Raw genomic sequence first — 55727 nt, 5'->3', positions numbered from 1 at the left:
AACCTGGCGATGGTCTTCCTCTACTCGGCCGTCGTGCTGTTCGCCTCCGGCGCCACCGTGCTGCTGCTCCGCTGGACCAGCCGCGGCGACGCCGCCGCGCACACCCGCGCGGTCGCGCGGTCCCGGTTCGCGGTGGCCGCCGTGGCGGCGGCCTGGACGGCGGCGATCGTCTGCTTCGCCGTCGGCCGCCCGGACGCCGTCGAGCACCCCCGCGACTTCAGCACCGCCTACGCCGACGCCCCCGGCGTGGTCGCCTTCCTGGCGCTGTACCTGGCCATCTTCGGCACCAGCCTCGCCGGGCTCGGCGTCCTGTGCCCCCGCTACGCCGCCACCCTCGGCCCGTCCTGGCTCTCCAGGGGGCTGCGCACGCTCGCCGCGGGCTGCTGGCTGGGGCTGCTCTACTGCGCCTGCAAACTCGCCGGGTTCGTCCTCACCTGGGCCGGCCGCGACGTGTACTGGCTGTCCAACGGCGTGGCCCCGATGAGCGCGTCGGTGGCGGCCCTGCTCGTCCTGCTCGGCTTCTCGCTGCCCGCCGTCGGCCCCCGCGCCACCGCCTGGCGCCGGCTGCGCCGCCTCCACCCGCTCTGGGAAGAGGTCACCGCGCACGTCCCCGAGGTGACCATCGGCACCTCCCGCTGGGTCTCCCGCTGGCCGCTGGCCGACCTGGAGTGGCGGGCCAACCGGCAGATGGCCGAGATCCGCGACATCCAGCGCGGCGTCCGCCGCCATGTCGAGCCCGCCGCCCTGGAGATCGCCCACCGCAGGGCGGACGCCGCCGCGCTGGACGAGCGCCGGATCGCCGCCGTGGTGGAGGCCGCGGCCTTCCGCCGGGGCCTGGCCAACCAGGCGACCGGCCACGTCCCGGTCCCGCACGCCGACAGCGTGGTGGTGACCGTCAGTTCCGATCCGGCGGCCGAGCACGAGCACCTGGCGCTCGTCGCCGACGTCTTCCACGACCAGCTGGTCGACGCCGTGCTCAAGGAGTTACGGGAGACCAGTGCGGAGCGCCGTCCCCACTGAGGACGCGCGACCCACAGACGTGGCGGCCATGGACGGGGGTCACGGCCGCCCGCGGCGCGGGCCGGCGCCGGTGCCCGTACTCACGGGACCGATGCCGGCCCGCGCCGAACTCTTTCGACGGGAAAGGCGCACTCTTCCGACGAGCGCACTCTTCCGACGGGAAAGGTGAACTCTTCCGACGGGAAGGCGAGGGCCGGGAACCGCCGCCCGCCGCCACCCCCCTAGGGTCGACGGCATGCGACGACCCATCGACGTACGCCCCCTCATCGCCGACCCGCACGGCACCCTCGCCACCCTCCGGGAGACCGGCCCGGTCCACCGCGTCCAGGGCGCGGACGGCAACCCCGCCTGGCTGGTGACCCGTTACGAGGACGTCCGCCGGGCGCTCGCCGACCCGCGGCTCTCCCTCGACAAGCGCAACGCCACGCCCGGCAACTACGCCGGCCTCTCCCTGCCCCCGGCCCTCGACGCCAACCTGCTCAACATGGACCCCCCGGACCACACCCGCGTCCGCCGCCTGGTGGTCAAGGCGTTCACCCCCGGCCGGGTGGAGAAGCTGCGGGAGCCGGTGCGCCGCCTCGCCGACGGACTGCTCGACGCCGTCGAACCGGCGGGCTCCGCCGACCTGCTGGCCGCCTACGCCGGTCCGCTGCCCATCATGGTCATGTGCGACCTGCTGGGGATCCCGGAGGAGCGGCGGCTGGACTTCCGGGCCTGGACGGACGCCCTGATCACCCCCGACCCGGCCCGTCCGGAGGCGGCCCGCGAGGCGGTGGGAAGCATGATCCGCTTCTTCGCCGGCCTGCTCGCCGCCAAGCGCGCCGAGCCCGCGGACGATCTGCTGTCCGACCTGATCGCCGTCCGGGACGGCAGCGACCGCCTCTCCGAGGACGAACTGACCTCGCTCGCCTTCCTCCTGCTGTTCGCCGGCTACGAGAACACCGTCCACCTGATCGCCAACTCGGTGCTGGCCCTCCTGGACCACCCCGAGGAGCTCCGCACCCTGCGAAAGAATCCGGACGGACTCGCGGCGGCCGTGGAGGAGCTCAACCGCTGGGACGGCCCCGGCCCCCTGGCCATCCGCCGCTTCCCGCTGGAGGACGTCGAGATCGGCGGCGTCACCGTCCCGGCCGGCGAAACCGTGCTCCTCTCCCTGGCCTCCGCCAACCGCGACCCCGCCCGCTTCCCCGACCCCGACCGCCTTGACCTGCGGCGCAACACCTCCGGCTCACTGGCCCTGGGTCACGGCATCCACTACTGCCTGGGCGCCGCGCTCGGCCGCATGGAGACCGAGACCGCCCTGGCGGCCCTGCTCGAACGCTTCGAAAAACTGGAACTCGCCGTTCCGAGAGAGGAACTGAAGTGGCGTCCGTCCATTCGCGCGCGTGGCTTGATTTCGCTCCCCGTGCGCTGGTCGGCCACAAGCCGAACACGTTTTTGATGCATAACCCATCCTTGATGAGGTAGAACTGTCTTCGAGCCCGCCCGGTGTGCATCCCCCGTCGCACCGGGCGGGCCTTCGCATGCCCGGAGCCGGGCGCACGGCGAACCGGCCCGCCGCGGTGACGGGCCGGAGGCCGGGGACGCTCCGCGACGGGCCGGAGGGGCCGGGGGACGCTCCGCGCGGCGCCGGAGCGCCGGGAGCCGCCCGGGGCGGCGCTCGGTCAGCCGCTGCCCGGGGGGAACTTCAGCAGGGCCACCGCCGCCAGCATCTGGATGCTCACCGCCGCCACCGCCTTGCGGGTCGGCAGGTGGTGCTGGCCGCGGATCAGGAGGGTGGCCAGGGCGCAGCCGAAGACGGCGGAGGCCGCGGCGGTGGCGCGGACGGGGATCGAGGCGCTCGGGAGGCAGGAGTCCAGGACCAGCCGGGGGAGGTCGGTGGTCCAGAAGACGAGGACGAACAGGCTCGCCGTCGGCCCGGGCCGGCCGTTGCCGCCGAGCCGGCGGGCGATGGCGTGGGTGACCAGGCCGAGCAGCACGCTGGCGAGCAGGACCACTCCCGAGCCGATGGCCATGGCCTCCAGGGCGAGCGCGGGGCTCACGTCCCACTGGGCCCAGAACGAGTCCTTGGCCATGGTCCCCAGCGCCCCGCAGAGCAGGCAGAGGAACATGGCGGCGCCCCAGACGCTCCGGTCCCGGGCCTCGTCGAGCACTTCGACGGGCCGGTACCAGAGCCCGAATATGAGCCGGTGCCAGAGCAGCTTGCGCCGTCCGGAGTCCGGGGGGCGGGGGGACGTCGTGGTGGTCAGGGGCATGGGGACGATTCTCTCACCGCCCTGGGAGGTGATCCCGGGGCGGGCGCGGCGGGCCCTCCGTGCGCCGGATCCCGACGGGGCGTCAGGCGGGCGTTTCGGGTGGTGCGTCAGGCGGGCGTGGGCTCCACCGGGCCGGCGCCGGCGTCCGGTTCGGGGGCGGCCCCCTCACCCGCGTCCCCACCCGTGCCCTCACCCGCGTCCGGCAGGTACTCCTCGCTGATCTCCCGCGGCCCGAACGGCCAGACCCGCTCCACCCGCGCCCACAGCAGGAAGGCCAAGCAGCCCGCGCCGAACCAGGCGAGCGACCACTCGATGGGGTGCCGCCCGGGCGAATTGCGGTCCGCGTAGCCGTAGATGACGAGCCACCCGACCAGCGCCACCAGGCTCGGCAGCGGGTAGAGCCACATCCGGTACGGGCGCGGGAGCGTCGGCTGGCGGCGGCGCAGGACGGTCACGGCCGCGATCTGCCCCAGCGCCTGGACGAGCACCATCACCGTGGTCAGCAGCTGGATCAGCGTCGCCAGGTCCGTGTGACGGCCGATCAGGAAGCCGACGCAGCCGATCGCCCCCATGCTCAGCAGACCGAGGACGGGGAAGCGGTGGCGCGGGTGCAGGGTGCCGAACGCGCGGAAGAACACCTTCTCCCGGGCCGCGTTGTAGGGGATGCGGGAGGCGCCCAGGAGGCCGGTGAAGACCGACGCCACCGCGGTGATCAGGACGAGCACGGTGACGACGTCGGCGGCTCCCTTCCCCCAGGTGCGTTCCAGCACGGCGGAGGCGACGGAGGACGAGGCGACGTTGTCCGCGTCGAGCATGTCCCGCCAGTCCACGACGCCCAGGGTGCCGATCTGGAGCAGCAGGTAGATGCCCATGATGCCGAGGATGGAGTAGATGATGGAGCGCGGGATGGTGCGTCCGGGGTCCTTGATCTCGGCGCCCATGTAGGCGGTCGTCCAGTAACCGCCGTAGTCGTAGATGCCGATGGTCAGCCCCGCCGCGAAGCCGATCCAGAAGTGATTGCTCGTCAGCTCGAAGGCGTGCGAGGGGTAGGTGAACGCCCGGTCCGGGCTGAAGTGGGTGAACGCGGCGGTGATCACCAGCACCACGGCCGCGATCATCACGCCCCAGAGCACCGTGGTGATCCGGGCCATGTTCTCCACCCGCCCCCACAGCAGCGCCACGACGACGACGATGAGCGCGAGCCCGGTCAGGTCCCCCTGGGTCGGGGTCATGCCCGGCCAGAGGTATCCCAGGTACTGCACGAAGCCCATCACACCGCTCGCCATCGCCAGCGGCACGTAGAGCATGGCCGTCCAGACGAACAGGAAGGGCATCAGCCGGCCCGTCCGGTACTGGAATGCCTGCCGGAGGTAGACGTAACTGCCGCCCGCGCCCGGCAGGGACGCGCCGAGCTCGGCCCACACCAGGCCGTCCGCGAGGGCGAGCAGCGCCCCCGCGAGGAAGCCGATGACGGCCTGCGGGCCGCCGAAGGCCGCGACCATCAGCGGGATGGTGACGAACGGGCCGATCCCGCACATCTGGCTCATGTTGATGGCGGTGGCCTGGAACGGCCCGACGCGGCGGACGAATCCGTCCCGGCCGTCCGGCCCGTCGGCCCGCTCTCCCGCTCTCTCCGCCATGGCGGCCACCCTTCCCGTCGGCGCGATACCTGCACTCGTACACCGGCCCGCCCGGCCCGTCCATCACCCCGGACGGAGTGGGCCGGACCGGTGCGCGGCCACCGCCCGAACAGCGCACGGGAGTTGGGGCCCACGGGCCGGACGGGATGCTGGGTGACTCTGGCCGGGCGCTCCGCGCCGAGTCAAGACCCGGGGCGCACGGGGCCGGAGCGCGGCACGGGACGGAAGCCGCTACCGGAACCGGTGCGCCCCCTGAGGCAGGACATGACAATCACCACTCTCGGTGCATCCGCACTGGCAGGGGCGTTACAGTGACCCGGCCGTGGTGTTCGGGAAGACCGGTGCAGGACCCTCCCAGGGGGATCCGATTCCGGAGCGGCCCTCGCCACTGTGATCGGGGAGTGACCGTCCCGTTCCGCGCGGCCCACCGGGCGCGTGGAGCCACTGGCCGCAGCCGGCTGCCGGGAAGGCGGGGGCGGACGCGAACGAACCCGTCAGCCAGGAGACCGGCCACGGCATCTCAGTGAACCGATCCACGAGGTGCTGGAGCGTGAACCCCCAATGACCCTGCCCACCGACGCGTCCACCGGTGCGTCCACCCAAGCCGCCGCCGGGCCGTCCGCCGCCTTCCGCTGGCGCCGCGAGGACACGATGCGGACCGCCGGCCTGCTCGCCGTCATAGCCGCCCTGCACGTCGTCGCCTTCGGCGTGCTCTTCCTGCTCGTCGTCCCCAACGACTACCACGTGGGATCCAAGGTGTACGGCGTCGGCCTCGGCGTCACCGCCTACACCCTCGGCATGCGGCACGCCTTCGACGCCGACCACATCGCCGCCATCGACAACACCACCCGCAAGCTGATGGCCGACGGCAAGCGCCCGGTCTCCGTCGGCTTCTGGTTCGCCCTCGGCCACTCCAGCGTGGTCGTCGCCATGGCCGCGCTGGTCGCCGGCGGCACGCACATGGCCAGCACGCTGATGGACGAGGACTCGTCCACCCACCAGACGCTCGGCGTCGTCGGCACGTCCGTCTCCGGCGGCTTCCTCTACCTCATCGCCGCCCTCAACCTCGTCGCCCTCGCCGGCATCCTGCGCATCTTCCGCGCCATGCGCGAGGGCCGCTACGACGAGGCCGAACTGGAGAAGCAGCTCGACTCGCGCGGCTTCATGAACCGCATCCTCGGCCGGTTCACCCGCTCCATCACCCGCCCCGGCCAGATGTACCCGCTGGGCTTCCTGTTCGGCCTGGGCTTCGACACCGCCACCGAGGTCACCCTGATGGTGATGGCCGGCAGCGGCGCCGCCGCCGGACTGCCCTGGTACGCGATCCTCTGCCTGCCGCTGCTGTTCGCCGCCGGCATGAGCCTCTTCGACACGCTCGACGGCACGTTCATGAACTTCGCCTACCAGTGGGCGTTCTCCAACCCGGTCCGCAAGGTCTACTACAACCTCACCATCACCGGCCTGTCGATCGCCGTCGCCTTCCTCATCGGCACCATCGAACTCGTCGGCGTGCTGCACGAGAAGCTGGACCTGGACGACGCGGTCACCGGCTGGATCGCCGGCCTCAACCTCGACAACGTCGGCTTCGTCATCGTCGGCCTGTTCGTGGTGGTCTGGGCCGCGGCCCTCGCCTACTGGCGCCTCGCCAAGGTCGAGCAGCGCTGGGCCGCGCGCGGCGCGACGGCCCCGGCGGCGGAGGGCTGACGCGCGACGGGCGGGCCCCGGCGGCGTCCCCCTCCGTCCCCCGCCCGCCCGGGATTTCGCGGGGGCGGGACGGACGGACACCGCCGGGGCTACCGTGAGAACGGAAGCGTCCGCTTTTCGACGAGGAGGCCCATGGAACGCGAGAAGATCACCCTCACCGGAGTCCCGGAAACCCTCCTCGCCACCCTCTACGCCCGCGCCGTCGACAGCCGGTCCCGCCACTCCCTGCTGCACGACCGCACGGCCCTGGAGACCGTCCGGCGCATCGACTACGACTTCCGCAGGACGGGCATGGCGTCCGTGAACGCGGCCGGCGTCGCCCTGCGCGCCCGCTGCCTGGACGACTGGACGGCCGAGTTCCTGGCCCGGCACCCGCGCGCGACCGTGCTCCACCTCGCCTGCGGCCTCGACACCCGGGCGCACCGCGTCGCCCGGTTCCCGGAGACCCGCTGGATCGACGTCGACCTCCCCGAGGTCGTCGCCCTCCGGAACCGCCTCCTCCCGCCCGCCGACGGCGACCACCGCACCCTCGCGACCTCCGTGACCGCCGACGGCTGGCTGGAGGAACTCCCCGCGGACCGGCCCGTGGTGGCCGTCTTCGAAGGACTCGTCCCGTATCTGCGGCCGGAGGACGGCGAACGCCTGATCCGGCGCATCACCGCCCATTTCCCGGGCGGACAGCTGCTGTTCGACTGCCTCAACGGCCTGGGCGTCCGAGCGCAGCGGCTGATCCCCCTCTTCCGCAGGACCGGCGCGACGCTCCACTGGGGCATCGACGACCCCCGCGCCCTGGAACGCCTGCACCCCGGCCTGACCTGCCTCGACGTCGTCCGTGGCTGCGACCTCCCCGATGTCCGCAGGGTCCCGCCGCTGTCCCGTGCGGAGGCGCGCCTGACGAGTCTCGTGCCCGGGGTGCGGGATGTGTTCCGGCTGGTGCGCTTCGAGTTCCCGGGCGCCGCGTCCGGCTCTTGAGCCGCTTCCGGCCCCCAGGGCTTACGCGCCGCGGGCTGCCCGGTCGGCCGCCTCCCGCCCGCACGGCGGCAGGTACCGGCCGAAGAAGGAGCGCACCAGCCCCCGCACCGCCGGGACGGACCGCTCCGGCCCGGCCGGGCCGACGAGGGCGTCCCGGTCCCGGGCCGGCATCAGGCCCGCCGCCTGGAGCCGGGGTGCCAGGGCCGCGTAGTCGGTGAACACCCAGTGCCCGGCGCCGTGGAGGAGGCGGCGCCGGGCCCGGCCGCCCGAGCGGGCCAGCACGGCGGGCCAGGAGCGCTCGAACCGCTGGTTCCGGAAGCCGTCCGTGCCGGCCAGCAGCAACGGCCGGTCCGTGCCCTCCCGTGCCACGGGGAACAGCTCCCCGGGCCGGCCGTCGGCGGCCGGCGGGTGGTCGAGGTACCCCTCCAGGTTGACGCCGGCCCGGATCCGGCGGTCCGCGCGCAGGGCCTCCGTCACCGCCGTCCCGCCCAGGGAGTGCCCGTACGCGCCCACCCGCCGCAGGTCCAGGGCCGCGCCGAGCCCCCGGGGCAGCGGGCGCCCGAGCGCCTCCGGTGACCGCCCGGCGGCCGCGTCCGCCAGCCGGTCGAGGACGAACCGGAGGTCCGCGATCCGGGTGTCGGCCAGGACGGTGAAGAGCTCCGGTCCGGGCTCCCCGGTGAGGACGGTCGGCCGCACCCGCTCCCGCCCGGGCGCGGCCACCGGGAACTCCACCTCGCCGGCGTCCCCCGGGTGGTCGACGGCGGCCACCACGTACCCGTGGCTCGCCAGGTCCTCCGCGAGCCCGGTGCCCAGGGTGCGCGGATCCCCGCCCCCGGGGCTGTACAGCAGCACCGGCCGGCGCCCCGCGAGGGCGGGCGCGTCGACGTACGCGTGGGCGCGCGTGGCGGCCCAGTCCACACCCGCCGACGGCAGGCGGTGCACCCGGACGTCGATCTCCGCGAAGAGCGCGGCGGCGCCCGGCGTCATCTGCCGCGCGCGGATCCGGCCCCGGACCGGTCCGGCCGGGTACCACACGGTGACCATCACCTCCCGGACCGGGATCCCGGGCGTCAGCGGGTCGGGCCGGGAACGGTCGACCAGGTACAGCACCGTGGCCCCGACCGGATGCGGACCGCTCGGCGCCGGCAGCCGCAGGACGACCGGCCGGCCCGGGGCGGCCGCGCCCCCGGCCGGCGGCAGCCCCGCGGCCGCCGCGGCGGCGATGACGGACCGTCTGCTCACGGTCGGACGCGTGTACGGCATGATGCTCCCCTTCGTTCGACGGCCCCCGCGCGTCGGTGCGGCGGCCACGACGGGCATGCTGGCCGCCGGCGGCCGGCCCGGACGAACGTTCAGGCCGACGCCGAAACGATGGCGCCCAGGAGGGAGAACCCGTTGCTCCGCGTCCACTTGACGGCGGACGACCTCACCCGGGTGCGGTTCGCGCCCCGCCCGGCCCCGCTCCAGGAGCTCAACGCGGCCCTGAGCATGCTCGTCCGGCCGCGCGACGCGCTGCTGTTCGGCCGGTGGCGGCAGCGGCTCCTCCGCGCCCTGCCGCCCGCCGCCGAACCGCTCGCGGACCTGGTGCCCCTCGGAGCGGCGCCCCGCTTCCTCGACGTCTTCCACGACACCCTCGCCGACGGGCTGGACGCCGTCCGGGCCGCCCCGGACCTGGTCCGCCCGGAGCTGGAACGCGTCCACGGCGGACGCCCGCCGACGCCGTGGGTGCGCGGGCTGCACGCGGACGACCCCGCCGCGTGGCGGCTCCTGCGCCGGGCCCAGCGGGCGGCCTTCGACACCGTCCTCGCCCCGGTCTGGCCGCTGGTCCAGGACCTGCACCGGGCCGAGTTCACCCGCCACGCGGTGACCGCCGCCGAGCAGGGCACCGGCGCGGCGCTCGCCGCCCTGGTCCCGGGCGGTCGACTGCGCGGAACCGTCTGGGAACTGCCGTCCCCCGTCGACCGCGACCTCCGCCCGGCCGGCCGCGGCCTGCTCCTCCTGCCCACCTTCCACTGGACGGGCCACCCGCTCGTCGCCGACCTCCCCGACGGCCCGCTCGCCCTCACCTACCCGGCCGGCCCCGGCCTGCCGCTCGACCCCGCCGCGGCGGAGGGCCCGGCCGAGCCGCTGACCGCCGTACTCGGCCGGACCCGCCACGAAGCCCTGCTCCTGCTGGCGGACGAACACACCACGACCGGCCTCGCCCGCCGGCTGGGCGTCAGCAACGCCACGGCCTCCGCCCACGCCGCCGCCCTGCGCGGCGCGGGCCTGGTCGCCTCGGTCCGCCGGGGCCGGGCGGTGGTCCACCGCCGGACGGCGCTGGGGGAGCTGCTGGTACGGCGGTGAGGGCGGGGGCGGTCGATCAGGCGCCCGCCGCCCCGATGTGCCGACGGTAGGAAGCGCTCAGCTCGCCCACGTTCACCGACGCGTGCACCACTCCCTCCGCCCCCGCCGTGTGCTCCCGCACCAGTGCCAGCACCGCCTCGCTCAGCGCGGCCTTCGCCTCGTCCGTACGCCCGGGCAGCACCGCCACCTCGACGTGCACCAGCGACTGCCCCGGCAGCCCGTCCGCCACCACGACCTCCTCGCAGCGGCGGAACCGCGTCTTGCAGTTGGTCGCGGCGGTGTCCAGGACGCGGGCGGTCAGCGGGTGGAGGGCCAGGGCGAAGGCGCGCCGGTCGAAGGCGCCGGCCAGGGAAGCGGAGTAGTCGACGGCGAAGTGCGGCATGGGTGGCTCCCGGTGTTCATGATGCGCAAGCGGATACGGCCGAACGAGTGATCATCCTCTCGTACGCCCCCGCCGGCGCCGAGTTGCCCGTCCCGTCACCCCCGTCACACTGGAACCATGCCCGAACTGCCGGAAGTCGAGGCGCTCGCGGCCTTCCTCGGCGAGCGGCTGGCCGGCCGTACGGTCGAGAAGGTGCTGCCGGTCGCGGTGAGCGTGCTCAAGACCTACGATCCGCCGCTCACCGCCCTGGAGGGCCGGCCGGTGGCCGGGGTCCACCGGTACGGGAAGTTCCTGGACATCGCCACCGAGGGCGGCCCCCACCTCGTCCTCCACCTCGCCCGGGCCGGCTGGCCGCGCTGGCAGGACGCCCTCCCCGCCGCCCCGCCGCGCCCCGGCAAGGGGCCGCTGGCCCTGCGCGTCCGGCTGGCCGGCGGCGCCGGCTTCGACGCGACCGAGGCGGGCACCCAGAAACGCCTCGCCGCCTACTGCGTCCACGACCCGTCCGACGTGCCCGGGATCGCCCGCCTCGGCCCGGACCCGCTGGCCGACGCGTTCACCCTCGACGCCTTCACCCGCCTCCTGCACGGTGAACGCCGCCAGGTCAGGGGCTTCCTGCGGGACCAGAGCGTGATCGCCGGCATCGGCAACGCCTACTCCGACGAGATCCTGCACGCGGCCCGGATGTCCCCGTTCAAACCGACGTCGGCCCTGACGGACGAGGAGGCCGCCGCCCTCTACGAGGCGCTGCGGACGACGCTCCGGGACGCCGTCGAGCGCTCGCGCGGGCAGGCGGCGGCCGGGCTGAAGGCCGAGAAGAAGAGCGGCCTGCGGGTGCACGGACGCACCGGCGAACCCTGCCCGGTCTGCGGCGACACCATCCGCGAGGTGTCGTTCAGCGACTCGTCGCTCCAGTACTGCCCCACCTGCCAGACGGGCGGGAAGCCGCTGGCCGACCGGCGGCTGTCACGGCTGCTGAAATAGCGCGATCAGTCCCGAGCGCACGATCAGTCCTGCGGCACCCCGCGGGCGTCCGCGTGCGCCAGCTCCGAGTGCCGGTAGGAGTAGGAGAAGTACACCGCGAGCCCGATCACGAACCACACCGCGAACCGCACCCACGTCTGCCAGGCCAGATAGGTGATCAGCCAGATCGAGGCGGCCACCCCGACGCCCGGCACCACCGGTACGCCCGGGCAGCGGAAGCCGCGGGGGAGCTCCGGCCGCTTGTACCGGAGGACGATCACGGCGGTGCAGACGACCGCGAAGGCCAGCAGGATCCCGATGTTGGTGAGCTCCGCGGCCTCTCCGATCGGCACGAACCCCGCGATGAGCGCCGAGGCGACGCCCACGATCCAGGTGACCCGGGTGGGCACGTGCCGCGTCGGGTGGGTGTGCGCGAACCACTTGGGCAGCAGCCCGTCGCGGCTCATCGCGAACCACACCCGGGTCACGCCCAGCATGAACGTGAACATCACCGTGAGGATGCCGATGATCGCCCCGACCGCGACGACATCCGCGATGCCGCCCAGCCCCACCGACTTGAAGGCCGTGGAGAAGCCGCTCTCCTTGTCGATGTCCTGGTAGTTCTGCATCCCCGTCAGCACCAGGCACGCCAGTACGTACAGCACCATCGAGATGCCCAGCGAGTACATGATCGCCCGGGGCATGTGCCGCTGCGCGTCCTTCGACTCCTCGGCGGCCGTGGACATCGCGTCGTAACCGAACACGGCGAAGAACACGGTGGCGGCCCCGGTGAACGCGCCGCTCACGCCGAACGGGAAGAAGGGGTGGTAGTTCGAGCTCTTCACATGGAAGAAGCCGACGATCACCACCAGCAGCACCACCAGGATCTTCAGCCCCACCACGACCGTCTCGAAGCGGGCCGCGCTCTTGATGCCCAGGGTGAGCAGATAGGCGATCAGCAGACAGAGCACGGCGGCGAACAGGTCCACCCGGTGGCCGTCCCCGGTGCCCGGCGCGCCCAGCATCCAGTGAGGGAGGTTCGCCCCCGACTCCGTCACCAGGAAGTTGACATAGCCGGAGATGCCGATGGCGACGACGGAGACGATGGCCGTGTACTCCAGCAGCAGGTCCCAGCCGATGAACCAGCCGCCGATCTCGCCCAGCACCGCGTAACCGTAGGTGTAGGCGGAGCCGGCCCGCGGGATGAGGCCCGCGAACTCCGCGTACGAGAACGCCGCCGCCGCGCTGGCCACGCCCGCGATGAGGAACGAGACGAGCACCGCGGGCCCGGCCGTGCCGTTGGCGATCGTGCCGGCGAGGCTGAAGATGCCGGCGCCGATGATGCCACCGACACCGATGGCCGTGAGCTGCCACAGGCCGAGGGTGCGGGACAGGTGCTCGCCGTGCGCCTCCGCCGTCTCCGCCTCTTCGATGGTCTCGATCGGTTTGCGGCGCAGCATGCCGTGACCGGCCCGGAGCCCTGCCATGTCCTGTCCTCTCGTCGCCCTGTCCTCGTGTCGGCGGGACGCTGACGGCGGCTCATGATGGTGCACCGGAACCGGTGACGGAAGACGCCGCTCCGGTGACGTCCGGCCTTCGGCCGATCCGTCCTCGGCCGCTCTCTTCCCGGTTCCTCGGCCGGATCTCTTCCCGGCTCCTCAGTCGGATCCCTTCCCGGCTCCTCAGCCGATCAGTCCCCGGCCGACGGAGGGCACCGCCGCCGACCGCCCGGTGCCCCAGCGGCCCGGCTTCGGGCCGACGGTCAGCTCCAGCCGCTCCGCGCGCCGGAGCGCCGCCGTCGTCAGGTACGTCCGGTCGAAGGCGGTGCCGTCCAGCCGGGCGGTCTGGATGTAGCGGTCGGTGGCGGTGGTGCCGGGCGCGGTCACGGTGAAGCGGCCGTGCGGGTACCAGTGGCGGTCCAGCCGCAGTTCGACGCGGTCGAAGACCGGGGTGCTCAGCCCCCACACGTCCGTCCCGGGCCGTACCGGGTAGACGCCGATGGCCGAGAGGACCATCCACGACGACATCGTGCCCAGGTCGTCGTTGCCGGTCATGCCGTCGGGCGCGTCCGTGAACAGGGTCAGCGCGGCGTGTACGACGTCCGTGGTCTTCCAGGGCCGGCCGGTGGCGAGGTAGGTGTAGGGGGCGATGAGGTCGGGCTCGTTCTGCGGGTTGTACTTGTCCGCGTTGTAGTAGTCGTACGGGCCGTGCACCCACACCTCGCGGGCGGTGCGGGCCGGGTCGGCGAGCAGCTTGTCGTAGGCGAAGAAGGAGTCGAGCCGCTTCTCCGCCGCCTCCCGGCCGCCGATCAGCTCGATCATCCCGGGCAGGTCCTGGGGGACCAGCCACTGGTACTGCCAGGCGGTGCCCTCGTGGAAGCCCGGGCTCTTCGCCGGGTCCGCGGAGCCCGTGAACGCGCCCTTGGCGTCGCGGGGCCGGAAGAAGCCCGTCGCCGGGTCGAACAGCTTCCGGTAGTTGCGGGAGCGTTCCGCGTAGCGCTTGGCGTCGTCGTGGTGGCCGAGCGCCTCCGCCATCTCCGCCAGCACACCGTCGGCCAGCGCGTACTCCAGGGTCGCGGAGGCGCCCTGCTGGAAGTCGGAGTCGCCGGGCTTGTGCCGGGACAGCTCGGGCGCCAGCGGAACGTAACCGTCCGCCAGGTAGCGCTCGTTGGCCTCGCGGCCCATGGACGGGGAGTCGGCGGGCGGCACCCCGTCCGCGTTCCGCTTCAGCGCCCGGTACGCCTCCTCCTCGTGCCCCGCGAGCAGCCCCTGGCGGTAGGCGTTGGTGAGGTACGGGGTGACGGGGTCACCGGTCATGATGTTGGTCTCGACCGGCCCGTACCCCCACTTGGGCAGCCACCCGCCCTCGGCGTCGGTCCGCAGCACGGACAGCGCCATGTCGCGGGCCTCTGCGGGCGCCAGCAGGGACAGGAGCTGCGCCTGGGTGCGGTAGGTGTCCCACAGCGACCAGTTCTGGTAGTACGTGAACCCCTTGGCCTCGTGCGGCTTTCCGTCCCAGCCGAGGTAGCGGCCGTCGGCGTCGCTGCCGGTGTTGGGGGAGAGGAACGACCGGTAGAGCGCCGAGTAGAAGGTGCGGCGCAGCGTCCGGTTCCCGCCCTGGACGGCGACGTCGCCCAGCCGCTTCTCCCACGCGGCGCGCGCCGCCTCCGCCGTCCGGTCGAAACCGGCCTCCTCGGCGGCCAGGTTGCGCCCGGCGCCGTCCGCGTCCACGTAGCTGACGGCGGTGGTCGCCTCCACCCGCTGCTCGGTACGGGTGTCGAAGCGCACCCAGGCGCCGTTCCGCCCGGTCCCGGAGGACGCCCGGGAGCCGCTGGTCACCCGCTCGCCCTCCCAGGTGCCGTAGGCGGTGAACGGCCGGTCGAAGCGGGTCAGCGTGTGCACGGTGTACGGCCGGGTGTCCTGGCAGAAGCCCCGCCCGGTGACCGTCGCCCGCACGGTGCGGTCGTCGACGATCTCCACCTTGCTGGAGACGCCCCGGTGCAGCGACTGACCGGCGTTGACGAGGACGTTGGCCTTGTCGGTGGCGGGAAAGGTGAAGCGCTGCCGCCCGGTGCGGGTGGTGGCCGTGAGCTCGGCGGTGACGCCCGAGCCGAGCTTGACGCGGTAGTAGCCGGGCCGGGCGGTCTCGTCGGCGTGCGAGAACGCGGCGGCGTACTTGGCGTTGTCGGTCTCGGTCACCTCCCCCGTGGTCGGCAGGACGGGCAGGTCCCCGCCGATCCGGCAGCCGACCCCGGAGAGGTGGACGGCCGAGAAGCCGCGGATGCGGGTGTGCTTGTAGTCGTAGCCCATGGGGTGACCGGTGTCGGGGGACAGCTGCACCATGCCGAACGGGACGGCGGCGCCGGGGAAGGTGTTGCCCTCGTTCTTCGTGCCGATGAAGGGGTTGACGAGGTCGGTGAGGCGCTCGGCGGCGGAGTCCCGGGCTGGGAGACTGTCGGCGGGAGCGGCAGCGGCCGGTGGTGCGTCGGCCGGGACCGGTGGCGTGTCGGCGGGAGCCGGTGGCGCGAGGGCGGCCGTACCGCCCAGGGCCGCCGCCAGGGCGAGGAGGGCGACCCTGGTGCGCAGCTGCGGATGTCCGGTCCGTCTCCGTCTCATCGTCCACGTCCCTCGCGTGCCGGCGGAAGAGGGTCGGCGCGCTCCCGGCGCCTCCGCATCACTCTCAGGGAGGCTCGTCGCCGAGGGGCGGTGAGTCAAGGATGCGCCGCGTGGTGGGCGTGGTGTTCCGGCCGCCCGGCGGGCCGCACCGCGACGGCCGGTGACCGGCGGGCGCGGGGGAGGTGCGGGACGGGCGAACTGCCGGTGTACGGCGGGGAATGCCGGTGCCTCGGGAGGTGGGGCCGGTGTACAGTACCGGCGACCAGTTCGAACAATTGACGGAGTGTCGGCTCCGCGCGGGGACGCTGTCCTCCGCACGGGAACGGCGTCCTCGTCCGACGACAACCGAATGAGCGGCGCACTCGGGGAAAGCCGGTGGAAGACCGGCGCTGACCTGCAACCGTGAGCGGAGCCCAGCCGGGCGGCGATCTTCGAAGGCCGGCGGACCCGCGAGCCGGACCGCCCGGCGCGCCGCGGTACCGCTTCCCACTGTCACGGTCTGCAGCGTGGAGCCCTGAGCCCTCGATCCTCCGGCTTCCGGCCCGGGTCCGGTCTCCGTCCGGACCACCGGCGGGGGGCCGCGCGGGCCCGCGGGCCCGGGCGCGGGCCCCAACGAAGGGCGTTTGATGGCCGGTCGGATACGCGCGTCGGTGGCCGCACTGGCGCTGGCCGCCGCTTCCGTCGCCTCCGGGCTCGCCACCGCGGGCGACGCCGCCGCCGTGGACACCGGCCGCGGCAGGCCCGGCTTCTGTCCCGACGGCGACGGGGTCACCGTCGTCGTCGACTTCCAGGGGCTCGGCGGCAGCACGATCGTCCGCTGCGCGCCCGGCAGCCAGTCCACCGGACTGACCGCCCTGAAGAACGCCGGATTCCGGATCGCCGGGACCCTCCGGTGGGGCGAGGGCTTCGTCTGCCGCATCGAGAGCAAACCCGAGCCGCGCCGGGAGTCCTGCGCGGACACGCCGCCCGCCAGCGCGTACTGGTCCTACTGGCACGCGCCGAACGACGGCCGCTGGACGTACAGCCAGTGGGGTGTCGCCAACCGCACGCCGCCTCCGGGGAGTTTCGAGGGCTGGTCGTTCTCGCTGGACCAGGAGGCGGGCGGAGCACCCGCGCCCCGGGTGGCGCCCCGGCGCCCGGGAACGCCCGCACCGCCGCAGGGAGAGCCCCGGCCGCCTCAGCGGCAACCGCAGCCCCAGCCGGGTGGCGGCGATTCCGGACGCCCGGCGGGCGGCGGGGGAGGCGGCGTCGGTGCCCCGGGCGGCAGCGGTCCGGGCGGCAGCGGTCCGGGGAAGGGTGGGCCGGGCGACGGCGCTCCGGCCAACGGGGGTCCGGGTGGCGGGCGTTCCTCCGGAACCAGTGGTTCCGTAGGCGGTGGTGGATCGGCGGCCGGGAGCGGTGGCTCCGGTGACCGCCGCGACCCGGGCTCAAGCCGTCCCTCCGCACCCGGAAGCGGCCCCACCGGCCCGGCGGCCCCCGCCCCCTCCGGCCCGGCCACACCCGGGACGGCGGACGAGCGCACCCCGGGCCCCCAGGACACGCCCACCGAGGCCGCCGACTGGACCGGCGGCGAGGACGACGGCAAGCGCACGTCCGCCGACAGCACGCGGACCGTCGCGCACGGCTCGGACGGCGGCGGTGGTGTGCCCGTCGGCACGATCCTGGTGGCCGCCGCCGCGGCCGGACTCGCCGGTTCCGCGTCCGTCACCGCCTGGCGCCGCAAGCGGGCCGCACGAGGTGACAGCGCATCGTGATGTCCGCACGCCCTCGCGGCGTCCTCCGCGCCCCGCTGGTCCTGCCACGCGCCCTGCACCCGGGCGCGTGGTGGCTATGGGCCCTGGGCCTGGCGGCCGCCGCCGGACGCACCTCCAACCCGCTGCTGCTGGCGCTCCTCGTCGCGGCGGCGGGCTGCGTCGTCGTCCGCCGGCGCGGGGACAACCCGTGGGCGCTCGCCTTCCCCATGTACCTGACGCTCGGCGCGTTCATCGTGGTCTCGCGCGTCGTCTTCCGCGTGGTCTTCGGCGGCGGCCAAGGGGAGCACGTCCTGTTCACCCTGCCGGAGGTGCCGCTGCCGCACTGGGCCGCCGGCATCCGGCTGTTCGGCCCGGTGGCCGCCGAACAGGTGCTCGGCGGCGTCTACGACGGGCTCCGGCTCGCCGCCATGGTCGTCTGCGTCGGCGCCGCCAACGCCCTGGCCAACCCCAAACGGATGCTCAAGGCGCTGCCCGGCGCCCTGTACGAGATCGGCACCGCCGTCGTCGTGGCCCTGACCGTGGCACCCCAGCTCGTCGAGAGCGTCCAGCGCGTCCGCCGCGCTCGGGCCCTGCGGGGCGGCCGGCAGCGCGGTCCGCGCGCCCTGCGCGGCATCGTCATCCCGGTCCTGGAGGACGCCCTCAACCGCTCCCTGGCCCTGGCCGCCGCCATGGCCTCGCACGGCTACGGCAGCACCGGCCGCGCCGGCCGCTCTGCGCCGGGACCCCGCCGGCTGTCCGGTGCCCTCGTCGTCGCCGGGCTGCTCGGCGTCTGCGCGGGGCTCTACGGCGTCCTCGGCTCCGACACCCCGCGCCGGCTGGGCGTGCCGCTGCTGCTGGGCGGACTCGCCGTCGCCGTCCTGGGCTTCGTCGTCGGCGGCCTGCGGGCCGGGCGCAGCCGCTACCGGCCCGACCGCTGGCGGGCCGCCGAGTTCCTCGTCGCCGGCTCCGGCATCGCCACGGGCGCCCTGCTGTACCTGGCGTCCCGCGCGGACGCCGCCGACCTCTACCCGCCGCTCTCCCCGCTCACCTGGCCGGAGGCGGGCCCGCTGCCCGTCGCCGCGATCCTCGTCGGCGCCCTCCCGGCGTGGCTGGCACCGGCGGCGCCGGGGGCCGTCCCGGGGGAGCCCGGGCCGGAGTCCGGGTCGGTGCCGAGTGGTGGCGAGCGGACGAACGGCCCGGATCCGTCCGAGGACCGGGCCGCCGGAAGTGGGACGGCCGGGGGAGCGGCGCCCGGCCGGGGCCTGAGCGCGGGGGAGCCCGTACGGAGGGACGGATCCGCGGCGCCGGACGGATCCGCGACGGCGCCCGGCCCACGCGAGGAGCCCGCCGAGCGTGCCGCCGCCGGCGGCGGGCCTTCCGCGCGGGAGGCGCTCGCGTGATCACCTTCGACGACGTCACCGTCACCTACACCGGGGCCGACCGGCCCACGCTGCGCGACGTCCGCCTGCACCTGCCCGAGGGGGAACTCTGCCTGGTCACCGGCCGTACGGGCGTCGGCAAGTCCACCCTCCTCGGTGCCGTCAACGGCCTCGTCCCGCACTTCACCGGCGGGCACCTGAGCGGTGAGGTGACCGTCGCGGGCGTCTCCACGCGGGAGGCGCCGCCGCAGGAGCTCGCGCACCTCGTCGGCGTCGTCGGCCAGGACCCGCTCGCCGGGTTCGTCACCGACACCGTCGAGGAGGAACTCGCCTACGGCATGGAACAGTTGGGCACCCCGGCCGACGTCATGCGCAAACGCGTCGAGGAGACCCTCGACCTGCTCGGCATCGCCCCCCTGCGGCACCGCGCCCTCCGCACCCTCTCCGGCGGGCAGCAGCAGCGGGTCGCCATCGGTTCCGTCCTCACCCGGCATCCGCGCGTCCTCGTCCTCGACGAGCCGACGTCGGCGCTCGATCCCACCGCGGCGGAGGAGGTCCTGGCCGCGATCACCCGGCTCGTCCACGACCTCGGCACCACCGTGCTGATCGCCGAGCACCGGCTGGAGCGCGTCCTGCAGTACGCCGACCGGGTCGTCCACCTGCCCGGCGACGGCCGGGTGGCCGTCGGCACCCCGGCCGAGGCCGTCCGCGACGCCGATGTGGCCCCGCCGGTGGTCCGCCTCGGCCGCCTCGCCGGCTGGGACCCGCTCCCCCTCTCCGTCCGCGACGCCCGCCGCCTGGCCGGGCCGCTGCGGGAGCGCCTGGCCGGACGGGCGCCGGGGGCGGTCACGCCACCGGGCGCCGGGGGAGGGAGAGCCGACGCTGTGCGTGAGACCGTCCTCGCGGCCCGGGATGTCGTCGTCGGCTACGGATCCGTGCGGGCGGTCAGGGGGATGTCCGTGGACCTGGCGGCCGGTGAGGTCGTCGCGCTGATGGGCCGCAACGGATCGGGCAAGTCCTCGCTGCTGTGGGCGCTCCAGGGGTCCGGCCCCCGCCGCTCCGGCCGGGTCGACGTGGACGGTACGGACCCGGGCCGCGTCCCGGCGCGGAAGGCGCGCGGCCTGGTCGGGCTGGTGCCGCAGACGGCGAGCGACCTGCTGTACCTGGAGAGCGTGGACGCGGAATGCGCCCAGGCCGACCAGGAGTCCGGCACCGCGCCGGGCACCGCGCGCACCCTCCTCGACGACCTGGCCCCCGGCATCCCCGGCACCCGGCACCCCCGCGACCTGTCCGAAGGACAGCGGCTCGCCCTCGTCCTCGCCGTCCAACTCGCCGCCGCGCCGCGCGCGGTGCTGCTGGACGAGCCGACGCGGGGGCTGGATCTGCCCGCGAAGGAACGTTTCACGGCCCTGGTGCGGCGCCTCGCCGACGAGGGCCGCGCGGTGGTCGTCGCCACGCACGACGTCGAGTTCGCGGCCCGTACGGCGGACCGCGTCCTGATCGCGGCCGAGGGCGAGATCGTCGCCGACGGGCCGACGGCCGACGTGATCGTCGCCTCCCCGGCGTTCGCGCCGCAGGTGGCCAAGGTGCTGGCGCCGCAGGCGTGGCTGACGGTCGAGCAGGTGGCGGCGGCCCTGGCACCCGCCGGCCGGCCGGTCGCGGCGGAGGGGGTGGGGGCGTGAGCGGGGAGGACGTGGCCTACGAGGCGGCTGGTGCGGGCGCGTTCCCCGAAGGGAGCGACGGCCGGGGCACTCGGCGCGGGAGGTCGGGCGGACCCGGGAAGCGTCGGGCCGCCGGCTCCCATGACCGGGCCCCCGGAGCCGAACCGTACGGCGGTACGGCTTCCGCATACACGGGAGACACGGCAGACACAGGAGACAGGGGAGACGGCATGACCGCCGCAGTACCCGCGGCAGACGGCGTTCCCGCCGGAGCGCGGGCCGCGGGCGGCACCGTCGCGGGCGCGGACGTGCGGGGCGGCGGGCCCGCACCGGTGACCGCCGAGCCGTCCGCTGCCACCGGTGGAACGGCGCCGACCGGCCCGACGCGAAAGGGCGGTGCGGACGACGGACCCATCCGTCCTGCCGCGCCCGCGAAGGCCGGGCGGGACGCCGCCGCCGTCCGCCCGGACGCGACCGGCGGCACGCGCGCCGCCGCCCGGCCCGCCCGCCGTGCGCCCGTCATCCGCATCCGGTTCCGCAGCGGCCTCGTCCTGACGCTGGCGAGCCTCGCCGGACTCGCCATGTTCTTCTGGCCGTTGTTCGGCTCGGCCGAACCGCGCACCGGAGGCATGGCACACACCGCCGACGCGCCGCTGGTCTTCGTCGTCGCGATGCCGGTGCTGCTCGCCGTCGTCCTGGCGGAGATGGCCTCCGGGGGCATCGACACCAAGGCGCTCGCGATGCTCGGCGTCCTGTCGGCCGTGAACGCGGGGCTGCGCCCGCTGGGCGCGGGGACGGCGGGCATCGAGACGGTGTTCTTCCTGCTCGTGCTCGCCGGACGGGTCTTCGGGCCCGGCTTCGGCTTCGTCCTCGGCGCCACGTCGCTCTTCGCGTCGGCGCTGCTCACCGCGGGCGTCGGGCCGTGGCTGCCGTTCCAGATGATCGCGTCCGCGTGGATCGGGCTCGGTGCCGGGCTGCTGCCCAGGCGGGTCACCGGGCGGGCGGAGATCGCGATGCTCGTCGGGTACGGGATCGTCGTCGCCTACGGGTTCGGCTTCCTGATGAACATGTGGTTCTGGCCGTTCACGGCCGGGCCCGACACCCAGCTGTCGTTCCAGCCGGGTGCCCCGCTCCTGGACAACCTGCACCGCTTCGCGGCGTTCACGCTCGTCACGTCCACCTTCGGCTGGGACACCGGCCGAGCCGTCACCAACACCGTCGCCATCCTGCTCACGGGTCCCGCCGTCCTCACCGTGCTGCGCCGCGCCGCCCGCCGGGCGGCGTTCGACGCACCGGTCACTTTTGCTCCGGCGTCCCGCCGATGAATTCCCGAGGAGAGAACCGCATGACACAGTCCGTACGTTCGGGCAGAGGCGCCGCCCTGCCGCTGGCGCTGGTGGGAGCGGCGCTGCTGTCCGCCGGTACGGCGGGGCTCGCCTTCGCCGGCGAGGCGCCGGCGGAGAACCGGCCGGCGGCCATGAAGTTCGAGTCGCCCGCGAAGGCGGCGGCGGCCTGGGCGGCCGCGCAGCTGAACATCAGGCTCAAGGATGCCGCCAACCCGCAGAAGACGGACAAGCCGGATCATGGCCTGATCGCCGACATCGTGATGGGTCTGGCCTCCACGCGCACGGCCGGCTCCACCGCCGCCGAGGCGACCGATCTGCTGAAAAGGCAGGTTGACTCTTATGTGTTCGCCGATGACAAGAAGAGCAAGGTGAATACCGGGGCGGTCGCCAAGCTCGCGTTGGTGGCGGAAATAGAGGGCGAATCAGCCACGGACTTCGGGGGACGGAACCTCATCCAGCTTCTGAAAAACTCGCAGCAGACCAACGGGCGCTTCAAGGGGTATGCGGAGGACTACTCCAACCAGTTCGGACAGTCCCTCGCCGTACTCGCCCTGCAGCGGGCCGGCGAGCACGACGCGGCCAAGAACGGTGCCAGGTTCATCGAGGATAGCCGGTGCGGCAGTGCGGGGTTCCCGCTCGCTCTGAAGGACAACCCCATAGGCAAAGCGTGCAACTCGCATGTGGACAGCACGGGCATGGCGATTCAGGCCCTGTTCGCGGCGGGCCGGGATGCGGATGCCCGTGACGGACTCGTGTGGCTTGAGGCCAGACAAGAGCCGGACGGCAGTTTCAAGGACCTGACGTTGCAGCAGGACGACAAGTCGGGGAACACCAACACCACGGCCCTGGCGGTTCAGGCACTACTGGCCGGAGACCGTTACGACCGTGCGGCGAGGGGCAACAAGTGGCTGGTCAGCCGCCAGATCGGCTGCGATGAGAACGGTGCCGGCGCGATCGGCTGGAAAAAGCGTGTCGTCGACGGCAACACCGAGCGAGCCACCGCTCAGGCCATCCCGGCACTTGCGGGCAAGCCCTTCGACGAGATCAACGGCCGACGTTACGACCCTGAGGCCACCACCGCCAGGTGCGTGCCCGGCGACACCCCGTCCCACACCGCGAGCGCCACCGCGACGACCTCCGGAAAGCCCACGAAGTCGGGCACCGCCTCGCCGTCCCCCGGTACCACCACCCCTGCCCCCACCGGCACCGCGACCGCCACGGCCACGCCCACGGCGACCGCGACGTCCACGTCGGACACCACGACCGGAGGCGGTTCCGGTGGTACCGGCGGGTCCTCGTCCGACACCGGCACGTCGTCCGGTACCGGCACGAGCAGCGGCACCAGCGCCGGCACCGGCTCCGGAACCGACAACGCCAGCGGCAGCCTCGCGCGCACCGGTGCGAACACGGCGTACCCCGTGGCCATCGGCGCGGGCGCGCTGCTGCTCGCCGGGTCGGCCGCCGTCGTCGTGTCGCGGCGGCGCCGCCGGGACGACGCGGTCTGAGCCACCCGCAGTCCTCCCCCACCCCTCACGAAAGGTCCGTTCCGTGATCGCTCCGCTCACCCGCAAGGCCCTCGTCGCCGCGGCCGCCCTCGGGCTGGCCCTCGCCGCGCCCGCCACCAGTGCGACGGCCGCCACGTCCAAGGCCGCCGCCCCGGCGCCCATCACCGTCAACCTCACGGTGAAGGGCTCCAGCGGCGTCCTCTTCAGCGGTGACATCAAGACCACCGGCCATGACGTCACCACCGCCACCGGCGGCACCCACAAGTGCGACGGCACCAACAACAAGGCGAACCCGACCCCGGGCGCCACGCCCACCGCCGCCCTCGACGACGCCTCCAAGAAGAAGGGCTTCACCTGGGACGGCACCTGGTACGCGTCGTTCGACGATTACTTCGTCAACCGCATAGCCAAGGACACCGGGAACGACGAGTACTACTGGAACATCGCCGTCAACGGCGCCTCGACGAGCGTCGGCGGCTGTCAGTACAAGCTCAAGCAGGGTGACAAGGTGGCCTTCACCTGGACCGCCCTCTGATCCGCCGCTGACCCGACCCCGCCCCGACCCGCATCCTGAGGACCGTACGCCCCATGCACCTCGCCGAACTCGCCGCCGTAGGCCCCTTCTTCGCGCTCCGCACGGATGGCGACGAGCTCGGCGGCCCCGGCTTCGGCCCCGGCCCCGGCCCCGGCGGCTATCTGCCGCTGGGGGAGGAGGCCGTGCGGCTGCGGGTGGAGACCGTGGGGCGGCGGTTGGGGACGGGGGAGGGGCGGGTGGCGGCGTCGGTGGCGTTCCAGGGGGTCGCCGGGCGGCTGCTGTCGGTGGCGCTCGGTGCCGCCGTGCTCGTCGGGCGGGTGCCGGACCTCGCCGGTGACGGGCTCCGGTGGCACCCGCTGCTGACGGCGCCCGACGATCTGTGGCTGCCGGGCGTGCCGTTCCTGCCGTCCGGTACGGATCCGGTGGCCGGGATCGCCGCCACCGTCGTCGAGGGGCGCCTCGCGCCGCTGCACGATCTGTTCCGGGACGCCGTCCCCGTCTCGTCGCGGGTGCTGTGGGGCAACGCGGGGTCGGCGCTCGGCGGTGCCCTGCGGGTGCTGCACACCTGGTGTGCGGAGCGGGGGCGGGGCGAGGAGGCCGAGCGGGCCGTCGCCTGTGCCCGCGCGCTGCTGGAGCATCCGCTGCTCGCGGGCACCGGGCGGCTGGGCGCCACCGCCGCCGGGCCGGAGTTCGTCCGTACCACCTGCTGCCTGTACTACCGCGTGCCCTCCGGCGGCATGTGCGGCGACTGCGTTCTGCGCCACCCGCCCCGGGCCGCCGCCCGGGCCGCCCGCGGCTGACGCGACCGCGTCCCGTCAGCCGTCAGCCGTCGCCCGTCAGCCGTCGGCCGCCCCGCCGCGGGCGCGCGGCCTGGCGCGTACGTGCATCCGCTCGCCCTGCCGCCCGAAGATGCTGAGCATCTCGACCGGTCCCTCCCCGGTGGTCCCGAACCAGTGCGGCAGCCGGGTGTCGAACTCGGCGGCCTCGCCCGGCCCGAGGACCAGGTCGTGGTCGGCCAGTACCAGGCGCAGCCGGCCCGAGAGGACGTAGAGCCATTCGTACCCCTCGTGGGTGCAGAGCTCCGGGGTCTTCCTGCTCGCGGGCAGGACGGACTTGAAGGTCTGGAGGGGGCCCGGCTGCCGGGTGAGGGGGGACGACGACCTGCCCGTTCGCGCGCCGGGGCGTCATCCGGACGCGGGGGTCGCCGACCTCGGGGGCGCCGACCAGCTCGTCCAGCGGTACCTGGTGCGCCTGTGCGATGGGCAGCAGCAGTTCCAGGCTGGGCCGGCGCTGGCCCGACTCCAGGCGCGACAGGGTGCTCTTGGAGATGCCGGTGGCCTCGGACAGCGCCGCCAGCGTCACCCCGCGCTCGGTGCGCAGGCGCTTGAGGCGCGGGCCGACCTCGGACAGGGCGCGGCTGATGGCTGGTGAGTGGTCCACGCCCTCATTGCTACCCGGTCGTCCCGGAAATGGCAACGGGGATTGCCGTGACGGGGATCTCCTGGAGGGCGGGTCCGACGGCGCTACTTCCCGTTCTTCCCGCAGAGCGCCGCGCCGAGGAAGCGGTAGGCGTCGGCACCCGCCTTGTCGTTCTTGGTGATGTCGGGGTCGCTGTTGAGGACGAGCGTCACCTGCCGCCGGCCGTCCGCCGTGCCGAAGCTGAAGGTGGCGTACCCCGGCACGCTGCCCGTGTGGCCCAGCATGAGCGCGCCGTCCGCGCAGATGGTGGTGTTGCCCTCCAGGCCCAGCCCGTAGAACCGGCCCTTGCGGTCCCCGCCGTCCGGCGTCAGCGTGCGCATCTCTTTGTTCAGCCGGGCGGGGAGCAGCCGGCCGGCGCCGAGGGCGCGGTAGAAGGTGTTGAGGTCGTGGGCGTCGGAGACGACGTTGCCCGGGCCGCGGAAGACGTCCGGGCCGTACTCGGTGATGTCGGTGTACGGCGCGGTGGGGCGGGGGAACCGCTCGTAACCGTGCAGGTGGCGGCCGGTCAGGCGTGCGTCGGACGGGACGGCGGTGTTCTTCAGGTGCAGCGGCCGGACGACGCGCCGGTCGATCTCGTGGCCGAGCGAGTGGCCGGTGAGGCGTTCCACCAGCAGCCCCAGCACCACGTAGTTGGTGTTGGAGTACTCCCACTTGCCCTTCTCGCCGGGCTCGAAGGGGGACGTCTCGGTGAGGGCCAGGGCGATCAGCTCGCGCGGGGTCCAGTGGCGGGTCCGCAGTTGGTTGAGGTCACCCCCGATGCTCTTGACCAGGGCGTCGGTGTAGTTGGGCAGGCCGCTGGTGTGGTGCAGGAGCTGACGTACGGTGATCTGCTTGCCGTGGCGGCCGGCCGGGATGACGCCCGGCAGGCTGCGGTCCACCGGGTCGTCCAGGCCGACGCGCTTCTCGGCCACCAGTTGCAGCACCACCGTGGCGACCAGGCTCTTGGTGACGCTGCCGGCGCGGAACCGGTCGCCGGCGGACGGCAGCCGCCCGGTACGCAGGTCCTCCACCCCGGCCGTGCCCCGCCAGACGCCGTGTTCGTCGCGGACTTCGGCGACCGCTCCGGGGATGCCGTCGGCCACCACCGCCCGCAGCGCCTGCCGCAGATCGGCCCGGTCGGCGGCGCCGTGCCCGCCCGTCCCGGCCGTCCCGCCCGTCCCGGCCGGGGCGGCGAGCGCGGGCGTCGCGGAGGTGAGCAGGGCGGTGGCGAGGAGGGTGGTGACGGTGCCGGTGCGGCGGCGGTGCTGGGCGGTCATGGAGGCGCCGGGCCTTTCGGGGGGTCGTGGGCGGTGGCCACTACCGATACCGAGTCGGCGGCCACCGCGGGGATGCGCGTCGGTGCGCGATCACCAAGCCTGGCGCCTGCCTCCGCCTTGTTGATCATGCTCGGGGAGGACGCCGTCCCCTAGGGGCTCCTGCGGGGACCCCAGCAGGTCCCTAGGAGGACCCGCTCCCGAACAGCCCGTCCAAGTGCCGGTCGACGGCGATGAGCGCCGCCTCCGGTGTGACCACGCCCAGTTCGAGGAGGGTGGTGAACCCGGTGAGGGCGAGGAGCAGGTCGGTCTCGACCGCCGGATCGCGGTCGGGGGCGATGTGGCCGTCGTCGATGGCCTGGCGCACCAGGCGTTCCACCATCTCCCGCCCCTGGAGGAGGCCGCCGCGCGCCCGCGCGTGGACGTCCTCGTCGTGCAGCGCCTCCAGGACGTAGGCGGCGCTCATCCGGCTGTTCGCGCGGGCGTCGGGGTGCAGGGGGAGGGTCTCGGTGAGCATCACCCGGAGGACGTCGCGGGGGTGCGGGTGCTCGCCCAGTTCCGCCAGGCGGCGGCCGACGCGCAGCGCGGTCTGCTCGGACGCGAAGTCCATGGCGAACGAGAGCATCGCCTCCCGCGAGGCGAAGTAGTGCTGGAGCGACCCGTGGGAGAGTCCCGCCTCCCGTGCGACCTCGCGCAGGGTCGCCTGGGCGACGCCCTGCCGCTCCACCACCCGCCACAGGGCGCGGGCGATCGTCTCGCGGCGTTCGCGGTGGTCCACCTGCTTCGGCATCGTCGGCTGTCTCCCTGGCTCGCGTTTTCTTACAGTTGACATAATACAGCTGGCCGATAAAACTCGAAAGCACCGAGAGGCGAGCGATCGAAGGGGAGGCGCCATGACGGACCGGCCGAAGGTGCGTACGGCGGAGGGCCTGGTGGAGGGGCGGTGGCGGCAGGGGAGCGCGGAGTTCCGGGGCATTCCCTACGCCGAACCGCCGGTGGGGGAGCTCCGGTTCGCCGCGCCCGTCCCGGCGCGCGGATGGGAAGGGGTGCGGCAGGCCGTGGAGTTCGGCCCCACGGCCCCGCAGTCCGGCCCGGTCCGGACGCGGAGCGACGGCGGGACGGACTGGCTGACGCTCAACGTCAGCACCCCCGACCCCGGCGCGGCGGGGCTGCCGGTGCTGGTGTGGATCCCCGGCGGCGGCTATATGACGGCGGACGCGAGCGACCCCATGTACGACCCGGCCGCCCTCGTCGCGGCGGGGATCGTGGTGGTGAGCCTCAACTACCGCGTGGGCGCGGAGGGTTTCGCGCTGCTGGACGGCGTGCCGGCCAACCGCGGGTTCCTCGACCAGATCGCCGCACTGCGCTGGGTCCGGCGGAACGCCGCCGCCTTCGGCGGGGACCCCGGGCTGGTCACCGTCGCCGGCCAGTCCGCGGGCGCCGGCTCGATCGCCGCCCTGCTGACGATGGAACGGGCGCGCGGCCTGTTCCGGCGGGCCATCGCCCACTCGGTGCCCGGCATCCACTGCACCCGCGCGCTGGGCGAGCGCGTCGCGCGGACGCTCGCGCACCGGCTCGGCGCGGCGCCCACCGCCGCGTCCCTGGCCGCCGTCGACCCATGGCGCCTGGCGGAGGAGGTCACCGCCCTCGGCGCCGAGCTCCCCGGGCCGTACGGAGAGTGGGGACGGCTCGCCCGCACCGGGGTCGCCCTGGGCCCCGTCGTCGACGGTGACGTGCTCCCCGAGTCGCCGTGGGCCGCGCTCGCCGGAGGGCGCGCGCCCGGCACCGAGCTGCTCGTCGGCCACACCCGCGACGAGTTCCGGCTCTTCAGCGTCATGAGCGGCCGGGCCGGCACTTTCACGGACGAGGAGGCGCGTACCGCCCTGGACGTGTTCGCCCCACGGCCGGGCGGGGCCGACGCCTACCGCGCCGCCTTCCCCGATGCCACCCCGGAGGAGGTGCTGGAGACGGTCTACTCGGACGCCCTCTTCCGGATGCCGTCCCTCTGGCTGGCCCGGGCGAACGGGACGGCGGGCGGCGCCTCGTTCCTCTTCGAACTCGCCCTTGAGGTACCGGCCTTCGGCGCCTGCCACAGCCTCGACGTCCCCCTGGCGTTCGGCACCCTGGACAGCCCCAACGGCGTCGGGCTCCTCGGCGAGCACCCCACCGCCGCCGCCCGCGCGGTGTCGCGCGAACTCCTCAGCGCCTGGACCGGCTTCGTCACCTCCGGCGACCCCGGCTGGCCGCCCGCCCGCCCCGACGCGTGGACGACCCGCGTCCTGGACGCCGGTTCCCGCACCGCTCCCTACCCCGAGGAGGCGTCGGCCCGCGTCTGGGAACGGCACCGGCCCACCCCCTTCGACCTCGGCGAGCAGCCCGGACGTCCCCCGGAAGCCGCTCGCCGCCGCCTGTGACAGGCTGGGCCGAACCGATCACGTAGCCGACAACACCCCACCCCTGGGGGACCGATGGCCACCCTGCGGACGATCCACGGCGTACCGGTATGGATGTGCGCCGCCGACGGCGCGGCGATCCGCGGCGAGGCCGACGTCCTGGACCTCATAGGCGACGCCGGCTACCACGGCGCCCGGTGGGTCGCCCTCCCCGCCGAGCGGCTCGACGAGGCGTTCTTCCGGCTCCGCACGCGCTTCGCGGGCGACGTCGTGCAGAAGTTCGCGAACTACCGGCTCGGCCTCGCCGTCGTCGGCGACATCTCCCGGTACACGGCGGAGAGTTCCGCGCTGCGCGACAATGATGGAGGTGTGACCACTCAGACATTGGGCACGAACGCCCATCTGGAACTGCAACGAAAAGATCAGCCAGCTGATCCGTGGCGGACAGCGCCGACTCGGCCCCCCTTCCCGGGAACCGGACCGTTCGCTATGCAGGGTGCGGCCCACAACCTGGAAGAGGTCGGCTAGATCACCCGGTGCTACTCGGCAGCCGCGAAACACCGGTATGAGTCGCCGAGGAACGAGTTCGGCTCGCCTTTCGCGTTCCGCCTCATCTGCTGCGCCGAAGGCACAGGCAGACCCTTGGCGCTGGTGTTGTATGTAAGAGGAAAGGGAGGACGATACGAGAGGGTCGCGGAGTGGGTGACCGATGACCCCGAGGCGTTGCCGCCGTTGAGGAATGCACCTAGGCGGCGGGATGGGTGAAAGACCAGCCCGAGGCGCACAACCTCGAAGCTTGCCTAAGGCGGTCACGGGCAACCGCTGCTCACCCGAACGGGCCAATGTCTCAAATGAGGTGACGCCTTAGGCGAGAAGACGCCGGCCCAGGAGAAGTACTTCCTCAGAAGCCGGTGATGGGCTGCCCTGTGAGCGCTTGGGCGATCTGCCAGAGCTGACCGCTGCGCAGCGCAGCGCGTTGCCGCACATCGTCGCGATCGAGCCGTCCGCGTTGAAGCACTCGATTTCAAGCACCGTGCGGGAGCCGCTGACGAAGCGGCTGACGACCAGGCCATCCGCCCCCACGCCGGTCCGCCTGGCGCAGAGGCGTGCCGCTTCCTTCGACCAGTCCGTCTGGGCGTTCAGGCGGGGGTTCGTGAAGAGGATGAAGTCGTTGCCCGCTCCGTGGATCTTGCGAAAGCGCATGGCAAAGCTCCTCGCGTGATGAGTTGAGCCGGGTGGTGACAACCCGGACGGGCGGCACTCAGTGCCAGGTGATGGGCCGGCACAAGGTTCGCGGAGTGCGCATGGCCAGGGGAGCGTGTCCGGCGAAGAGGAGAATGCGGTAGGCGGAGGTGCCCGCGGCCCTCATGTCCCGGACGCGCTGGTAGCTGCCGCTGAGGAGCACGAAATCCCCTATACGGACGTCGATCGGCAGCCGGGTGGTCTTCACGGTTCCCACCGGCGGCGGGGGTTCGGAAGGCTGCTCCTTGCTTCGGCGCTCGTACATTCAGCCGCTCCAGACGTCCAGCAGGAGCCTCTCCAGGCGGTGGTGGAGCGGCGCTATGTCGATCGAGGCGAGGGGCACCCAAGCCGCCGCGCCCATTTCGATCGCCGGGGGAAGGACCGCGCCGGAGTGGGCCCGGAAGAGGTAGCGGAAGCCCACGCGAAGGCGCTGTCCGTACGTGTGCCTTCTCGGCGGGGTCACGTCGATCAGGAAGGGGCCGTCGTCCGCCGGCTGCGTCCAGACGTCCCGGAGGCTGACTTCCTCGGTCAGAAGGCGAAGGCCCGCCTCTACGAGGGAGTTATCCCGCGCCCCCGGCTCGGCCTCTGCCAAGGCGAAGCCCCCAGCGTGTCGCAGGCAGAGGAGACGGTCCTGTTTGTCGGCGACGGCGGCCGCCGCCATGACGAGGGGGCAGCGCTGGTTGTGGGTGCAGCCTCGACGGCGCGAGTGGTCGAGGGCCGCGTCGTACACCGGTGCCAAGGTCTTCTGGTCTTCCGGGTACAGGTGGATGTAGCGGTTGAGCTCCCGGACGATCTGGTCTTCCCGAACGCTCACGGCGCACCCAGCCCGTTGCGTTCCGTGTAGATCCACAGGAGTCGCCGGGCCAGGAGGGCCACATCCCGCAGGTAGAGGAACGCGCCGAAGGTGGGGGTGCTGTGGCTCGGCCGGTTTTTGTAGTCGATCAGGGTGTAGCCCTTGCGAACCAGCTCTCGCACCTCTTGGTCGTTGTCGGCCCCGAGCTCTTCGCAGAGCAGCAGGTTCAGGTGACCGACGATGGCCGGCGTCACGCTGTCCATGGCCTCGCGGGTCGTGGTGTCCATCCGCAAGGCGAGGGCGGACTCAGTGCGCGAGGAGATGCCCTCGATGTCGATGGGAAGGCTGCCGTCGGCAGCGTCCTCGACCATCCCCAACGCCTTGCCGGTACTTGCCAAAGTCATCACTGCCCCCTCCGGGCAAGTTTTGAGCCGTGCCAAAGAAGCTAGGAGGGGGCAGGGTGTCGCTCCATGAACGTGCCCGAACTTGCCAGGCGTTCACCCTAGAGATTCGATGGCGGCGGTGATGAGTTCACGCGCGGCGCCACCGTAGACGGCAAGTTCAGCCAGGTCGCTGAAGGTCTTGGCATACATGGCAAGCTCGTGTTGCTGCACAACGGTGAGATGGGCTGAGACAAGCTCGACGTTCACCGTCGCGTCGTCGTAGAGAAAGAACCCTTCGACCGGCCAGAGACTTGTGCGGTCCGCATCCTGGGGGATGATGCCGATGCTCACCGATGGCAGTGCCATGGCGCTCAGAAGGTAGCCGAGTTGGCCTGCCATCACGTCTGTGCCACCGATGCGGTATCGCAGCACGCTCTCTTCGAGGAGGATGGCGAACTTGTGGTTCCCGTAAACGATCTTCTGTTTCTCCATCCGCACGGCGACGGCCGCCGGCACGTCGTCGACGAGCCCGCGGCGGTCGCGAATGGAGGTGAGCAGCGCCGTGATGTATGAGGCCGTCTGTACGGGCCCTGGGATGAGCCATGGCGAGTAGATACGGAACCGCTCAGTACGCTCCCAGAGCGGAACTACTGACTCCTGTGCCCATTTCAGGCCGTGACGCTCCATCTTGCGCCACTCGACGTACATGCCCTCAATGCCGCGGGCCGTGGTGATGAGGTCCTCTACGTCATCATCCGCGTCGCACGCGGTACACCAAGCACGAAGGTCGCGCTCCGAGGGCGCACGGGTGCCGCTCTCGAAGCGCGATGCCTTCGACTCGTGCCAGCCAAGCCGGCGAGCCAGTTCTCGCTTGGTGAGATCGGCTCCCATCCGGATCTCGGCCAAGCGTCGCCCGAACGCCTTACGGGCTTCCTGGACGCTTGAAGAGGGGGAGGTCATGGCAGGTGACGGTACAGCCCGACCGGTCAGGCCAACTCGAACTGAGAATGGGGCGTTCCCCGCTCCCACACGGCCTCGAAAGCCGCGCCGCAGAGCTTCGCCACCTCCGGGTCTTCTGTGAGTTCCATGTCCATGTTCTCGCCCTCGCCGTCGAAGTGGTTGACGAGGACGAGGTGGGAGTCGAACACCCAGAAGTCGTTACCTGGGAGGGTCAGGTCGGTCGCGCTGCGCCGAGAGAGCCAGCGCACGCTCTCCCCGGCTGCGATGTTCAGCCCGTCCGTCACGTCGTACTCGAAGCGGATGTACTCGCTGACGGGCGTCGAGACGACGCGGGCGCGTCGGACCTCGACGCCCCGCGAGACGGCGCGCGTTACGGTGGTGTGCCAGTCGGCCCAGCGCTCGGCAGGGTTGAGGGGCACGCCGGCCTTCCAGTCGATGAAGGCTGGATCCGACTTCATGTACGCGTCGCGCATCTCCAGGTGGACGGCCGTTCGCCGGCAGTCGCGGAACAGTTCCTCAAACGTTGGGGTCTGAGCCATCCGTCGTCACTTCCACTTCGGCGTCCTTGGTGTGCAGCCCCATCTCCAGGAAGAACTTGACCACGCGACGGGGGATCTCCACCGCCGACTCGTGGTCGGGGATGTCCATCTTCCCGAGACGCTCGGCGTCTTCCACCTTCCACCCTTGGACGAGGTAGGTGTCCTTCACGTCGTCGTAGTAGATGGTGGGTGAACCGCCGCTGGGGCTCTCCGGGTCCTTACCGAGCATAATCAGGGCCATGATGTCCTCCTCGGACGCCAGTGACGATCTGTGTGCCCGAGCTTGCCCGCAACTGTCTCGTGGAGCGAGGAACTTGCCGAAACTTGCCCGAAAATCTTGACGACATCGCTTAGACCGGGGGCGGCACGTTGCCCCCGTCGTTAGAGCTGTCCGACCAGCCGGCGGCCTGTACACCCGTTCGCCGACCCCGGCATGGTCCAGCTCGGCGAGTGGCTGCCGATGCACTGGCGCGAACTCAAACAGCTCCAGCGCCGCCGGCTCGCCGCCCTCGGCCTGAGCCCGGACGTCACCGAATCCCGCACGCGAGAGTCCTTCGCCGAAGTCGTCCAGCACACCCTCACCACCCACGCCCGCCCCCTCTTCGCCCGCATGCTCCACGACGGCTCACCCCTCTTCGAAGAACAAGTGGTGGACCCGGACGGGCTCCGCCGAGCCGTACGCCGCCTATCGGAAGGGCCCTACCGCGAAGACGGTCACGCCCAGCTCCTCGAAGTGCTGGACCTGCACTTCGCCGCCCAAGCCTTCCTCTGACGACACCGCAACAGGAGAGACATGTTCGCCATGCGACCGGCCACGGCCGCCGACATCCCCGCCGTTGAAACCATGATCCTCGCCCGCTCGGGATGGCTGGAGGACAGGGGCCTGCCGAGCTGGCGTGAGAACGCCGCCGACCTCGCCAGGCAGGCCGAGAACCCCGACGGCGACGTGTGGGTCCTCGCCGATGACGACGCCGGGCGACTCATCGGGTTCATCACCGTGCAGGACCAGACCCCGCCGTGGGGATGGACGGAGGAGGAGTTGGCGGAACCGGCGCATTATCTGTACTCCAGCGTCACCGACCCGGCGTACCGCCGGCACAAGCCCGGAACCACCATGGCCATGTGGGCCGTGGACCGTGCCGCCGTTGAGGGTAAGCAGTGGGTTCGCCGCGGGTGCAACTTCCCGGGGCTCGTCACCTACAACGAGAGCCAGGGCTTCAAGCTCCTCCACGAAGTCCAGCGAACCCACACCCGCGTCTACCTCATGGCGCGGCGTGCCGAACCCGTCAAGGACCTCCGCGAGCGCTTCGCCGTACTCCAAGGCTGACGCGATGCCCTGCCTTCCCCGCTGTACGCGGCGGAGGCGGGGTCTGCCTTCGCTTCAAGCGCTTTCAGGCGCCGTCCTCCAGCCGGAAGCCGACCTTGAGCCCCACCTGGTAGTGCCCGATCTCGCCGTTCTCCAGGTGCCCCCGAATCTGAACCACTTCAAACCAATCAAGGTTCCTCAGAGTCTCGGACGCGCGGGCGAGCCCGTTGCGGATGGCCTGGTCCACGCCCTCGGGGGACGAGCCGACGATCTCGGTCACGCGGTACGTGTGGTTCGTCATGGGTGGGGGTCCTCCCGGCGGCGTGCGTGCTGCTGACCCCACCACCGTCCGCCACACGGCGTCCCCGCGCGAGGCGGGCGCCGCCGTTGGCGTGGTCGCGCGCCTGGCGGGTGGTGCGGGCGCCAGGTGGGGTGTGCCCGGCGTAGCGTCCGGTGGGTCACGTCGGGTTGGGCGCGTCCGGTGGGTCACGCCGGGCGGGGCGCGTTCGGCGGGTCACGCCGCGCGGGACGCAACCGGTTGGGCATGCCGGGTTGGGCGCGTCCGGTGCGTCACGCCGGGTGGGACGCAACCGGTTGGGACGCGCCCGGTGGGGCACGCCGGATGGGGCGCGCCCGGTCGGGCATGCCCGGTGGGCGGAACCCGGTGGGGCGGGTCCGGTGGGGCACCCCCGGGCGGTCACGCCCGGTGGAGGCGGCGGGCCGTGTGGTGGGCCCACCAGAGCTGCGCGCCGCCCGCCGCCGCGAGCCAGCCGGCCAGGGCCGCCGGGGCGGGGCCGCGGTGGAGGAGGACGAGGGCGAGCGCGGGCGCGGTGGTGGCCAGCGCGCCGAGGGGGCCGCGCAGGTACCAGCCCGCCAGCTGGAACACGGCCGTGTTGCCGAACGGCGTGTCCGTGCCCACCACCGCCTGCGGCGGCAGCACCCCCCGGTAGGCGCTGACGAGGGCCGCGCCGACCAGGGCGGGGACGCAGCCGACCAGCACCGCGAGACCGGCGCCGCCCCGGCCGGCCGTCACCGCCACCGCCGCGCCCGCCGCCAGGCCCGGCACCAGAAGGACGGCCGGGACGACGGCGTGCCACAGGGCCAGGGCGCCGGAGGAGTACGGGAGCTGGGCGCGGCGGCGGAGGTCGTCGCTGTCCAGGCGGGCGGGCTCAACGAGGTGGGCGGCCGCCAGGTACGCGGCGGTGAGCGCGAGGACGGCCAGGACGGCCCGCGGGGTCGGACGCGCCGCCGGGGCGAGCGCGGTGAGGGCCACGGCCGCCGCGAGCCAGACCAGCGCCCGGACCGCCCGGGCCGGCGCCCGGAGCAGCCCCGTCGCGTCCCGCCACGGCACGAGCAGCCACCGCCGGCGCGGCACCGGCAGCCGGAGGAGAGGGCGCGAACGGGCCGCCGCGCGCCCGCCGCGCGTCGCCAGCCGCGCCTGCCGCAGCTCCAGGGAGAAGACGGACGCGGTCATCCGCTCGGCGACCGTGGCCCGGGTGCGCAGGGCCGACGCCGGTATCCCCGGCACCGCCCGTACCCCCGCCACCAGCACCACCGCCGTCGACACCACCGACAGCGCGAGGGCCGCCGGCCACCCCGGGGCCGGGCCGTCCACGGCCGCCACCAGCGGCTGCGCCGACCAGCCCCACGGCCCCGACCACAGCAGCACCCGCCCGGCCGAGGGGCTCGCGCCCCGGCCCGTCGTCGCCAGGGCGGCCAGGACCAGTCCCGCGAGGACCGCTGCGGAAGCCGCCGCAGCGGCGAGGCGGGAACGGCGGCGCTCCCACCGCCCGTCGTCGTATCGCTCGACGAGCGCGCCGCAGCCCGCGGCTGTGAGGGCGACGGCCGCGCCGCCCCAGGCCCCCGCCGCCGCGGCCCACGCGCGGCCGGCGGTGCCGAGGTCCGGCGAGAGCGTCCCGGCCAGGAGTCCCGGCACCGCGCCCGCCGCCGCGCCGGCGGCCGCGGCGAGACCGGCGGCCTTCGCGAACCGGGGGAGCAGCAGCCCGCCGCGGCCCACCGGCAGCGGCAGGGCCCACCGGACGGTGGGCAGGTCGACCAGGACCGGCCCCCGCCAGGCCGCGCTGCGGACCAGCGCGTGGAGGACGGCGGCGCCGAGCACGGGGACGGTCACCGGCAGGCCGGCCAGGACCCGTTCCGCCAGGGCGCCCCGGGGGGGACGCGGCGTCCGCCGCCCGGACCACGGCGATCAGCCCCGGCACCCAGACGACGGCCGTCAGGACGACGCCGTAGAGCACGACGGCGCCGTCGCGCCGCCGCCGGCGGCTCTCCTCGCGGCGGGCCCGGCGCAGGAACTCCAGCGCGGCGCGGGATCCCGAGGGGCCGTCGTCCGTGTCCCCGTCCGTCGTCCGCCGCTCCTCGATGAGCGTGTCAGGCACCGGCCGCCTCCGACAGGTCTGCCAGGTCCAGGACGCGGTCGGCCACCGCCGCGGCCACGTCGTCGTGGTGGGTGACCAGCAGGATCGCGGTGCCTTCCGCTTTGCGGGCGCACAGCCGCCGGGCCAGCGCGGCGCGGGCCGCGGTGTCCAGCCGCTGCTCGGGCTCGTCGAGCACCAGCAGGTCGTGCGGGCGCAGGAACGCGGCGGCCAGCAGCACCTGCTGGGTCTGCCCCGAGGACAGCGCGTCGGGCAGCACGTCCGCGTGCTCCGCCAGCCGGTGGTCCGCGAGGGCCCGCGTCACCGCCTCCTCCGCCGCCGCCCGGCCCAGGCCGTGGGCCAGCGCGACGAACACGAGGTGCTCGCGGACGGTCAGGTCCGGGTAGAAGGACGCCGCGTCCATGACGGCGGCGAGCCGCCTCCGTACGGCCGGGTCGTCCTCGCTCACGGGCGCGCCGTCGAACAGCACCTCGCCCGACGTGGGCCGCTCCCGGCCGGTGGCCAGCCGGAGCAGCGTCGACTTGCCCGAGCCGTTGGGGCCGGTGACGGCGACGCACTCGGCGCGGGACAGCGTCAGGTTCACGGAACGGAGGACCGTGCGGTCGCCGTAGTCGCGGCTTACGTCCGTCATCCGGAGGATCGGCCGTCCGGGCGGGGATGCGGGCATGGTGGGGTTCCTCCCCTGGGTGGTGCCGGTGGTGCTGGTGGTGCTGGTCGTGCGTACGGGGGCCTACGGCACCACCGTCACCGGCCACCGTCCCGCCTTCACCAGGCGGACCGCGACCGACCCGACGATGCGGTGGCCCGCCTGCTCCGACGCGCCGACGACGACCGCGTCGGCCTTGAGGTCGTCGGCCGCCCGCACCAGGCCCGAGTACGGGTCGCCGCGGAAGGTGTGGAACTCCCAGCGCATCGCGTGCGGATAGAGCCCGCGCAGCCGCTCGGTGGTGGCCCGGATCTCCGCGAGCAGCTCCTCGGCGACCTCCTCCGTCACCTCGGCCACCGGAGCTCCGAAGGCCGCGCCGCCCACCAGGACGGGCTGCACGTAGACGATGGCGAGCAGCGCGCTCTGCCGGCGGGCGAGGCCGGCGGCGTAGGCGGCGGCGCGCCAGGAGGAGTCGGAGCCGTCCACCCCTACGACGATGACCTTGGGGCCGTCGGTGCCGCGTTCGAAGCTTCCGGGGAGGCTTTCGTGTTCGGGGGTGGGCTGCTCTTGGTTCACGGGTTCAGGTTACCCGGGGGTGTTTCGCCCCGGTCCCGCCCCTTCACCGATTCCTGGGGCTGCGCCCCAGACCCCCTGTTCGCGGCTTCGCCGCTCGTCCTCAAGCGCCGGACGGGCTATTCAGCCCGTCTGGCGTTTGAGGACAACCGCGCGGAGCGCGGTTTCGGGGGTGCGGGGGCTTGCCCCCGCAGAAACGGTGAAGGGGCGGGACCGGGGCACCGCCCGCCGCGGGCGTCCCTACGGCACCGCCAGCGACAGCGCGAACCGCCCCGCCGCATCCGTCCACCACCGTCGCAACTCCAGCCCCGCCGCGGCGAGTTCCGTCCGCACCCCTTCCCGCCGGAACTTCGCCGAGATCTCCGTCCGCACCTCCTCGCCGGCGGCGAAGTGCACCGCCAGGTCCAGAGCCGGAATCTTCGCCAGCACGGCCCGCCGGGCCCGCAGCCGCATCTCGATCCACTCGTGGCGGGCGTCCCACAGGGCGACGTGCGCGAAGTCGGCGGGGTCGAAGTCGGCGCCCAGCTCGCGGTTGAGGACCGCGAGGACGTTTTTGTTGAAGGCGGCCGTCACGCCCCGGGAGTCGTCGTACGCCGCGACCAGCACCCGCTCGTCCTTGACCAGGTCCGTACCGAGCAGCAGGGCGTCGCCGGGGGCCATGCCGGCCCGCAGGCCGGCCAGGAACTCCGCCCGTTCCGCGGGCAGCAGGTTGCCGATGGTGCCGCCGAGGAACGCGAGCAGCCGCGGCCCGGGGGTGTCCGGGAGGGTCAGGCCGTACTGGAAGTCGGCGACGAGGGCGTGCACCCGCAGCCCCGGGTGTTCGTCGAGCAGGGTCGCGGCGGCCCCGGACAGGGCGCTCTCGCTGACGTCCACCGGCACGTAGTGGTCCAGCAGGGGCAGGGCCCGGATGAGGTGGCGGGTCTTCTCCGAGGAGCCGGAGCCGAGTTCGACGAGCGTCCGGGCGCCGGTGGCGGCGGCGATGGCGTCGGCGCGGGCGCGCAGGATCTCGCGTTCGGCGCGCGTCGGGTAGTACTCGGGCAGCAGTGTGATCTCGTCGAAGAGGGCGCTGCCCCGCGCGTCGTAGAACCACTTCGGGGGGAGCTCCTTGGGCGACCGGGTCAGCCCCTCGGCGACGTCGGCGCGCAGGGCGGCGGCGGTCGCGTCGGACGGGAGGGTGCGGGAGAGGACGAACTGGCTCACGGGCAGGGCTCCTTGCGCGTGCGGCGGGGCAGGGGGAAGGAAGGCGGAAGCTCGAAGGGGGAAGGTGCTACAGGGACGTGAGGGCGACCCGCGCGCGGTCCGCCGACAGCAGCGTGCCGTCGGGCACCTCGGTCCAGCGCGGATCGTCGTCGTACGGCTCCGACGCCACCGCGACCCGCTCGCCGGGGCCGGCCAGGTACCACAGGGAGTCCCCGTACGCGGTGGCCGTGACCGAAGCGCCGTCGGTGAGCAGCAGGTTCAGCCGGGAGCCGGGCGCGGCCTCCGCGAGCGCGGTGACGGCGTACGCGAGCGCCCGCCCCGGCGGATCGCCCTCGTCCAGCAGCCGGTGCGCCACCAGCGCCCAGACGAACGCCGAGTCGCAGCGCGCCTCCAGCCGCAGCAGGGCCGTGGCGGGCAGCAGCGGGACGAGGGGCGCGGCCGAGCCGGGCCAGCCGGTGAGGGCGCCGTTGTGGCTGAAGAGCCACGGGCCCGCGGCGAAGGGGGCCGCGGCGGCCTCGCCGTCGGCGCCCGGCCCGGTCGCGTCCCGCACCGCCGCCAGCAGCGCCCGGGCCCGTACCACCCGGACCAGGTCGGCGAAGGACGGGTCCGCCCACACCGGCCCGGCCCGGCGGTACCGGGCGGGCCGCGGGTCGCCGTCCGCGTACCAGCCGATGCCGAACCCGTCCGCGTTCACCGTCCCGTACCGCTGCCGGCGCGGCGCCCACGCCTGCCGGACGAGGGCGTGCGGCGGATCGGCGACGGACGCGCCGAGCGGGGCCTCGGGGCCCAGCACGGCCAGGTGCCGGCACATCAGCACGGCTCCGGGTCGCGGGCCGTGCGGAAGCCGGCCAGGATCTGCCGGCGCACCGGCAGGTCCCAGTTGCGGAACGTGCCCCGGCAGGCGACCGGGTCCACCCCGAACGACCCGCCGCGCAGCACCTTGTACGCGCTGCCGAAGAAGACCTCCGAGTACTCGCGGTAGGGGAACGCCCGGAACCCCGGGTACGGCAGGAAGTCGCTCGCCGTCCACTCCCACACGTCGCCGATCAGCTGCCGCACTCCCAGCGGGGACGCGCCGCGCGGATAGGCGCCGACGGGGGCCGGGCGCAGGTGGCGCTGGCCGAGGTTGGCGCGGTCGGGCGTGGGGTCCTCGTCGCCCCACGGGTAGCGGCGGGAGCGGCCGGACGCCGGGTCGTACCGGGCGGCCTTCTCCCATTCGGCCTCGGTGGGCAGCCGCCGCCCGGCCCAGGCGGCGTACGCGGCGGCCTCGTACCAGCTCACGTGCAGCACCGGCTCGTCCGGCGGTACCGGCTCCACCACGCCGAAGCGGCGCCGCAGCCAGCCGCCCGGCACCCCGCCGTCGCGCCGCCAGAACAGCGGCGCCGCCAGCTGGTGCCGGCGTACCTGCGCCCAGCCCTCGGGGTGCCACCAGCGGGGGTCGCGGTAGCCGCCGTCCTCGACGAAGTGCCCGTACGCCCGGTTGCTCACCGGCAGGGTGTCGAGAAAGAACGGGGCCACCACGCGTTCGTGCGCGGGCCGCTCGTTGTCCAGCGCCCAGGGCTCGGCCGAGGTGCCCATGGTGAACGGGCCGCCCTCGACGAGGACTTCGACGGGCAGCCCGGCCGTGTCCGGGGCGGCGGGCGGCGGCTCCGGCGCGGTGAGCACGGCCGGGCCGGCCCGCAGCTGGTGGGTGATCAGCATGGTCTCGTCGTGCTGCTGCTCGTGCTGGGCGATCATCCCGAAGGCGAACGCCGCCCGGGCCAGCGGGCCGCCGCCGTCGTCGACCGGTGTCCGGTCGAGGACGTCCAGCGCCCGGCCGCGGACGTCCGCCACATAGCGGCGGGCCTCGTCCGGGGGCAGCAGCGGGAGCGCGGGGCGCTCGGCGCGCGGGTGCTCGAACGCGTCGTAGACGGAGTCCAGTTCCGGCCGCAGCGCCGCGTGCCCGCCCACGGCACGCAGCAGCCACAGCTCCTCCTGGTTGCCGATGTGCGCCAGGTCCCACACCAGCGGCGACATCAACGGCGAGTGCTGCGCGGTGAGTTCGGGGTCCGGTACGCAGCCCGTGAGCGCGATGGTGCGCTCACGGGCCGCGAGCAGGACGTCCACGGCGCGCCGCCGGAGCGCGCCGGGATCCGTGCCGTCGTCACCGCCGTGCTGCCGTCCGGTGGCCCTGCGGCCCGTGGCGGTCACGGCCCGCACTCCGCGCTCACGGGCCGGTCCGCGACCAGGTCCAGCAGGTCGTCGGCCGGGCAGCGGCCCCGGCCCACGTACCGGGCGGTGAACTCGTCCACCGCCTCCAGCACCCGGGGCGAGGCCCCGAGCCGGGGGAGCGCCTCGCGCGCCGCCGCGAAACAGCCGGCCGCCGCCGCGTGGAGCTCCGGATCGGACAGGCCGTGCCGGGCGGCCCGGCGCCACAGCGGGTTGCGCGGGGTGGGCTCCCCGCCCGCCGCGTCGGCCAGCGGCTTCACCGCGCGGTACGCGGTCTCGGCGGCCGTCGGGTCGTCGAACAGCGCCGCCGTCACCGCGAGCGGCACCAGCCACCCGTCCTCGCCCGGCTGCGCGTCGATCATGCGCATCTCCAGGTGGCCGCGCGGCCGGATGGGCGGGAACAGCGTGGTCAGGTGGTAGATCACATCGCCCGCGGTGACCGGCCGCGGCTCGCCCGTGCGCAGCCACTCGCGCAGCGGCAGGCCCTGTACGGGCTGCCACGGTCCTTCCTCGCGCCGGATGAACATCACCTCCGCGTCCAGCGCGTACTCGGCCCAGGCCGCCCGCGGCTCCAGGTGCTCGGCGGGGGCGAGGGTGCGGCCCGGGTCCATCCGGGCGTAGGTGGCCTGGCGGGTGGAGCGCCAGCCGGTGGGCCGCCCCAGGTGCAGCGGCGAGTTGGCGAACGCGGCGGTCAGCACCGCGCCCAGCAGGTGCGCGTACCGCCAGCGGCGGTCGAACCCGAGCGGGCCCGGGCCCTCGCCGCCGGCGTCCACGCATACCTGGACGGACGCCGTCCGGCACATGATCGTGCGGCCGGCCCCGTTCCAGCGGTCGTAGTAGACCTCCATCGCGCTGTAGCGGCGGGTCTCCACCACCCGGTCCGGATGGGTCCAGGGCTCCTTGCCGTAGCCGGCGAGGAAGAGCCCGATGTCCTTCAACTCGGCCCTGGCCAGGGCGAGATCGGCGGCCACCTCGTCCACGCAGGCGGTGAGGGAGCCGGCGGGCTGCGAGCTGAACTCGATCTGGCCGCCGGGCTCGATGGTGAGCAGTGAGCGCAGCGGAAGCTTGCGGAGCCGGTCGGCGGCGGCGTTGAGCCGGGCCGCTTCCACCGGGCGGGTCGGTTCGCGCAGGTCGTGGACGAGCCATTCCAGCTCGACGCCGAGGAGGCGGGGCGGGCCGGTCTTGAAGCAGATGCCGCGGACCAGTGCCGCCGCCTCGTCCATGTCGACCGTCCGGGTCGCGCCTTCGCCGTAGGCGATGCTCTCGTCGGTCACTCCGGGTGCCCTCCTGTCGGTCAGCCCCCTTGCCCTGTACCCCCAAACGGAGGGCGAAACGCGCGGGCCGGCGCCGGGAACCGGTCATGCCTGGAGGGCGTTCCGGGAGCCGCCCGGGAAAGGTGTAGACCATTGGGGCGGGGGCGACGGGCCCGTCCGGGCCCGGTCGCGTACGGGCCGGGGGCGGCGGCCGCCCCGGCCCGAACAGCGGGTACGCGGCCGGGCGCTGGGACGTCGCGGGCGCGGACACGGTGCCGCCCCCGGCCGCCACCGTCGCGGACGGCGGGGACGGAGGCGGCGGTGAGGGGTCCGAGGGACGGCCGGCGGAATCTGGCCGGAACCGAGCGGCGCGTCGTCAGACGGCGAACAGATCGGTGAACGCGTCGGTGGAGTCGCCCACGTAGTGCCCGAAGGGGGCGTCGAAGTCCCAGATGAGGAAGAGGAGGAAGGCGATCAGCGCGCTGTAGAGCCCGGCGAGGAGCAGTTCGCGCGGCGACCGCCGGATCTGCAGGGTGTAGATCAGGCCCACGGCCACCAGCGCCCCGCCGATCAGACCGAACCACACCACCCCCGGCATGGTGTCCCCGGCGCTCAGCCCACGGGCGTTGCGCGCCGCGTCCGCCGCCCCGGCCTGGTCCAGCAGCGGCTGGTACGACTGGCTCTCGCGGTCGTTCCTCGGCTCGTAGGAGGTGATGTCCGCCCGCACCTTGTCCAGCAGCTCCTTCCCCTTGTCGGTGAGCTGCCCGTCGTCCAGCATGCCCGGCCACTCCTTGTGGACGACGTACTGGACGTAGGTGTCGACGTCCGCCCGCACCTGCTCCCGGGCCGCCGGCGCGAACGCCTGCACCCGCTCCTGGATCTCGTGCAGCGCCTGCGCCTCGGCCTGCACCGTGGCCTGCGCGGAGTTCCGCGCCTCCCAGACGCCGGCGATGGCCAGTCCGAGGACGATGGCATAGACCACGCCGATCATCATCGTCATGTACTCGATGACGTCGGGCGTCTCGGAGGGATCCTCGCCGGCCCCCACCCGCCTCCCGCGCAGCAGGATCACGGACACGACGACCACGATCACCGCGACCATCGCGAGGACCAGCACCACCCACTCGTCCACGGCATCCTCCGGATTCGCCCACAACGGCGCGAGGGCGCGCGCCACCGAGATACTGCGGCGTGTGTCACCCGTTCAGCCGGGATGCGGGGCGGTTTCCTCCGATGGGATGAGGGCGTTCGAGGGGCCGGAGTGGATGTTCGGACGCACCGGCCGGGGCCGGTCGCGAAAGCGTCCGCCGGCGCGGCGGCGGGCGTTGACGGTTCACCGTGACCGGAAGGCGGCTCGCGGGACGAGCGCACGCGAAACGGCTGGTATTACTGGGACATGCAGGAAGAGACGGCACGCTCCGCGATCGACACGTTCATATCCGCGTTCAACGCCTCGGACGACAGCTATGTGACTGCTCTGCTCTCCCAGGCCCTGACGTCGGACGTGGTCCTCTGGGGGCCGTTGGGCCGCATCGAAGGAATCGCGGCGGTCGAGCGGTTCGTGCTGGACATCCGGCGCCACCCGGCGGGGACCGGCACGATGGTGCGCTGCTCGGCGGTGGACATGCCGGACGAGTGGGCCCGGTACCAGTGGGTCTTCACCACGCCGGCCGGAGGCCCCCGCCTGGCGGGAACGGACGTCGTCCATCTGCGGCGGAGCCTCATCGACCAGGTCATCGTCTTCGCGGGGGAGATCGAACCGTCCGCCTCCTGAGTCGTCCTTCCGTCGCCGCCCTCCTCCTGACCTCGCCCTCTTCGGCGGTCGGGGGCTGACGGGCGCCGCCCGGCGGACCGGGCGCCTACCCCGCGTCCTTCACCACCGCCCGTTCCAGCACCCCGCCCAGGTCCGCGCCCGGCGGGAGGGTGCCGAAGGCGCCGCCCCAGTCGCCGGCCAGGCGGGAGGCGCAGAAGGTGTCGGCCATGGCGGGGGTGGAGTGGCGGACGAGGAGGCTGCCCTGGAGGACGAGGGTGAGCTGTTCGGCCACGCGGCGGGCGGTGAGCTGGGCGTGGTGGGGGTCGTGGAGGGTGGTGAGGAGGGTGCGCAGGCGGGTGGCGGCGGCGTCGAGGCGGGGGTCCGCGCCGGCGGCCGCGTCGACCTCGGCGAAGTAGGCGTCCAGCGCCCCGCGTTCGCGGGTGAGGGCGCGGAGGACGTCCAGGGCGGCGACGTTGCCGGAGCCCTCCCAGATGGAGAGGAGCGGCGCCTCGCGGTAGAGGCGGGGCATGCCCGACTCCTCGACGTAGCCGTTGCCGCCCAGGCACTCCAGCGCCTCCGCCGCGTGTGCGCTGCCGCGCTTGCACACCCAGTACTTGCCGGCCGCCAGCGCGAGCCGCCGCAGGGCGCGTTCCGCCTCGTCCCCGGCCTCCGACCGGTCCAGGGCCGCCGCCAGGCGCATCGCCAGGGCCGTGGCCGCCTCCGACTCGACGGCGAGGTCCGCCAGGACGTTGCGCATCAGCGGCTGGTCGATCAGCTCGGCGCCGAAGGCGCGGCGGTACGTGGTGTGGTGCAGGGCCTGCCGCAGCCCGGCGCGCATGCCGGCGGCCGAGCCGATGACGCAGTCGAGGCGGGTCATGTTGACCATCTCGACGATCGTGCGCACCCCGCGCCCCGGCTCGCCCACCGGCCAGGCGACGGCCCCCTCGTACTCGATCTCGGAGGAGGCGTTGGAGCGGTTGCCGAGCTTGTCCTTCAGCCGCTGGAGGCGCATCGCGTTGCGGGTGCCGTCCGGCAGGACGCGCGGCATGAGGAAGCAGGTCAGGCCCTGCTCGGTCTGGGCCAGGACCAGGAAGACGTCGCTCATCGGCGCGGAGGTGAACCACTTGTGCCCGGTGATCAGGTACGTGCCGTCGCCCGCCGGGACGGCCGTGGTGGTGTTGGCCCGGACGTCCGAGCCGCCCTGCTTCTCCGTCATCGACATGCCGGCGATCAGGCCGCGCTTGCCCAGCGGCGGCCGCAGTCCGTAGTCGTACACCGGGGACGCCAGCAGCGGTTCGTAGAGGGCGGCGAGGCCGGGCTGGGCGCGGAGGGCGGGGACGGCGGCGTTGGTCATGGAGACCGGACAGCCGTGGCCGGGCTCGGCCTGCGCCCAGACGTAGAACTTGGCGGCGCGGATCAGGTGTGCCCCCGGCCGGCCGTCCGCCCAGGGCGCCGCGTGCTGACCGGTCTCCACGGCCGTCGCCATCAGGTGGTGCCACGCCGGGTGGAAGTCGACCTCGTCCACCCGGTGGCCGTACCGGTCGTGGGTGCGCAGCACCGGCGGGTACGCCTCGGCCTGCCGCGCCCACTCCTGGACCTCCTCCGAACCGGCCCGCGCCCCCAGGGCCCGGACCTCCTCCTCGCCCCGGCCGCCGCCGTCCCGGCGGAGGGCCTCCAGCAGCGCGGGGTCGTCGGCGGTGGTGAAGCCGGTCAGGGGCGGGGCCTGGTTGAGGACCTCGTGCGTGCTCATGGCGACCTCCGGATCGCTGATGATCGTGCCTGTCGAGGGCTGGGGAGGGGCTCGGACGACGGCTTGATGGCGTACGGACAATCGGCTGGTCATTATCCCGCCCCGGCCCGCGCGGCGGGGCTTCTCCGGTGAAGAAGGTGAGACGGGAGAGGTCACAGGGACCCCAGGTGAATATGAGCAATCGGTGACAGTTCCCCGGACGGGGTCCCATCCGGCGCGTTGGTGTGATGATCGGATCGATACTGTCCCTATGTCACGCGTGCTTCTGATCGAGGACGACCGAGCGGTACGGGAAGGGGTCACCCTCACCCTGCGCCGCCGCGGCCACGAGGTCGAGGCCGCGGCGACCGGTGAGGCCGGGCTCGCCGCGCTCGGCGCCTTCCGGCCGGACCTGGTCCTCCTCGACCTGATGCTCCCCGACGTCAGCGGCTTCGAGGTCTGCCGCCGGATACGCGCCACCCAGCAGCTCCCGATCATCATGCTCACCGCCCGCGGCGACGACATCGACGTCGTCCTCGGCCTGGAGGCCGGCGCCGACGACTACATCGTCAAGCCCGCCCGCGGCGAGGTCCTGGAAGCCCGCATCCGCGCGGTCCTCCGCCGCGCGGCACCCGCCGACGGCGCCGGCCCCGAGGGCGCCGCCCGGCCCGCCGAGGTCCACGGCGACCTGGTCGTCGACCGGGCCGGACTGGTCGTCACCAAGCACGGCAAGGACCTCGCGCTCGCCCCCTCCGAGATGAAGCTGCTGCTCCACCTCTCCGCCACCCCCGGCCGCGTCCACAGCCGCCAGCAGCTCCTGGAACACGTCTGGGAGCACAGCTACCACGGCGACGCCCGGCTGGTGGACGCCTGTGTGATGCGGCTGCGCACCAAGGTGGAGGACTCCACGCGCTCGCCCCGCTACATCCAGACCGTGCGCGGCTTCGGCTACCGGTTCGGCCCGTTGTGAGACGTCTCGGCGTGCGCCGCCCGGCCGATCGGCGGCGCCCCGCCGGGGCGCGCAAGCCCGCCCTGCGCACCCTCGCCCGCGGCCTGCGCGCCCGGCTCGTCGTCGCGTTCCTGCTCGTCGCCGCGCTGAGCGCGCTGGCCACCGCGGCGCTCACCTTCCGCGAGGCGCGCACCGCGATCCTCCAGCGCACCCAGGACACCGCCGTCGACGCCCTGCGCGGCCAGGTCAACTCCCAGGCCCCCGACCTGCGGTACCCGCCCGGAGAGGCAGGTCTCGCCAAGTTCGCGGCCAACCTCAACCGGGCCGGCGAGGCGGCCCAGCACTGGGTCGTGCACGTCCGCTTCGGCGCCGGGCCCATGGTCCCGGCCCTCCGGCCCGGCGAGGACGCCGCCCTTGGCACCGGCGTGCGCAAGAAGGTGCAGGCCGGGATCGCCGCCGTGCAGCGCGTCGAGACCGACGGCCGCCCCTGGCTCGTCATCGGCCTCCCCGTCACCTTCAGCAACGACCGGAAACCGTCCGGCGTGGAGGTCTTCGCCCGGGTCCCGCTGCGCGAGGACGAGGCCAACGTCCAGGCCCTCGTCGACGCCGCCCAGAGCGGCGCCCTGCCCGCCGTCGCCCTCGCCGTGGTGCCCGCCCTCATCGCCGCAGGCGGCGTCCTCCGGCCCGTACGCGAACTGCGCCGCGGCGCCCAGCGGATCACCGAGGGCGCCCTCGACACCCGGCTGAAGGTCACCGGCCGCGACGAACTCGCCGAACTCTCCCGGACGTTCAACGGCATGGCCGCCGCCCTGGAGGAGAACGTCGCCGAACTCCGCCGCATGGAGGCCAACGCGCGCCGCTTCGCCGCCGACGTCTCGCACGAACTGCGCACCCCGCTCGCCGCCATGACGGCCGTCGTCGACGTCCTCGACGAGGACGCCGCCACCCTCGACCCGGACACCGCCCACGCCGTCCGGCTGATCAGCGAGGAGACCGGCAAGCTCGCCCGCATGGTCGAGGACCTGATGGAGATCTCCCGCTTCGACGCCGGCGCCGCCGCCCTCCACCTCGACGAGGTCGACGTCGCCGAGACCGTCCGCAAGACCCTCCAGGCCCGCAACTGGCAGGACGAGGTCACCGCCGACCTGCCCGACGGCGTCCGCGCCCGGCTCGACACCCGGCGCATCGACGTCGTGGTGGCCAACCTGGTCGGCAACGCCCTGCGGCACGGCGGCGCCCCCGTCCACGTGACGGTCCGGGCGACGGAAGGCGACGACGCGGCCGGACGGCTGCTGATCGAGGTCGCCGACCAGGGCCCGGGGATCGACCCCAAGGTGCTGCCGCACGTCTTCGACCGCTTCTACAAGGCCGACGCCGCCCGGGTCCGCTCCGAGGGCAGCGGCCTCGGCCTCGCCATCACGCTGGAGAACGTCCGGCTGCACCACGGAACCATCCGGGCCGCCAACCGGCCCGGCGGAGGCGCGGTGTTCACCGTCGACCTCCCCCTGCGCACAGGAGGTGACGAGGAGTGAGGGCACGACGCGCGTCGGCCGCGGTGCTCCTGCTGGGCACGCTCGCCGGCTGCGGCATCGAGCCGACGGAGGTCATCGAGTTCGGCCAGCCCGCCACCGGCGTCCACCAGCCGGGCGCGCCCGGCTGGGAGGCCCGGCTGTACTTCGCCGTGGTGACCGGCGTCATCGGCACCTCGCGTCCGGCGGACGGCCCGGTGACCGCGGAGGACGCGGTACGGCTGATGCTGAAGGGGCCTAACGAGGCGGAACGCACGCGCGGTCTCTACAGCGACATCGGCATCCGGCCTGGCGTGGGCGTGCAGGTCACGACGGACCCCGGGCACGTCGAGATCGTGCTGCCGCTCGACGTCAGCCGCATCTCGCGGACCGCCCGCACCCAGCTGGTGTGCACCGCGGCCCACAACCAGGTGCCCGGCGGGCTGCCGTGGAACCGGGTGAAGGTGACGCTGTCCGGCGGCGGGAAGCGGCTGGACGGGCTGGAGTGCGACCGCGTCTAGGGCGCGGGGTCGGCGTGGGGTCGGCGCTGGATGGGCGCGGGGCCGGCGCTGGGCCGGATCGGGCCGAATGGAGTGCGGGGCGGTGCTGGGCGGGGGCGGGGCCGGCTCGGGCCCGGCGTCGGACGAGGGCTCGGGGCCGGACCAGGCTCGGTCGGCTCGGGACTGGGGCCGGCTCGGGGTTCAGGCCGGACGAGGACTCGGGCGCGGCCGGGGCTGCCGGACCGGACGAGGGCTCGGGGGCGGCTCGGGGTTCAGGGCCGGGGGAGAGCCTGGGACTCGGACGTCCCGCCGCGTACGACGACGACGGTCTTCGGGGCGTCGCCGTCCGCCGGCCGGCCGTCCTGGGCCCGGCCGGCCGGGCCGGTGCCCGCGTCGGCCTCCGTCGGCAGGCCCGCCGCCGCGCTGCGGCCGACCGCCTCGGCGGTGACCGCCGCGGTCAGGGTGCCCGCGAAGCCGAAGACCGTGACGGCGACCAGCGCCGTGATCCTGTTCCTGTACAGCTGGGGCAGCGCCATGTCGTCGCACCCTCTCTTCCGTGCTCTCGTGTCCGTGTTCTTCGCGGTTCTCGCGTTCGTCACCCGGAGAGACGCGCCGGGTGACGCGGGGGATCCCGCTGTTACGGATTCATCACGAGCCCGACACCGCGCGGTCGCCGGGCGGACGGTGATCGTCCGCCCGGCGACCGCGCGGTGTCCTGCGGGGCGCGGCGGCCTCACTCCGCGGCGCGGAAGCTCCGGAGCCGCAGGCTGTTGCCGACGACGAAGACCGAGGAGAAGGCCATCGCCGCGCCCGCGATCATCGGGTTGAGGAGGCCGGCCGCGGCCAGCGGGAGGGCGGCCACGTTGTAGGCGAAGGCCCAGAACAGGTTGGTCTTGATGGTGCCCAGCGTCTTCCGCGAGAGCCGGATGGCGTCCGCCGCTGCCCGGAGGTCGCCCCGGACGAGGGTGAGGTCGCCGGCCTCGATGGCCGCGTCGGTGCCCGTGCCCATCGCCAGCCCCAGGTCCGCCTGGGCCAGCGCCGCCGCGTCGTTGACGCCGTCGCCGACCATGGCCACCGACCGGCCCTCGGCCTGGAGCCGCTTGACGACGGCCACCTTGTCCTCGGGCAGAACCTCGGCGATCACCTCGTCGATGCCGACCTCGGCGGCCACCGCCTCGGCCACCGCCGTGTTGTCGCCGGTGAGCAGGATCGGGGTCAGGCCCAGCTCGCGCAGCCGCCGCACGGCCTCCGTGCTGGTGTCCTTCACCGCGTCGGCGACCTCCAGCACCGCGCGCGGCGCGCCGTCCCAGGCCACCAGGACCGCCGTCCGGCCGGCCGACTCGGCCGCGTCCCGCGCCGCCGCCAGTTCCCCGGGCAGCGACATGGCCCACTCGGCGAGCAGCTTCTCCCGGCCCACGAGCACCGCGTGCCCGTCCACGACACCCTGCACCCCGAGTCCGGGGACGTTGGCGAAGTCCTCCGGCACCGGCAGCGTGCCGACCCGCTCGGCGGCGCCTGCCGCCACGGCCCGGGCGATCGGGTGCTCCGAGGCGTGCTCCAGCGCGCCGGCCAGCCGCAGCACCTCGTCCTCCGCCGTGCCCGCCGCCGCGGTGACGGCCAGCAGGGTCATCCGGCCGGTGGTGACGGTGCCCGTCTTGTCCAGCACGATCGTGTCCACGCCGCGCGTGGTCTCCAGTACCTCCGGGCCCTTGATCAGGATGCCCAGCTGGGCGCCGCGCCCGGTGCCGACCATCAGCGCGGTCGGCGTCGCCAGACCGAGGGCGCACGGGCAGGCGATGATCAGGACGGCCACGGCGGCCGTGAACGCGGCCGTCAGCCCGGCGCCGCTCAGCAGCCAGAAGGCCAGCGTGCCCAGGGCCAGCGCGATGACGACGGGGACGAAGACGGCGGAGATCCGGTCCGCGAGCCGCTGCGCCGCGGCCTTGCCGTTCTGGGCGTCCTCCACCAGCCGGGCCATGCGCGCCAGTTGGGTGTCGGCGCCGACCCGGGTGGCCTCGACCACCAGCCGGCCGCCCGCGTTGATCGTGGCGCCGGTGACCGCGTCGCCCACGCCCACCTCGACCGGGACCGACTCGCCGGTCAGCATCGAGGCGTCCACGGCCGAACCGCCCTCGACGACCGTGCCGTCCGTGGCGATCTTCTCCCCGGGGCGGACGACGAAGCGGTCGCCCACGGCCAGTTCCTCGGTGCGGATCAGCGCCTCGCGGCCGTTCCGGAGGACGGTCACCTCCTTGGCGCCCAGCTCCAGCAGCGCCCGGAGCGCCGCGCCCGCCCGGCGCTTGGACCGGGCCTCGAAGTAGCGGCCGGCCAGGATGAAGGCGGTCACGCCCGCCGCCGCCTCCAGGTAGATGTTCTCGGCGCCGTCGCCCCGGGCGATCGTCAGCTCGAAGGAGTGCGTCATGCCGGGCATGCCCGCGTGCCCGAGGAACAGCGCCCACAGCGACCACAGGAACGCCGCCGACGTGCCGAGGGAGATCAGCGTGTCCATGGTGGCCGCGCCGTGCCGGGCGTTGGTGACCGCGGCCCGGTGGAACGGCCAGGCCGCGTACGTGACGACCGGCGCGGTCAGCGTCAGGCACAGCCACTGCCAGTACTCGAACTGCAGGGCCGGGACCATCGACAGCACCACCACCGGCACCGCCAGCACCACGGCGGTGATCAGCCGCTCGCGGAGCGGGCGGAGCTCGTCGTCGGACGCCCGGTCCGTCCCGCCCTCGTCCCCCCGGCCGGCGGAGCGGGCGGGAGCCGGCGGCGCCGCCGTGTACCCCGTCGCCTCGACCGTGGCCACCAGATCGTCCACCGTGACGCCGGCGTCATAGGTGACCTGCGCCTTCTCGGTGGCGTAGTTGACGGTGGCCACCACCCCGTCCATGCGGTTGAGCTTCTTCTCGACGCGGGCCGCGCACGACGCGCACGTCATGCCGCCGATGGCGAGTTCGACGCGGTCCGTGCCGGTGGTCCCGGTGGTGGTGCTGGGCATCGCTGCTCCTGTGGCTGGAGGTGTCGCCGGGGCCGGTCTGCGGGCCGGCCCCGGCGGGGGCGGGGATGAGGGACTCAGACGCGGCCGGTGAGCTCGTACCCGGCGTCGTCCACGGCCTCGGCGACGGCGGCGTCGTCCGGCTCACCGGCGGTGGTGACGGTGACCCGCCCGGCGGCCACGTCGACCGCCACGGCCTGTACGCCGACGAGCGCCCCGACCGCCTTGGTGACGGCCGACTCGCAGTGGCCGCAGCTCATGCCGGTGACGGCGTAGGTGGTGGTGACGGCGGGGGTGGCGGTGGTGGGCGTCGACATGGGGTGCCTCCTGGTGCGTGGCTTGGGCTCTGTAGGGATCTTATACCCCTGGGGGGTATCTCTCGAACGTCTCTATGTATACCCCCAGGGTGTATGACGGACAAGGGGTTCGGAGAGAGGAATCCGCTACCCCCCGGGGGTATGCGGGACGCGCGTTGCCGCCGAGGGCGGTCTTCCCTGGCCCCGGACGGTTTTCCGTGATCCGTTCCGCGTGATCCACTGAGCTCGCGTTCGCGGGGCGGACGCCTCGACGTTCGGCTGCCGTGGGGGGCCCATGCCGTACCTGACCATTCGCGACGTGCTGACGCACGCGATACGCCTCTGCGCCGGCGTGGCCTGTGCCGCGACCCTGGCCGCCTGCGTCTGGGCCCTGGGCATCGACCACCAGCCGGCGCCGCACACCGGCGTCCTGGTCTGCGTCTGGACGGCGGCCGGGGCCATGGCCGTACGGGCGGTCCTGCTGTGGGTGCGCGGCCTGCACCTGTCGCCCGGGACGCCGGAAGACGGCGTCTCCCTGGAAAAGGGCTCACGGGAGAAGGGCCCACGCGCCGCGCGGAAGGGCTACCGCCGGAGACGGGCGTGGCAGTGGGAGCGGATCGACGGCACGCCGTACGAGTCGGACGGCTGGATCAGGACCCGGCAGGTCGGCGTGCACCTGCTGTTGCTGGTGGCCGGCATGACCGCCGCCTCGTTCCCGGGCCTGCCGGATCGTGACGCGCCTCAAGCGGCCCTGCAGCGCGCGGGCGCGGAGGTCGCCACCGCCACCATCGCCGAACCCCCGCGCGTGCTGCGCGAGGACTACGACGAGGACCGCCCCGACCGCGTCGTGGGCTGGTCCAGCCGGCTCCGCGTCTCGGTCCCCGGCGGCCCCGCGCGGCTGCCCGTCGGACCGGTCCACACCAGCCGCCCGTTGCGCCAGGGCGAGCGTCTTCCGGTGCTGTGGGCCCCGCGCGACCCCTCTCTCGGCGCCTACCACGCCGACCTTTCCGAACTGCGTGCGCTGGCCGACCGCCGGTGGAGGGTGGACCTGTGGGCGGGCGGCGCCGACGGAGGCGCCTGGGCGCTCGCCGCGGGCATCGTCGGGGTGTGCATGCTGCCCTGGGTCTTCGTGTTCGCGCTGGGCGTCGAGACGGACGTGCTGAGCGAACTCGCCTGGTCGCCGCTCAGCCAGTCCTGGCGCGCCCTCGTCGCCGTCGCCGTGGCCTACGGCTGTACGGCGTCCCTCGCCGGATACCCGGCGCACGGCTTCCAGGCGTTCTGCCGGGGCGTCGGCTGGGCCGTCCTCGCCGGGCTGATCTTCACGCCCGTCTACCGGCTGATCAAAGACAACCGGTGAGGGGCGCGCGGCCGGCCGGGGCGTCTCCCGGCCGGCACCGGCCCGGCTCGGTCACGCGACCGTATACGCCACACCGGTGCCCCTGCCGGTGTGCCGCTCGTGTGGGCCGGGGCGTGGTCGCCCCGCCTCGCGTTCCCCAAGTCCGGTACGGTCCGCACTCGAACCGGCCCGGCCCGCCCGCTCCGGGTTCCTCGCCTTCCGGGACGGTCCGTCTCCGAGCCGCCCCGCCCTCCGGCTCCGCCGGGCCCTCACCACCCCGCGACTCCCACCACCTCCCGGGCGATCTCCCGCACCCGCCGCCCGTCCGTGGCCACCCGGACCGTGTCGGCCGGGGCCTCGGCGTCCAGGCGGCGGGCGGCGGCGTGGCTGCGGCGGATGTGGGTGGTGAGCTGTGCGCCGGATTCGCGGCGGGCCAGGCGGGCGGCGGCGGTCTCGTCCGAGGCGGTGAGGAGGACGCGGACGAGACGGAGCGAACCGCCGCCCAGGGCGCGCCGGAACAGGCCGTCCTCCAGCACGCTCGCCGTGTTCGTATAGACCAGCCGGCGGTGGCCCAGCGCCGCGAAGTTCGCCCACACCGCCGCCAGATTGCGCTCGGTGAGGGCCGCGCGGTGCGGGTCGTCCGGCGGGGCCGGGCTCACATGGCCCAGGTAGTCGCCGTCCAGGACGCAGTGGGGGACACCCGCCTCCTCCAGCAACGCCGAGACCTCCCACCCCACGGTCGACTTGCCGACGCCGGAGCGCCCTCCGATCAGCAGTGCCTCGTAGTCCGTCATGGGGTGATCGTGAGGCCCGGGACCGGCCCGCCGCACATCAATTCTCCGTAAATACGGCCCCCTCAGCGCACCGCCGGTTCCGGCGCCGGCAGGCCGATCGGGTTCGGGTAGCGGAGCGCCTCCGCGCAGGCGCGGGACAGCGGGGTGAGGGCGTCCGTCAGCTCCCGGAGTTCCGCGGGGTCCGCGGTCCGCCACGGGCGGGCCGCCGCCCGGTCGGTCGCCGCCTCGACGGACGCGCACAGCCGGCGGCCCTCGTCGGTGGCCGTGCCGTCCGGGGCGAGGAGGCCGCGGGCGGTGAGGCGGTGGGCGGCCGCGGCCCACTCCTCGTCCGTCCAGCCGCGGTACGGCTGGAGTTCGGAGCGCGGGATGTCGAGGCCGGCCCGCAGGACCAGGGACTCGCAGCCGTCCAGGTCCGCCGCGACCAGCGCCGCCACATGGCCGTCGCCGCGGTGCTCGCGCAGCAGGGTCGCCGCGTGCCACAGCCGGTCGAGGGGGTCGACGGGGAAGCCGAGCGCCCGGTTGGCGGCGCTGAGCACCCGCCCGCCGCAGTCGAGTTCGCGCATGCGCTCCGCGAGGAGGCCGGCGGCTCTGCCCACCTCTTCGTCGCGGCCGGTGAGCAGCCGGCGCAGCGCGTTCCGGGCGCCCGCGCGCCGCAGTTCGAGGGCGCGGCCGGGGGAGACGACCTCCCAGACGGACGGCAGCGCGCCGGCGACCGTGGCCGGGGCGAAGCCGAAGAAGGAGGCCGCCACCGGCTCGGGGCCGACCGGGCCGAACGGGGCGGCGCGGCCCGCGAAGTAGCCGCGCCGCCAGCCGCGCAGCCCCGCCTCCTCGTAGGCCGCCCGCGCCTCGGGGGCGAAGTAGGTGACGGCGTGCACCGGTTCGGCCAGTCGCCAGAGGGCGCGGGCCGTCGTCTCCGGCGGGGTGGCCGCTGCGTCGTCCATGGGGAACCTCCATACGGGGAAAGGAATCATCACACGGGCACGGGCCGGCCCGGCGGAACGCCCGGCCGGCCCGTCACCAGGGGGCCCGTACCCACGGCGGGCCGTCAGGAGACCACGTCCTTCTCCCGGAAGTGCCGGAACGCCAGCGCGAACAGGACCAGCGCGTACGCCACCGACACCGCCGTCCCCTTGATCACGCCGCCCCACTCGGCGTGCGGCTGGAGGACGTCCGCCCAGGCGTACTGCCAGTGCGCGGGCAGCAGGTCGCGCCAGTGGCCGAGCGCGGTCACCGCGTCCAGCACGTTGCCCAGCACCGTCAGGCCCATCGCCCCGCCGACCGCGCCGAGCGGCGCGTCCGTCACCGTCGACAGCCAGAACGCCAGGGCCGCCGTGACCAGTTGGCTGACGAAGACGTACAGGACGACGGCCGCCAGCCGGGCCACCGCCGTGTCCGCCGGGAGCGTCCCGCCGGTGGGGATCCGCAGCGGCCCCCAGCCGTACGCGGCCGAGCCCGCCGCCAGTGCCACCAGCGGCAGCAGCAGGATCGCCGCCGCGCTGAACCCCAGCGCCACCGCCAGCTTGCTCACCAGCAGCCGCGTCCGGGGCACGGGCGCCGCCAGCAGATAGCGCAGCGACGACCAGCCCGCCTCCGACGCCACCGTGTCGCCGCAGAACAGCGCCACCGGCACCACCAGCAGGAACCCGGCCGAGACGAACAGGGCCGTCGCCGCGAAGTTCACCCCCGAGGC

General features: G+C 74.0%; 51 protein-coding genes, 2 pseudogenes and 1 riboswitch (2 of these 54 only partly in view). Of the genes and pseudogenes, 22 read left to right on the top strand and 31 right to left on the bottom strand.

Features of this window, described 5'->3' with window-relative positions:
• Positions 1-1020: the 3' portion of an MAB_1171c family putative transporter gene (locus K7I03_RS03230; RefSeq protein WP_185942920.1), read on the top strand. It extends 195 nt beyond the left edge of the window; the window shows 1020 of its 1215 coding nt (coding positions 196-1215); the start codon falls outside the window, past its left edge; it ends in the stop codon at positions 1018-1020.
• A 235-nt stretch (positions 1021-1255) separates the two neighbouring features.
• Positions 1256-2461 (top strand): cytochrome P450 family protein, encoded by a 1206-nt coding sequence (locus K7I03_RS03225; protein WP_185942761.1) that lies wholly within the window; start codon positions 1256-1258, stop codon positions 2459-2461.
• Between the two features lie 223 nt (positions 2462-2684).
• On the opposite strand, the gene K7I03_RS03220 is transcribed toward K7I03_RS03225, so the two are convergent.
• Positions 2685-3275, bottom strand: coding sequence for a YIP1 family protein (locus tag K7I03_RS03220; protein WP_185942762.1), 591 nt, complete (start codon positions 3273-3275; stop codon positions 2685-2687).
• Positions 3276-3382: 107 nt separating this feature from the next.
• Positions 3383-4915: an APC family permease gene (locus tag K7I03_RS03215; RefSeq protein ID WP_185942763.1), complete on the bottom strand. Its 1533-nt coding sequence runs from the start codon at positions 4913-4915 to the stop codon at positions 3383-3385.
• Between the two features lie 306 nt (positions 4916-5221).
• Positions 5222-5444, top strand: a riboswitch (cobalamin riboswitch).
• Between the two features lie 32 nt (positions 5445-5476).
• Between K7I03_RS03215 and K7I03_RS03210 the strand changes: the two genes are divergently transcribed.
• Both K7I03_RS03210 and K7I03_RS03205 read left to right on the top strand, forming a co-directional pair.
• Positions 5477-6619 (top strand): Nickel transporter NicT, encoded by a 1143-nt coding sequence (locus K7I03_RS03210; RefSeq protein WP_185942764.1) that lies wholly within the window; start codon positions 5477-5479, stop codon positions 6617-6619.
• Positions 6620-6751: 132 nt separating this feature from the next.
• On the top strand, positions 6752-7591 hold the full coding sequence (locus tag K7I03_RS03205; protein ID WP_185942765.1) for a class I SAM-dependent methyltransferase: 840 nt from the start codon (positions 6752-6754) through the stop codon (positions 7589-7591).
• A 21-nt stretch (positions 7592-7612) separates the two neighbouring features.
• On the opposite strand, the gene K7I03_RS03200 is transcribed toward K7I03_RS03205, so the two are convergent.
• Entirely contained in the window at positions 7613-8854 is a 1242-nt protein-coding gene (locus K7I03_RS03200) for an alpha/beta hydrolase family protein (protein ID WP_185942766.1), read from the bottom strand.
• A 132-nt stretch (positions 8855-8986) separates the two neighbouring features.
• Between K7I03_RS03200 and K7I03_RS03195 the strand changes: the two genes are divergently transcribed.
• Positions 8987-9937, top strand: coding sequence for an ArsR family transcriptional regulator (locus K7I03_RS03195; RefSeq protein ID WP_185942921.1), 951 nt, complete (start codon positions 8987-8989; stop codon positions 9935-9937).
• Between the two features lie 16 nt (positions 9938-9953).
• Here K7I03_RS03195 and K7I03_RS03190 read toward each other — a convergent pair whose 3' ends face one another.
• Positions 9954-10319: a 5-carboxymethyl-2-hydroxymuconate Delta-isomerase gene (locus tag K7I03_RS03190; protein ID WP_185942767.1), complete on the bottom strand. Its 366-nt coding sequence runs from the start codon at positions 10317-10319 to the stop codon at positions 9954-9956.
• Positions 10320-10436: 117 nt separating this feature from the next.
• On the opposite strand from K7I03_RS03190, the gene K7I03_RS03185 reads away from it, so the two are divergent.
• Entirely contained in the window at positions 10437-11300 is an 864-nt protein-coding gene (locus K7I03_RS03185; protein WP_185942768.1) for an Fpg/Nei family DNA glycosylase, read from the top strand.
• A 23-nt stretch (positions 11301-11323) separates the two neighbouring features.
• On the opposite strand, the gene K7I03_RS03180 is transcribed toward K7I03_RS03185, so the two are convergent.
• Positions 11324-12766: an amino acid permease gene (locus K7I03_RS03180; RefSeq protein ID WP_185942769.1), complete on the bottom strand. Its 1443-nt coding sequence runs from the start codon at positions 12764-12766 to the stop codon at positions 11324-11326.
• Positions 12767-12961: 195 nt separating this feature from the next.
• Positions 12962-15394 (bottom strand): GH92 family glycosyl hydrolase, encoded by a 2433-nt coding sequence (locus K7I03_RS03175; RefSeq protein ID WP_185942770.1) that lies wholly within the window; start codon positions 15392-15394, stop codon positions 12962-12964.
• Between the two features lie 626 nt (positions 15395-16020).
• On the opposite strand from K7I03_RS03175, the gene K7I03_RS03170 reads away from it, so the two are divergent.
• The 7 genes from K7I03_RS03170 (at position 16021) to K7I03_RS03140 (ending at position 24353) form a co-directional block, all read left to right on the top strand.
• Positions 16021-17148, top strand: a complete 1128-nt coding sequence (locus tag K7I03_RS03170; RefSeq protein ID WP_221902960.1) for a hypothetical protein — start codon at positions 16021-16023, stop codon at positions 17146-17148.
• On the top strand, positions 17148-18527 hold the full coding sequence (locus tag K7I03_RS03165) for a CbiQ family ECF transporter T component (protein WP_224346843.1): 1380 nt from the start codon (positions 17148-17150) through the stop codon (positions 18525-18527). The genes K7I03_RS03170 and K7I03_RS03165 overlap by 1 nt, the downstream gene beginning before the upstream one ends.
• A complete protein-coding gene (locus tag K7I03_RS03160) occupies positions 18524-20188 on the top strand; it encodes an ABC transporter ATP-binding protein (protein ID WP_185942771.1) in 1665 nt (554 codons plus the stop codon). Before K7I03_RS03165 ends, K7I03_RS03160 begins: the two co-directional genes overlap by 4 nt.
• Before the next feature lie 500 nt (positions 20189-20688).
• A complete protein-coding gene (locus tag K7I03_RS03155) occupies positions 20689-21492 on the top strand; it encodes an ECF transporter S component (protein ID WP_185942922.1) in 804 nt (267 codons plus the stop codon).
• Between the two features lie 20 nt (positions 21493-21512).
• Positions 21513-23018, top strand: coding sequence for a prenyltransferase/squalene oxidase repeat-containing protein (locus tag K7I03_RS03150; RefSeq protein WP_185942772.1), 1506 nt, complete (start codon positions 21513-21515; stop codon positions 23016-23018).
• 43 nt (positions 23019-23061) lie between these two features.
• Positions 23062-23553, top strand: coding sequence for a DUF4430 domain-containing protein (locus K7I03_RS03145; RefSeq protein ID WP_185942773.1), 492 nt, complete (start codon positions 23062-23064; stop codon positions 23551-23553).
• Between the two features lie 53 nt (positions 23554-23606).
• Positions 23607-24353 carry a (2Fe-2S)-binding protein gene (locus tag K7I03_RS03140; protein ID WP_185942774.1) on the top strand — a complete coding sequence of 249 codons (747 nt, stop codon included), beginning with the start codon at positions 23607-23609 and terminating at the stop codon, positions 24351-24353.
• A 36-nt stretch (positions 24354-24389) separates the two neighbouring features.
• Here the strand turns inward: K7I03_RS03140 and K7I03_RS03135 are convergent.
• The 3 genes and pseudogenes from K7I03_RS03135 to K7I03_RS03125 all read right to left on the bottom strand — a co-directional run bounded on the left by K7I03_RS03135 (position 24390) and on the right by K7I03_RS03125 (position 27075).
• A pseudogene (locus K7I03_RS03135) lies at positions 24390-24993 on the bottom strand (helix-turn-helix domain-containing protein).
• Positions 24994-25076: 83 nt separating this feature from the next.
• The gene (locus K7I03_RS03130) at positions 25077-26288 is read right to left on the bottom strand and encodes a serine hydrolase domain-containing protein (protein WP_185942776.1); all 1212 of its coding nucleotides are present in this window, start codon (positions 26286-26288) and stop codon (positions 25077-25079) included.
• 181 nt (positions 26289-26469) lie between these two features.
• Positions 26470-27075, bottom strand: coding sequence for a TetR/AcrR family transcriptional regulator (locus K7I03_RS03125; protein ID WP_185942777.1), 606 nt, complete (start codon positions 27073-27075; stop codon positions 26470-26472).
• 103 nt (positions 27076-27178) lie between these two features.
• On the opposite strand from K7I03_RS03125, the gene K7I03_RS03120 reads away from it, so the two are divergent.
• Together K7I03_RS03120 and K7I03_RS34005 are read left to right on the top strand one after the other, a co-directional pair.
• Positions 27179-28699: a carboxylesterase/lipase family protein gene (locus K7I03_RS03120; RefSeq protein ID WP_185942778.1), complete on the top strand. Its 1521-nt coding sequence runs from the start codon at positions 27179-27181 to the stop codon at positions 28697-28699.
• Positions 28700-28753: 54 nt separating this feature from the next.
• Positions 28754-29035, top strand: a pseudogene (locus K7I03_RS34005) (DUF4180 domain-containing protein); the annotation flags it as partial.
• Between the two features lie 507 nt (positions 29036-29542).
• Here the strand turns inward: K7I03_RS34005 and K7I03_RS03110 are convergent.
• The 6 genes from K7I03_RS03110 to K7I03_RS03085 form a co-directional block, all read right to left on the bottom strand.
• On the bottom strand, positions 29543-29881 hold the full coding sequence (locus K7I03_RS03110) for a diaminopimelate epimerase (protein ID WP_224346841.1): 339 nt from the start codon (positions 29879-29881) through the stop codon (positions 29543-29545).
• 304 nt (positions 29882-30185) lie between these two features.
• Positions 30186-30734 carry an NUDIX hydrolase gene (locus K7I03_RS03105; RefSeq protein WP_185942779.1) on the bottom strand — a complete coding sequence of 183 codons (549 nt, stop codon included), beginning with the start codon at positions 30732-30734 and terminating at the stop codon, positions 30186-30188.
• Positions 30731-31117, bottom strand: coding sequence for a hypothetical protein (locus K7I03_RS03100; protein WP_224346840.1), 387 nt, complete (start codon positions 31115-31117; stop codon positions 30731-30733). Before K7I03_RS03100 ends, K7I03_RS03105 begins: the two co-directional genes overlap by 4 nt.
• A gap of 93 nt (positions 31118-31210) precedes the next feature.
• Positions 31211-32056, bottom strand: a complete 846-nt coding sequence (locus K7I03_RS03095; RefSeq protein WP_185942780.1) for a helix-turn-helix domain-containing protein — start codon at positions 32054-32056, stop codon at positions 31211-31213.
• Positions 32057-32082: 26 nt separating this feature from the next.
• Positions 32083-32595: a DUF6879 family protein gene (locus K7I03_RS03090; RefSeq protein WP_185942781.1), complete on the bottom strand. Its 513-nt coding sequence runs from the start codon at positions 32593-32595 to the stop codon at positions 32083-32085.
• Positions 32573-32836: a hypothetical protein gene (locus K7I03_RS03085; protein ID WP_185942782.1), complete on the bottom strand. Its 264-nt coding sequence runs from the start codon at positions 32834-32836 to the stop codon at positions 32573-32575. The genes K7I03_RS03090 and K7I03_RS03085 overlap by 23 nt, the downstream gene beginning before the upstream one ends.
• 192 nt (positions 32837-33028) lie before the next feature.
• Here K7I03_RS03085 and K7I03_RS03080 point away from each other — a divergent pair, with 192 nt between their 5' ends.
• Both K7I03_RS03080 and K7I03_RS03075 read left to right on the top strand, forming a co-directional pair.
• Positions 33029-33367 (top strand): hypothetical protein, encoded by a 339-nt coding sequence (locus K7I03_RS03080; RefSeq protein ID WP_224346839.1) that lies wholly within the window; start codon positions 33029-33031, stop codon positions 33365-33367.
• Positions 33368-33388: 21 nt separating this feature from the next.
• Positions 33389-33922: a GNAT family N-acetyltransferase gene (locus K7I03_RS03075; protein ID WP_185942783.1), complete on the top strand. Its 534-nt coding sequence runs from the start codon at positions 33389-33391 to the stop codon at positions 33920-33922.
• A 64-nt stretch (positions 33923-33986) separates the two neighbouring features.
• On the opposite strand, the gene K7I03_RS03070 is transcribed toward K7I03_RS03075, so the two are convergent.
• The 9 genes from K7I03_RS03070 to K7I03_RS03030 all read right to left on the bottom strand — a co-directional run bounded on the left by K7I03_RS03070 (position 33987) and on the right by K7I03_RS03030 (position 43306).
• On the bottom strand, positions 33987-34202 hold the full coding sequence (locus tag K7I03_RS03070) for a dodecin (RefSeq protein WP_185942784.1): 216 nt from the start codon (positions 34200-34202) through the stop codon (positions 33987-33989).
• Positions 34203-34598: 396 nt separating this feature from the next.
• Complete coding sequence (locus K7I03_RS03065) at positions 34599-36032, bottom strand: DUF6297 family protein (RefSeq protein WP_224346838.1); 1434 nt, start codon at positions 36030-36032, stop codon at positions 34599-34601.
• 257 nt (positions 36033-36289) lie between these two features.
• A complete protein-coding gene (locus tag K7I03_RS03060; protein WP_224346837.1) occupies positions 36290-36925 on the bottom strand; it encodes an ABC transporter ATP-binding protein in 636 nt (211 codons plus the stop codon).
• 99 nt (positions 36926-37024) lie between these two features.
• The gene (locus tag K7I03_RS03055) at positions 37025-37516 is read right to left on the bottom strand and encodes a universal stress protein (RefSeq protein ID WP_185942787.1); all 492 of its coding nucleotides are present in this window, start codon (positions 37514-37516) and stop codon (positions 37025-37027) included.
• Between the two features lie 237 nt (positions 37517-37753).
• Positions 37754-38713 (bottom strand): L-histidine N(alpha)-methyltransferase, encoded by a 960-nt coding sequence (egtD, locus tag K7I03_RS03050; protein WP_185942788.1) that lies wholly within the window; start codon positions 38711-38713, stop codon positions 37754-37756.
• A gap of 67 nt (positions 38714-38780) precedes the next feature.
• The gene (gene egtC / locus K7I03_RS03045; RefSeq protein ID WP_185942789.1) at positions 38781-39524 is read right to left on the bottom strand and encodes an ergothioneine biosynthesis protein EgtC; all 744 of its coding nucleotides are present in this window, start codon (positions 39522-39524) and stop codon (positions 38781-38783) included.
• Positions 39524-40903, bottom strand: a complete 1380-nt coding sequence (gene egtB / locus K7I03_RS03040) for an ergothioneine biosynthesis protein EgtB (RefSeq protein ID WP_185942790.1) — start codon at positions 40901-40903, stop codon at positions 39524-39526. Before egtB ends, egtC begins: the two co-directional genes overlap by 1 nt.
• Entirely contained in the window at positions 40900-42144 is a 1245-nt protein-coding gene (gene egtA / locus K7I03_RS03035; protein ID WP_185942924.1) for an ergothioneine biosynthesis glutamate--cysteine ligase EgtA, read from the bottom strand. The genes egtB and egtA overlap by 4 nt, the downstream gene beginning before the upstream one ends.
• Positions 42145-42550: 406 nt before the next feature.
• Positions 42551-43306: a bestrophin-like domain gene (locus K7I03_RS03030; protein ID WP_185942791.1), complete on the bottom strand. Its 756-nt coding sequence runs from the start codon at positions 43304-43306 to the stop codon at positions 42551-42553.
• A gap of 264 nt (positions 43307-43570) precedes the next feature.
• Here K7I03_RS03030 and K7I03_RS03025 point away from each other — a divergent pair, with 264 nt between their 5' ends.
• On the top strand, positions 43571-43948 hold the full coding sequence (locus K7I03_RS03025) for a nuclear transport factor 2 family protein (protein ID WP_185942792.1): 378 nt from the start codon (positions 43571-43573) through the stop codon (positions 43946-43948).
• An 85-nt stretch (positions 43949-44033) separates the two neighbouring features.
• Here the strand turns inward: K7I03_RS03025 and K7I03_RS03020 are convergent, their stop codons facing one another.
• On the bottom strand, positions 44034-45677 hold the full coding sequence (locus K7I03_RS03020) for an acyl-CoA dehydrogenase family protein (protein ID WP_185942793.1): 1644 nt from the start codon (positions 45675-45677) through the stop codon (positions 44034-44036).
• A gap of 250 nt (positions 45678-45927) precedes the next feature.
• Between K7I03_RS03020 and K7I03_RS03015 the strand changes: the two genes are divergently transcribed.
• Genes K7I03_RS03015 through K7I03_RS03005 form a run of 3 tightly spaced genes read left to right on the top strand, consistent with a single transcriptional unit; the run spans position 45928 to position 48634 of the window.
• Positions 45928-46626: a response regulator transcription factor gene (locus tag K7I03_RS03015; RefSeq protein WP_185942794.1), complete on the top strand. Its 699-nt coding sequence runs from the start codon at positions 45928-45930 to the stop codon at positions 46624-46626.
• Entirely contained in the window at positions 46623-48137 is a 1515-nt protein-coding gene (locus K7I03_RS03010; protein WP_185942795.1) for a sensor histidine kinase, read from the top strand. Before K7I03_RS03015 ends, K7I03_RS03010 begins: the two co-directional genes overlap by 4 nt.
• Positions 48134-48634, top strand: coding sequence for a hypothetical protein (locus K7I03_RS03005; protein WP_185942796.1), 501 nt, complete (start codon positions 48134-48136; stop codon positions 48632-48634). The genes K7I03_RS03010 and K7I03_RS03005 overlap by 4 nt, the downstream gene beginning before the upstream one ends.
• A gap of 251 nt (positions 48635-48885) precedes the next feature.
• Here the strand turns inward: K7I03_RS03005 and K7I03_RS03000 are convergent, their stop codons facing one another.
• The 3 genes from K7I03_RS03000 to K7I03_RS02990 all read right to left on the bottom strand — a co-directional run bounded on the left by K7I03_RS03000 (position 48886) and on the right by K7I03_RS02990 (position 51928).
• On the bottom strand, positions 48886-49149 hold the full coding sequence (locus K7I03_RS03000) for a hypothetical protein (RefSeq protein ID WP_185942797.1): 264 nt from the start codon (positions 49147-49149) through the stop codon (positions 48886-48888).
• A 197-nt stretch (positions 49150-49346) separates the two neighbouring features.
• A complete protein-coding gene (locus K7I03_RS02995; RefSeq protein ID WP_185942798.1) occupies positions 49347-51614 on the bottom strand; it encodes a heavy metal translocating P-type ATPase in 2268 nt (755 codons plus the stop codon).
• Between the two features lie 74 nt (positions 51615-51688).
• Entirely contained in the window at positions 51689-51928 is a 240-nt protein-coding gene (locus K7I03_RS02990; RefSeq protein ID WP_185942799.1) for a cation transporter, read from the bottom strand.
• A 274-nt stretch (positions 51929-52202) separates the two neighbouring features.
• Between K7I03_RS02990 and K7I03_RS02985 the strand changes: the two genes are divergently transcribed.
• A complete protein-coding gene (locus K7I03_RS02985) occupies positions 52203-53264 on the top strand; it encodes a hypothetical protein (protein WP_185942800.1) in 1062 nt (353 codons plus the stop codon).
• A gap of 248 nt (positions 53265-53512) precedes the next feature.
• Here the strand turns inward: K7I03_RS02985 and K7I03_RS02980 are convergent, their stop codons facing one another.
• The 3 genes from K7I03_RS02980 to K7I03_RS02970 all read right to left on the bottom strand — a co-directional run.
• On the bottom strand, positions 53513-54037 hold the full coding sequence (locus tag K7I03_RS02980) for a nucleoside/nucleotide kinase family protein (RefSeq protein WP_185942801.1): 525 nt from the start codon (positions 54035-54037) through the stop codon (positions 53513-53515).
• A 62-nt stretch (positions 54038-54099) separates the two neighbouring features.
• Positions 54100-54978 (bottom strand): SCO6745 family protein, encoded by an 879-nt coding sequence (locus K7I03_RS02975; protein WP_185942802.1) that lies wholly within the window; start codon positions 54976-54978, stop codon positions 54100-54102.
• Between the two features lie 104 nt (positions 54979-55082).
• Positions 55083-55727 carry the 3' portion of an ABC transporter permease gene (locus K7I03_RS02970; protein ID WP_185942803.1) on the bottom strand. Its footprint extends 222 nt past the window's final position, so 645 of the gene's 867 nt are visible here — the last part of the coding sequence; its start codon lies off the right edge, out of view; the stop codon is at positions 55083-55085.

It is taken from the genome of Streptomyces mobaraensis (genome assembly GCF_020099395.1).
Taxonomy (GTDB): domain Bacteria; phylum Actinomycetota; class Actinomycetes; order Streptomycetales; family Streptomycetaceae; genus Streptomyces.
Note: the sequence above shows the minus strand (reverse complement) of the source record. Positions and strands in the feature narration are given on the sequence as shown.

Coding starts and splice junctions, on each gene's coding strand:
- K7I03_RS03175 (WP_185942770.1), bottom strand. CDS start 15,394: ATGAGACGGAGACGGACCGGACATCCGCAGCTGCGCACCAGGGTCGCC.
- K7I03_RS03165 (WP_224346843.1), top strand. CDS start 17,148: ATGTCCGCACGCCCTCGCGGCGTCCTCCGCGCCCCGCTGGTCCTGCCA.
- K7I03_RS03130 (WP_185942776.1), bottom strand. CDS start 26,288: ATGACCGCCCAGCACCGCCGCCGCACCGGCACCGTCACCACCCTCCTC.
- K7I03_RS02990 (WP_185942799.1), bottom strand. CDS start 51,928: ATGTCGACGCCCACCACCGCCACCCCCGCCGTCACCACCACCTACGCC.
- K7I03_RS03075 (WP_185942783.1), top strand. CDS start 33,389: ATGTTCGCCATGCGACCGGCCACGGCCGCCGACATCCCCGCCGTTGAA.
- K7I03_RS03225 (WP_185942761.1), top strand. CDS start 1,256: ATGCGACGACCCATCGACGTACGCCCCCTCATCGCCGACCCGCACGGC.
- K7I03_RS03210 (WP_185942764.1), top strand. CDS start 5,477: ATGACCCTGCCCACCGACGCGTCCACCGGTGCGTCCACCCAAGCCGCC.
- K7I03_RS03110 (WP_224346841.1), bottom strand. CDS start 29,881: ATGCGCTTTCGCAAGATCCACGGAGCGGGCAACGACTTCATCCTCTTC.
- K7I03_RS02975 (WP_185942802.1), bottom strand. CDS start 54,978: ATGGACGACGCAGCGGCCACCCCGCCGGAGACGACGGCCCGCGCCCTC.
- K7I03_RS03070 (WP_185942784.1), bottom strand. CDS start 34,202: ATGACGAACCACACGTACCGCGTGACCGAGATCGTCGGCTCGTCCCCC.
- K7I03_RS03180 (WP_185942769.1), bottom strand. CDS start 12,766: ATGGCAGGGCTCCGGGCCGGTCACGGCATGCTGCGCCGCAAACCGATC.
- K7I03_RS03185 (WP_185942768.1), top strand. CDS start 10,437: ATGCCCGAACTGCCGGAAGTCGAGGCGCTCGCGGCCTTCCTCGGCGAG.
- K7I03_RS03200 (WP_185942766.1), bottom strand. CDS start 8,854: ATGCCGTACACGCGTCCGACCGTGAGCAGACGGTCCGTCATCGCCGCC.
- K7I03_RS03150 (WP_185942772.1), top strand. CDS start 21,513: ATGACACAGTCCGTACGTTCGGGCAGAGGCGCCGCCCTGCCGCTGGCG.
- K7I03_RS03020 (WP_185942793.1), bottom strand. CDS start 45,677: ATGAGCACGCACGAGGTCCTCAACCAGGCCCCGCCCCTGACCGGCTTC.
- K7I03_RS03015 (WP_185942794.1), top strand. CDS start 45,928: ATGTCACGCGTGCTTCTGATCGAGGACGACCGAGCGGTACGGGAAGGG.
- K7I03_RS02995 (WP_185942798.1), bottom strand. CDS start 51,614: ATGCCCAGCACCACCACCGGGACCACCGGCACGGACCGCGTCGAACTC.
- K7I03_RS03170 (WP_221902960.1), top strand. CDS start 16,021: ATGGCCGGTCGGATACGCGCGTCGGTGGCCGCACTGGCGCTGGCCGCC.
- K7I03_RS03120 (WP_185942778.1), top strand. CDS start 27,179: ATGACGGACCGGCCGAAGGTGCGTACGGCGGAGGGCCTGGTGGAGGGG.
- K7I03_RS03095 (WP_185942780.1), bottom strand. CDS start 32,056: ATGACCTCCCCCTCTTCAAGCGTCCAGGAAGCCCGTAAGGCGTTCGGG.
- K7I03_RS03220 (WP_185942762.1), bottom strand. CDS start 3,275: ATGCCCCTGACCACCACGACGTCCCCCCGCCCCCCGGACTCCGGACGG.
- egtA (WP_185942924.1), bottom strand. CDS start 42,144: ATGGACGAGGCGGCGGCACTGGTCCGCGGCATCTGCTTCAAGACCGGC.
- K7I03_RS03100 (WP_224346840.1), bottom strand. CDS start 31,117: ATGACTTTGGCAAGTACCGGCAAGGCGTTGGGGATGGTCGAGGACGCT.
- K7I03_RS02985 (WP_185942800.1), top strand. CDS start 52,203: ATGCCGTACCTGACCATTCGCGACGTGCTGACGCACGCGATACGCCTC.
- K7I03_RS03215 (WP_185942763.1), bottom strand. CDS start 4,915: ATGGCGGAGAGAGCGGGAGAGCGGGCCGACGGGCCGGACGGCCGGGAC.
- egtC (WP_185942789.1), bottom strand. CDS start 39,524: ATGTGCCGGCACCTGGCCGTGCTGGGCCCCGAGGCCCCGCTCGGCGCG.
- K7I03_RS03085 (WP_185942782.1), bottom strand. CDS start 32,836: ATGGCCCTGATTATGCTCGGTAAGGACCCGGAGAGCCCCAGCGGCGGT.
- K7I03_RS03025 (WP_185942792.1), top strand. CDS start 43,571: ATGCAGGAAGAGACGGCACGCTCCGCGATCGACACGTTCATATCCGCG.
- K7I03_RS03060 (WP_224346837.1), bottom strand. CDS start 36,925: ATGACGGACGTAAGCCGCGACTACGGCGACCGCACGGTCCTCCGTTCC.
- K7I03_RS03080 (WP_224346839.1), top strand. CDS start 33,029: ATGGTCCAGCTCGGCGAGTGGCTGCCGATGCACTGGCGCGAACTCAAA.
- K7I03_RS03190 (WP_185942767.1), bottom strand. CDS start 10,319: ATGCCGCACTTCGCCGTCGACTACTCCGCTTCCCTGGCCGGCGCCTTC.
- K7I03_RS03205 (WP_185942765.1), top strand. CDS start 6,752: ATGGAACGCGAGAAGATCACCCTCACCGGAGTCCCGGAAACCCTCCTC.
- K7I03_RS03140 (WP_185942774.1), top strand. CDS start 23,607: ATGCACCTCGCCGAACTCGCCGCCGTAGGCCCCTTCTTCGCGCTCCGC.
- K7I03_RS03125 (WP_185942777.1), bottom strand. CDS start 27,075: ATGCCGAAGCAGGTGGACCACCGCGAACGCCGCGAGACGATCGCCCGC.
- K7I03_RS03000 (WP_185942797.1), bottom strand. CDS start 49,149: ATGGCGCTGCCCCAGCTGTACAGGAACAGGATCACGGCGCTGGTCGCC.
- K7I03_RS02980 (WP_185942801.1), bottom strand. CDS start 54,037: ATGACGGACTACGAGGCACTGCTGATCGGAGGGCGCTCCGGCGTCGGC.
- K7I03_RS03090 (WP_185942781.1), bottom strand. CDS start 32,595: ATGGCTCAGACCCCAACGTTTGAGGAACTGTTCCGCGACTGCCGGCGA.